The following is a 56,742-nucleotide window of genomic DNA, read 5'->3' as shown; positions in this document are numbered from 1 at the left end:
TTTTGGTCAGCTGAATGTGCCAGCCATTTTTATAAACCAGATGATTGGTGTTACGGAACGGCAACGCATAGCTGGGGTGCGTAAAGACGGCGGTTTCTTCTTTGGTGGTACTCAGTTCGCCCATCAGAGGATACTCGCGCGTGGCTTTTAACAGCTTCACCAAATCCTCTGCGCTGGAAACGTTCTGGATCGACAGCCCCGTGGGTTCCACGTAGTGCGTATGGTTCATCCCGAGCGCGCGCGCCTTGGCATTCATCGCCTTAATAAAGGCATTGTATCCGCCGGGATAAGCATGGGCCAGGCTGGCCGCCGCACGGTTTTCTGATGACATCAGCGCCAGCATAAGCATGCTCCGGCGGCTGATCTGGCTGTTCAGCTTCACGCGTGAAAACACCCCGCGCATCTCCGGCGTCTGACTGATATCAACCGTGACCATCTCGTTCATTGGCTGATGCGCATCCAGCACCACCATCGCCGTCATCAGTTTCGTGATCGAGGCAATAGGCCGCACCCGGTCGGGGTGACTGGAGAATAAGGTTTTGCCACTCGTCAGATCGACGATCAGGGCACTGCCTGAGGCGATTTGCGGCTGAGCAATGGGGGCCATTTGCGACAGCGTGGTGGTCGCCTGTGCTGGAAGTGAGAAAACCTGCCCGGAAACGAGCAGCGCCAGCGTTAACAGTGAAAAGCGAATTTTTGCAGGCATCGTGGAAAAAAGACCCGGTTAAGATTGTGCGCTGTGAAAACACAGGCCGCCGACGACTGAGCAGGCAGAGCGCGGGCTGGCCGCAGCATCATACGCTGAAGCCGTGAACTTTTCCTGGTGAGATTGTTTCTGAGCGTTAAAAAGATGTTGCCGCTGGTGAAGCGGCAACAGGGTGCTAAAACAGGTTCGGGCCGTAGCCCCACAGAATCACCGTCAAGGCCAGTAAAACTTCAAACACCAGTACGCCGATGGCCAGCGTGGAACTGGAAAACCGCAGGCTCTCATCCCGGTCGATATTCAGAAACAGCGGAATGCCCACGTACAAGAGATAACCCGTATACAGCAACGCCAGCGCGCCCGCAAATACGCACAGCCATACCAGTGGATAGAGCGCCACCAGGCCGCTTAAAAACAGCGGTGTCGCCACGTAGCCCGCAAACACGGTACAGCGCTGGACGCCGGGACGCTGAGGATAGTCACGCGCCATCCAGTGGATAACCCGCCCCATCACCGCCACGCCGCCCAAAATCAACAGATAAAACAGAATACCTAAGCCCAATGCTGTCAGCATATTCAGCTGTACATACTGCCCCTCACCCAGGTTCCAGCCTGACTGCGTAGTTCCGATCATGGCGCAGATGACCGGAATGGCCGCCATCAACAGAACGTGATGAGTGTAATGGTGCGAAACCGTTTCGTTCTCTTGCTTGATAGTGCGCATTTCCTGATTAGGATGCGCTAACAAACCCCAGACATGGTTCATACGCTTACTCCTCTGATGCAGTTGGGCTACCCCGTTCTGATGCAGGAACCACGTAAGGGCAGCATTTCTTACAGTATAAACGGCAAGGCAATTTCTGTGGGCTTTGTGCAAAAAAACGGCAAAAAAGATCGCTTATTAACGCGTAAACGGATGACGTAACAAATCAGGTATAAACTGAAAGAAAATGTCTTCACACAGGGAGTGCATCTTGCATTTGGATATCAACGGATTAATTACGCAGTATGGCTATCTGGCACTGTTTATCGGCTGTATTGCCGAAGGAGAAACATTCTTATTGCTGGGCGGCGTGGCCGCTCATGAGGGGTTACTGCATTATTCCGGCGTGGTGCTGGCGGCAATGGCGGGCGGCATTATGGGCGATCAGCTGCTGTACTGGGTTGGCAGACGCTTTGGTACCCGTATTTTACGGCGCTTTAAAAAGCATCAGGACAAAATTGTTAAAGCCAACCGGTTGATCAAGCGCCGCCCCAGCCTGTTCGTGATTGGCGCGCGCTTTATGTACGGCTTTCGCCTGATTGGCCCGATTATTATTGGTGCAAGCCGCCTTAATCCGCTGAAGTTTCTGGTGCTCAACATCATCGGGGCGGCTATCTGGTCACTGCTGTTTGTCACGCTCGGCTATTTTGCAGGCGGCATTATCGCCCCCTGGCTGCACAAGCTCGATCAGCACTTTAAACACCTTTTATGGCTGGCTGCTGCCGTGGTGTTTGCCTTCGTACTGCGCTGGGCGATTCGCCACTGGAATAACCGTCGAGCTGACGATCAGTAACCCTTGAACTGCGGGTTCGCCAGCATAAAGCCACCGTCAATAATAAAGGACTGACCGGTGGTATAGGTGGCCCATTCGGAGCTAAGCCAGGCCACCATACTGGCAATTTCATGGGTATCACCCGGGCGGCCCGCAGGAATCTCAGGCATTTTGACGTTATGAGCATCGGCATCGGTCATTTTATTCATCGGCGTGGCAATCGCGCCCGGTGCCACCGCATTCACCAGAATATTGTGCGGCAGCAAACTCAGCGCCATCGACTTGGTTAATCCGCCTGCCGCATGTTTTGCTGCGGTGTAAGCGACGGAACCCGGCAGCGGCGTATGTTCGTGCACGGAGGTGATATTAATGATGCGTCCGCCCTGCCCCTGCTTAATCATGTTGCGTGCCGCCACCTGCCCGCAGATAAAAACGCCATCCACATCCACGCTAAAGGTCTTACGCCAGTCTTCCCAGGTCACGTCCATAAAGTCGGCTTTGAAATTTGCTCCGGCATTGTTGACCAGAACGTCGATGCGGCCCAGCTTATCGATCAACTGCTGCAGCACTTTGCCTCCGGCGGGTGGATCGGCCAGGTCGAGCTGGATCATCTCGGCGCGTTGCCCACTCTCCTCCACCCGTTTTGCCGTTCGCAGTGCGCCTTCTTCGTCCGACCGCCAGGTGATGCCAATATCGAATCCCTGCTCTGCTAACATTTCAGCACAACGACTGCCAATGCCTGAATCCGACGCGGTAACGATTGCCACTTTTCGTTGTGGTGTAGTCATGACGGTCTCCTCTGGAAGTGTATGAAAAGTATATACCGCAATGAAAATTGTGCCCTTAGCGGGCGGAGCAGCGGGCAGGTTAACGATCTGTGCCAGAACGAAGCGGTATGCAGGCGCCCGGCTATAGTTAAGGCTGACACTGACAGGGAGAAACCGATGAGTAAGGTTAAACGTAAGATTGACGATCATGGCGTAATAGGCGATTTACGCACCTGCGCGCTGGTCGCAAACGATGGCACTATTGACTACCTCTGCTGGCCGGAACTGGACAGCCCGTCAGTGTTTTCAGCCTTACTGGACAGCGATGAGGCAGGCCTGTTTTCCCTGGCACCCGACTGGCAAAACGCCCGTCGTCAGCAAATTTATCTTCCTGATACCAATATTTTACAGACCCGCTGGCTGTCTGAAGAAGGCGTGGCTGAAATCACCGATTACATGCCGATCTGCGATCGCGAGGATAAGCTGCCGCGTATCATCCGTCGGGTAAAAATGGTACGCGGCCGGGCGCGCTTTAACATGGTCTGTTCCCCGCGCCATGATTACGCCCGTGCAGACACGCGCGCTGAGGTAAAACGTGGCTGTATTGATTTTCACGCCACCGATCAGCCGTCGCTGCGCCTGGCGGCGACGGTGGTGATGACGCTGGAAGGCAATCACGCCACCGCCAACTTTGAGCTTAAAGCCGGTGAACATGCCGAATTCGAATTTGGCAGCGTACACGATGCCCACATCGAAAAGCTGGCCACCGCTAACTGCTTTGAAGAAACGCTGAGCTACTGGCGTGAATGGAGCAGCCGCAGCACCTATCACGGTCGCTGGCAGGAGATGGTACAACGCTCTGCACTGGTACTTAAACTGTTGACCTCCTGGCAACACGGCTCCATCGCTGCGGCTGCCACCTTTGGCCTGCCCGAGGAACTGGGCGGCGAACGCAACTGGGATTACCGCGCCTCCTGGATACGCGATGCCTCATTCAGCATGTACGCCTTGATGCGGCTGGGTTACGTGGACGAAGCCAAGCACTTTACGGAATGGGTCGGTCGCTGTGTAGAGAACAGCCACCATGATGAAATGCGGCTGCAGGTGATGTACCGCCTGGACAGCAGTACGGATCTTCAGGAGATGTCGCTGCTTAACCTGTCCGGCTATGCCAACTCCAGTCCGGTGCGCATTGGTAACGGTGCCTGGCGGCAAAAACAGTTAGATATTTATGGCGAACTGATGGATGCCATCTATCTTTCAAATAAATACGGCGAAGCCATTTCTCAACGTGGCTGGAACCATGTGTCAGAGATGCTGGACTGGCTGTGCGATAACTGGCATCAGCCGGATGCGGGGATCTGGGAAATGCGCGGTGAGCCCGAGCACTTCCTTCATTCCCGCTTGATGTGCTGGGTTGCCCTGGATCGTGGCCTGCGCCTTGCGATGAAACGTTCACTGCCGATGCCCTATGAGCGCTGGGACAAAACCCGTCGCGAGATTCGTGATGATATCTGGAAAAACTTCTGGAACAGCGAACGCGGGCATTTTGTTTCTACCCGTCACGGTGAACACCTTGATGCCTCAATGCTGTTGATGCCGTTAGTCCGCTTTGTCGGTGCTACCGATCCGGACTGGATCGCAACGCTGGATGCCATCCAGGTGAACCTGGTGAGCGATGGCATGGTACGCCGTTATAACATCCATGAAACGCCGGCAGATGGGCTGACGGGCGCAGAGGGCTCTTTCGGTGCCTGCTCATTCTGGTATGTGGAATGTCTGGCGCGTGCCGGACGCATTCGCGAGGCACATTTTGAGTTCGAGAAATTACTGAGCTACGCTAATCCGCTGGGTTTATATGCTGAAGAGTTTGACAGTCATGGCCAGGCATTAGGCAATACGCCCCAGGCGCTGACGCATCTTGCGTTGATCAGTGCCGCGTTTTTTCTCAACCGTAAGCTGAACGGGGACATTACCTTATGGCAACCATAAGGGCCTGTTTCCGCCCAAAATGGTAAAGAACAAAGGCGGATAACGCAGGTGAGTCAGGTAAAGTATTTCAAAGTGGTTAAAATCCTGATTCACAACATCAGTTTAATGAACATATAATGCGCAGCAGGTCATAGTGACCAGCATGGGTTCGATACATTGACAAGCCTGAAACATGGCGATAAAGACTTGTAAAATATGAAAAAAAGCATTCGCGCGTTCGCTTCACTTGCATTGGCTTTGGCGGCATTCAGTCAGTCAGCCCTTGCTGTTGTTTACCCTTTACCGCCGGCTAACAGCCGTCTGACCGGGCAAAACGTTGAAATTACCATTCCTGAGGACAGTAAATTGCCTCTGGAAGCTTTTGCAGCACAGTTTCAAATGGGCCTCAGCAATATGCTGGAAGCCAATCCGGGCGTTGACGTTTATCTGCCTAAACCTGGCAGCAAACTGATCATCCCACAGCAGTTACTGTTACCTGACGCACCGCGTGAAGGCATTGTGATTAACAGTGCTGAAATGCGGCTTTACTACTATCCGAAAGGCAGCAAAACGGTTGTGGTGTTGCCTATCGGTATTGGTGAACTGGGTAAAGACACGCCGCTGAACTGGACAACGACCGTTCAGCGTAAAAAAGATGGCCCAACCTGGACGCCAACGAAAGCGATGCATGCTGAGTACGCGTCTCGGGGTGAGAACCTGCCTGCTGTCTTCCCGGCTGGCCCGGATAACCCAATGGGGCTGTATGCGCTCTATATCGGTCGTCTTTACGCCATTCACGGCACCAACGCCAACTTCGGTATTGGCCTGCGTGTGAGCCACGGCTGCGTGCGTTTACGTGCCGACGATATCAAGTGGTTGTTTGACCACGTGCCAGTTGGCACGCGCGTACAGTTTATCAACCAGCCGGTAAAAGCCTCGGTTGAGCCAGACGGTTCACGTTGGATGGAAGTCCATAATCCGCTGTCTACCACGGAAGAGCAGTTTAACTCTCGTGAGCTGGTGCCGATTACGCTGACCCAGGCCGTTGGCAAAGTGCTGGTTGATGGCAGCATCAACCAGTCTCAGGTGGATAAGGCCATTCAGAACCGCTCTGGTATGCCCGTTCAGGTTAACGCACCCGAAAACAACGTCGTGCCCGCGCCCGTTCAGATGACCGAAGGTGAAGATGCCGAGCCGAAGGAAGGGCCAATGACGCCGCTGACGTCACAGCCTGCTAACCCGGCCGCTGTACAGCAGGAACCTGCACCTCAACAGTCGCAGCCTGCAGAGCAACAGCAATCTGCTCCGCAGCAGCCTGTACAGCCGCAGTCACAGCCTGCCCAGCAACAGCCCGTGCAGCCGTCGCAACCGGCTCCAGCGGGTAACGGTAGCCTGTAAGGCTGTCCGTCTTCAGGTTGTTAAAAAGCCAGCGCAGGATAATCCGCGCTGGCTTTTTTTATGACGTCACCCCGGCCCGATCTTACGCGCTCAGGCCGCTACGCCGAGGGTCGTCGAAAGGTCAACCAGCCTGCCAGCAAGGTAAAAACGAATACGATCAGCACCAGCAGTAAAAAACCGTGCGGATTCGACGCCAGCGGAATCCCGCCCACGTTCATACCAAAAAACCCCGCCACGATATTAATCGGCAGAGCCAGCACCGTAATGACGGTTAACAGGTAAAGTGTCCGGTTACTCTGCTCCATCAGGCGAGCCGCAATCTCTTCCTGCAGAAGCCGGATGCGCTCCATCAGGCTGGCAAGATCGTTAAGCACCACGCTGAACTCTTCCGTAAACGCACGCAGCTCGCGAAGCGTGTCGCGGTTTAGCCAGGCCGGAGGCCGGTTGAGCAAGCGAAACAGTGCCGCCGGTTCCGGTGCCAGAAGACGCTGAATCCGCAACAGCATACGTCGGTAATGCCCCAGCTCACTGCGGTTAGCTTTAATCGCCGTACTTAATAAGCGCTCTTCTATGCTGTCGACCACCTGACTGATACGCCGCACCACCTGTTCCAGCTGTAACTCCTGCTCGCCAAGAAGATAAAGCAGCAAGGCTTCTGCACTGGGAAAGCTGTGTCGGGTTAACCCCTGCTGCATCTTTTCAATCATCACCGACGGGCGATAACGGGCGCTCACCACCAGATTGCGCCGACACCAGATCCACAGGGTCGCATTTTGCGTACTGCGGTTTTCCTGATTGAGCGTGACATCGTTTAGCACCGCCAGCAACGCGCTACTTTGCTCCGCCAGTCGGGTACGCGGTGAGGCAGAGTGAGTTTCGTCGAAGAAGTCATCATCCACCTGGAAGTGACTCTGCACCCAGTTCTGCGCGCGGGCATGATTCAGGTTGATATGCAGCCAGAGAAAGCCGTCGTCAGGCAGCGCCTCCCCGAGTTTGACCGCTTCACGGGCATTCAGGCGGACAGGGAGAGCGTCGGGAGAAAAGAGATAACCATGGATGAGTCCGGCCACATCATCATCAAAATCACGTTTTTGTGGGGGAAGTACAACGTCTGTCGCCATGGCAATCCTGTCAGCATCATCAATAAAGACTCTCAGCCTGCTGCAGTTTTGTTACAGCAAAATGACCTCGCACGGCGTAGATCATTTTTTTGTCACAAAAAGCGGGTATCAAACAGCGTTAACCAGATGTAAATCCGCATCTGCATCCGCTAAGAGGTTTTGCATGAGCGAAAACAGTTTACCCTCTTCAGGTTCGACTCATGGACGCCCTGATTTCAATGGCAAAGGTAGCCGCTTCACAAAAACGATCTTCATTGTTCTGCTGATCGCCGGTCTGGCTTTTGCCGGGTTTAACCTGTTCCACGATGTTGAAAAAACCAATACGCCCGTCACCAGTTATTTGCCGTTCTTTCTGCTAGGCCTGGCGTTGCTGATTGCGCTGGGCTTTGAGTTTGTGAACGGCTTTCACGATACCGCCAATGCGGTCGCCACGGTCATCTATACCCACTCTCTGACGCCCGGTGTTGCCGTGGTCTGGTCAGGGCTGTGTAATTTTCTTGGCGTGATGCTCTCCAGCGGCGTGGTCGCCTTTGGCATTATTTCATTGCTGCCCGTCGAGCTGATATTGCAGGCCAGCAGCGGTAACGGCTTTGCCATGATTTATGCCCTGCTGTTCTCGGCGATTATCTGGAACCTGGGGACCTGGTATCTCGGCCTGCCCTCCTCCTCCTCGCACACCTTAATTGGCTCCATTATCGGGGTCGGCGTCGCGAATGCCATGCTGCACGGTCGCAGTGGCTTGAGTGGCGTTGACTGGGAGCAGGCCCTGAAAGTCGGTTATGCCCTTCTGCTGTCGCCGGTGGTGGGATTTGTCTGCGCCGCCCTGCTGCTGTGGACGATGAAGCTGTTTATTCGTAACCGCCAACTTTATCAGGCTCCGCAGAGCAACGAGCCGCCGCCCGTCTGGATTCGTGGACTGCTGATTCTGACCTGTACCGGTGTTTCGTTTGCCCATGGGTCGAACGACGGACAAAAAGGCATGGGGCTGATCATGCTGATTCTGGTCGGCACCATGCCGATCGCCTATGCCCTGAACCGTTCTCTGCCGTCCGACCAGATACCCCGCGTTGCCGCACTGACCGAAGTCACGGCACAACAGCTGTTGCATATTCAGCCTGCCGCCACGCCCGCGCCTGTTCCACGCGACGTGTTAACCGATTTTGTCAGCAGCGGGAAACCCAATCCCAACGTTCTGCCTGCGCTGGCCATGACACTGCACGACGTGGGCGATCAGATTCGCCGTTACGGTTCCATGGAAAATATTCCGGCGCAATCCGTAACCAATACCCGAAATCAAATGTATCTGGCTTCGGAGTCCATTAAGCATTTGCAAACCGCTAACGTCGCCCTACCGGATCAGACGCAACGTAACCTGAAAGCCGTCAAGACCGAGCTGGACAGCGCCACGCGCTTTATTCCGATGTGGGTGAAGGTGGTCGTTGCTATCGCGCTGGGGCTGGGCACCATGGTTGGCTGGCGACGAATTGTGGTCACCGTGGGCGAGCGTATCGGTAAAACACATCTGACTTATGCCCAGGGTGCCAGCGCCGAAATGGTGGCGATGGTGACCATCGGTGCGGCCGACGCATTCGGTTTGCCGGTGTCCACCACGCACGTTCTCTCGTCCGGCGTAGCAGGAACCATGGCGGCAAACCGTTCAGGCCTGCAAATGTCCACGCTGCGGAATCTGGCTGTGGCCTGGGTATTAACGCTGCCGGTTTCCGTCTTACTTTCGGCCCTGCTCTACGGGCTGTTTATCCACATCTGACCAGGTGAATCGTCATGGCAACACACGATAACAGTTTCAACCGCGACGCGTTTAATCAGCGTTTATTGCAGGAGTTCTACGACAGCTACGATGAAGAACTGGAGCTGGAACTCGACGATCTGCGTTTTGGCGATACCACGCCAGCCGGAACGGATGAAAAGGCCTGGCGTCGTCACTATTTTCGCGAACTGCTGCGCCTGCAGGGTGAACTGGTTAAGCTCCAGGACTGGGTGATGCGCACCGGTCACCGCCTGGTTATCCTGTTCGAAGGCCGCGATGCTGCCGGTAAAGGTGGCGTGATTAAACGCATTACGCAGCGCCTCAACCCACGTACCTGCCGGGTTGCCGCACTGCCAGCGCCTAACGATCGCGAAAAAACGCAATGGTATTTCCAGCGTTACATTGCACATTTACCTGCTGCGGGCGAAATGGTGCTGTTCGACAGGAGCTGGTACAACCGGGCGGGCGTGGAACGCGTAATGGGCTTTTGTAATGAGGCGGAGGTCGAGGAGTTTTATCGCAGCGTGCCGGAGTTTGAAAAAATGCTGACTCGCAGCGGTATTCAAATCGTCAAATACTGGTTTTCCATTACTGACGAGGAGCAGGAGTTGCGCTTTATGAGCCGCATCCACGATCCGCTCAAACAGTGGAAACTCAGCCCGATGGATCTGGAAAGTCGCCGCCGCTGGGAAGACTATACCGAAGCAAAAGAAGAGATGCTGAGCCGCACCAATATCCCGGATGCGCCCTGGTGGGTCGTTCAGGGCGTGGATAAAAAGCGTGCGCGTCTGAACTGCATCAGCCACCTTTTGCAACAGGTGCCTTATGAAGACTCTCCCCATGATGAAATCGTTCTGCCACCGCGCGAACGGTCTGAGGATTACCGTCGTAACGACGTGCCGGACAATATGATTGTGCCTGAAAAGTATTAATGGTCTGCGCGGCAGGACGCTGCGCTACCCGTTGTTGACGCCAAAAAACGCCGCACGATTAATGACAGGTCTGCCCGTGCCATTCGGCATAACGGTCAATCACTGTGGCAATCTCCTGGGAAGATTTTAACGCGCGAATCTCTCCGAACAGCTCGCCGGCCTCACCGTAGGCTTTGCGCAGATAACCCAACCACTGTTTGATACGTGCCACATGGTACATGCCGGTATCGCCCTGCTTTTCCAGCCGGGTGTACTTTTGCAACAGCGCGACCACCTCCGGCCAGGGCAGCGGGGCTTCATTGTATTTGATGACCCGACTCAGGTTAGGCACGTTGAGCGCGCCACGACCAATCATCACGGCATCACAGCCGGTCGTCTGCAGGCAATCCTGGGCCGTTTGCCAGTCCCAAATCTCACCATTGGCGATAACCGGAATACGCAGGCGCTGACGGATTTCCCCGATGGCCTGCCAGTTAATCGCCTCGGCACGGTAGCCATCTTCTTTGGTACGGCCATGTACCACCAGCTCGCTGGCACCGGCCTGCTGGACCGCATCGGCAATTTCCATGCTGCGTGCGCTGGAATCCCAGCCAAGGCGGACCTTCACCGTGACCGGCAAAGCGTCAGGCACAGCGGCGCGCATGGCTTTCGCCGCGCGATAGATTAAATCGGGATCTTTTAACAAGGTGGCACCGCCGCCGCTGCCGTTGACCAGCTTTGACGGACAACCGCAGTTGAGATCGACGCCCCAGGAACCCAGCGTGACCGCGCGGGCGGCATTTTCCGCCAGCCAGTCAGGATGCTGTCCGAGCAACTGCAGACGGACCAACGTGCCCGATGGCGTCCGGCTGGCATGGTGCAGTTCTGGACAGAGACGATAGAAGGATTTTACCGGCAGGAGCTGGTCAACGACACGCAGAAACTCTGTAATGCACAGATCGTAGTCGTTGACCTCCGTCAACAGCTGGCGTACCAGGGAATCCAGTACGCCTTCCATTGGTGCCAGCAAAACCCGCATTGTCAGGCGTTTCCGCTACGCTTAGGCGCAGGGCGACGTGGGCGAGCAGCAGGCTTATCAGACTGGCTCGTTGCCGGTCCCTGACGACGCGGCTGGGAACGTTTATCCCCTTGTGAACGCGCACCACCCGCACCCTGTCCACCCTGGCTACGACCACGGGGTTGCTGCGACTGACGGCCATTCACAATAGGCTCAGCTTTGATGCTCGGATCGGGCTCATAGCCAGGCACGGCAAGACGCGGAATCTCACGCTTAAGCAGACGCTCGATATCACGCAGCAGCTTGTGTTCATCCACGCACACCAGTGACAACGCGACGCCAGTAGCCGCGGCACGACCGGTACGACCAATACGGTGCACATAGTCTTCAGCCACGTTGGGGAGCTCGTAGTTCACGACGTGCGGCAGTTCTTCAATATCCAGGCCACGGGCCGCAATATCGGTAGCAACCAGTACGCGAATCGAACCGGATTTAAAATCGGCCAGTGCGCGCGTACGTGCTCCCTGACTCTTGTTACCGTGAATCGCCGCTGCGGTAATGCCGTCTTTACCCAACTGCTCGGCAAGGTGGTTAGCACCATGCTTGGTTCGGGTAAACACCAGTACCTGCTGCCAGTTACCTTCACCGATCAGCTGCGACAGCAATTCCCGTTTGCGTTTCTTATCAACAAAATGCACCTGCTGAGAAACCTGCTCAGAGGCGGTGTTGCGGCGCGCCACTTCCACCTGCTCTGGGTTATGCAGCAGTTTTTCTGCCAGGGTTTTAATCTCATCTGAGAACGTCGCCGAGAACAGCAGGTTCTGACGTTTGGCAGGCAGTTTTGCCAGCAGGCGACGAATGTCATGGATAAAGCCCATGTCGAGCATGCGATCGGCTTCATCCAGTACCAGCACTTCGACCTGGGAGAGGTCAACCGCGTTCTGATGGACCAGGTCCAACAAACGGCCTGGCGTTGCCACCAGAATATCGACCCCGCCGCGCAGCTTCATCATCTGCGGGTTAATGCTTACCCCACCGAAAACCACCAGTGAACGAAGCGGTAAATACTTACTGTATTCAACCACGTTTTCACCGACCTGGGCGGCCAGTTCACGGGTTGGCGTCAGGATCAGGGCACGCACAGGACGGCGTCCACGCACCGCGCCCGCATTTGCCGACAGCTTCTGTAATAAAGGCAGCGTAAAACCGGCCGTTTTGCCGGTGCCGGTCTGCGCGCTTGCCAGCAGATCGCGACCGGACAGCACCACAGGAATAGCCTGGCGCTGGATAGGAGTGGGTTCGCTGTAGCCTTGCTCAGCAACCGCACGCAAAATATCGGCACTCAGGCCGAGAGAGTCAAAAGACATGACGAGTATTACTCCGGTCCACTCTGACCGTGTTTCACGGTGTAGTTTTCAGAGGGATAGTGACGCCAGCTGACGCTGACGCGTGAAAAGGGTGCAAACTACGATGCATAAGCGGCGGAGTGTAACAGCTTTAACGTCTCTGTGCGAGATAGCTCACAATTGATTACATAACCCCTTAAACAAGAAAGCCACCTTGCGGTGGCTTTTCATTGGGCGGCTAACTTAGCTGCGTTTTTTCTCAATACGTCGTGCGGGCTCTTTCACCAGCAGAGAAACCAGCGCCGGGCCCAGCAGCATAACCATGCCAAGGCTGGCTAACAGCAGGTTGTTGTGGAAGACGCGCGAGACCAGAAACAGCATCATCATGGCGGCGCCAAAATAGTAGGTGGTGGTCGCCTCTTCCAGGTAATCACCGAGGGTGCGTAAACGGGCACTACGCTGCGTGATCAGCATGGCGATAAACACCCCTGCATACGTCACCACCAGGGTACTGCACACTTCGACCAGTGCTTTATGTTTCCAGCCCCATACCAGCGCGGCAATCACCAACACGTGCATAGCGATGTGGGCCCAGGTTTGACCGGTAATAATTTGAAAGCGATTAGACAATTTCATATTTTTCTCCTGCAGACCTGGCGAGTTGCTCAAATGCAACCGAATCCGGCCAGGGACGGTTTCCTCAATGTAAAGCAAATTTCAGATAACGCCTTAATTATTCCTCTTCTTCACCCTCCATTTGTGACAAAGACTACACTTTGTCGTTAACGAAGATGAAAAGGAGCGCGTCGCGAGTATGCCACAAATTAAGCAAGGATTTTCAATTAAAGTCCTGACGATCAATACCCACAAAGGTTTTGCCCCGTTTAACCGACGCTTCATCTTGCCTGAATTGCGCGACGCGGTACGTGCAACATCGGCAGATATCGTCTTGTTACAGGAGGTGATGGGAACACATGATATCCACCCACTGCAACATGAAAACTGGCCCAATACCTCACATTATGAGTTTCTGGCTGACACCATGTGGAACGATTTCGCCTATGGCCGCAACGCCGTTTATCCGGAAGGACACCACGGCAACGCCGTGCTGTCGCGCTTTCCCATTGCCGACTATGAGAACCGCGATGTCTCTGTTGCCGGGAGTGAAAACCGTGGCATGTTGCACTGCAAAATCGCGCTTCCCGAGCCTTACGGCACGCTGCACGTCATCTGTGTCCATCTCGGCCTGAAAGCGGCCCACCGTCGCGCCCAAATGGCGATGCTGAACGAGATGGTGAAGGCGCTGCCGCCCGATGCTCCGGTTGTGGTGGCCGGCGATTTCAACGACTGGCAAGGCCGGGCCAATAAAATATTGCAAAAAGGGGCGGGACTGAAAGAGGTGTTTAGCCTCAAAAATGGCCGACCGGCGCGCACCTTTCCGGCACGTTTCCCCCTTCTGCGACTGGATCGTATTTACGTCCGCAACGCCACGGTGAGTCATCCCTGGGCGTTGCCGCGTAAACCCTGGTCACACCTTTCCGATCACGCGCCGCTGGCGGTGGAGATCCATCTATGAATTTTGAATGGCAAGAAGGCAACAAACTGCGCTTGCTGGAAAATGGCGATACGTTTTTTCCTCGGGTGTTTGGCGCCATTCAGCGCGCCGAACGCAGCGTGCTGCTGGAAACCTTTATCCTGTTTGAAGATGATGTGGGCAATGCCTTGCACCGTGAACTGCTGGCGGCAGCAGAGCGCGGCGTAAAGGTTGAAATGATGGTGGATGGCTACGGGTCTTCCGAGTTGTCAGACGACTTTGTGAACAGCCTCACCCGGGCAGGCGTCCGCTTTATCTATTACGATCCGCGTCCGCTGGTGATGGGCATGCGCACCAATGTCTTCCGCCGCCTGCATCGAAAAACCGTGGTGGTTGATGGGGTTATCGCGTTTGTCGGTGGTATCAATTTCTCTGCCGAGCACAACACGGATTACGGTCCTGAAGCGAAACAAGACTACACCGTAGAAGTGAAAGGCCCGGTGGTGGCCGATATTACCCGCTACCTGCAAGAAGCGATTGGCAGTGAAGCCACCACGCGCCGCTGGTGGGGACAGCGCTCACATCGCCCGGCGAAAAATGCCCTGCCCGGTGACGCGCAGGTGCTGTTCGTTTATCGCGACAATAACGAGCACCGGGACGATATCGAACAGCACTACCTGGACATGCTGCGCAGCGCCAAACAGGATGTGATCATTGCTAATGCTTACTTTTTCCCCGGCTACCGGTTGCTACGGGAAATGCGCAATGCCGCGCAGCGCGGGGTTCGGGTCCGTTTAATTGTGCAGGGCGAACCGGATATGCCGATCGTTAAAGTGGGCGCAGAACTGCTCTATAACTATCTGGTGGATGCGGGCGTTGAAGTCTACGAATATTGCCGTCGGCCCCTGCACGGTAAAGTGGCCGTGAAAGATCAGCAGTGGGCGACAGTGGGTTCCAGTAACCTTGATCCCTTAAGTTTGTCGCTGAATCTTGAAGCCAACCTGATCATTCACGATCGCCACTTTAACGAGACATTACGCGACAATCTTGAGCATTTACTGGCAGAAGATTGTCAGCGTGTTCAGGAGGATAAACTGCCGCCGCGCACCTGGTGGCAACTGACCAAAAGCGTGGTCGTGTTCCACTTCCTGCGGCACTTCCCTGCTATCGCCGGATGGCTACCTGCACATACCCCTAAGCTGGCCCAGATCGATCCGCCTGTTCAGCCTGAAATGGAGACGCAAGACCGCGTCGAAACCAATAACGAAGGAGCGAAATCCTGATGGCAAATACGCATCCGCGCTGGAAGCTGGCGAAAAAGATTCTTACCGGCCTGTTCTTTGTTGCCGTCATTGTGCTGCTGGTCATCTATGCACGTAAGGTGAACTGGGGTGACGTTTATGACGTCATCGTTAACTATAACCGCTACGTGGTGCTGACCGCAGCCGCCCTGGTCATTGTCAGTTACCTTGTTTATGGCTGTTACGACCTGATTGGCCGGGCCTACTGCGGCCATAAACTGGCAAAGCGTCAGGTGATGCTGGTGTCGTTTATTTGCTATGCCTTTAACCTGACGCTCAGTACCTGGGTTGGCGGTGTGGCGATGCGTTACCGGCTCTATTCGCGCCTTGGCCTGGACAGCGGCACTATTACGCGCATTTTCTCACTCAGCATCGCCACCAACTGGCTGGGCTATATCCTGCTGGCGGGCGTGGTATTCAGCGCTGGCATGGTTTCCATTCCCAGCGGCTGGTTTATTGGCGAAACCACGTTGCGACTGATTGGGGTTGTCCTGCTGGTGCTGGTGGCGTTCTATCTCTGGTCCTGTGCCTTTTCTAAACGTCGCCGCTGGACGGTCAAAGGCCAGACGCTGCAACTGCCTTCATTGCGCATGGCGCTGTTTCAGTTTGCCGTTTCCTGTGCCAACTGGATGGTGATGGGCACCATTATCTGGCTGCTGCTGGGTCAGGATGTCGGCTATCCGATGGTGCTGGGCGTTCTGTTGATCAGCAGCATTGCGGGGGTGATTATTCATATTCCGGCGGGGATTGGCGTGCTTGAAGCGGTGTTTTTAGCGCTGTTGAGCGGCGAAGATCTCTCTCACGGTACGATTATTGCGGCCCTGCTTGCCTACCGGGTGCTCTATTTTATTTTGCCCCTGCTGCTGGCACTGGTGCTGTATCTGGGACTGGAGAGCCGCGCGAAACATATGCGCCATAAAAACGAGCAGAAACTGCAGAAGTCATAAGCGAGGAGCGGCTGCTCTGGCAAACCAGAGCAGCCTGTTTTATTAACGGCGGTTACCGAAAATACGCAGCAGCATCAGGAACAGGTTGATGAAATCAAGATAGAGCGTCAGCGCGCCCATGATCGAGTAGCGACGCAGGTTTTCCGTGTCGCGCGCGTCAATCTGCTCACCAATGTTTTTCAGTTTCTGCGTGTCATACGCCGTCAGACCCACAAACACCACCACACCGATGTAAGTAATCGCCCACATTAACGCCGGGCTTTTCAGCCAGAAGTTCACCAGTGATGCCAGCAGGATACCAATCAGCGCCATAAACAGCAGGCTGCCCAGGCGACTCAGATCGCGTTTCGTGGTGTAGCCGTAGAAACTCATGGCACCAAACATCCCCGCCGTCACAAAGAACGTACTGGCGATAGACGAATAGGTATACACCAGGAAGATACTGGCCATGGTTAACCCGGTCAGCGCCGAGTAGAGCATGAACAACCCGGTCGCCACGGCACCGCTCAGGCGATGCACCATGCCGGAGAGGAAGAACACCAGTGCCAGTTGCACAATGATCAAGCCGAAAAAGGTTATCCGGTTTGCAAAAACCAGCTCCATGACCGCTGGCGTGCGGGCGGCAAACCAGGAAACGAACGCGGTAAGTAATAATCCGCAGGTCATCCAGCCATAAACCTGTGCCATGTAAGCCTGCAACCCGCGAGATGCAGGCTGAACTATTGAATCATTCTGTGGATATCGGTCCATGATGCACCTCTTGTTAAACGAATGGGTTATTCCCCTGACAGGGGAGCCTGGTTAAGTGTGGCACAGCTCTGTTCAACTGCGCCACAACGCCGTGCTTATCGACGTGACATGCACTGCTGATACCGGCTGTCGACGCGCTGTGCGAACCACGCCGTAGTTAAATTGCGGGTGATTTTGGGACTTTCAAGCTTGATTCCCGGCAATATTTCACGCGGCAATCGCCGTCCGGCCATTTTATCCGCCAGCGCAAAGACCTGCTTCCACACGTCGCTGTCGCTGAATTCGGCCTTTTCGCCCAGCTCAAGATCGTCGCGGATTTCGCTGTTGCTCATATCGAGGCGCTTCGCCAGGGTACGCACCGCCAGTTCCGTCGATCCCGCGTTGTCGGAGCCATACTGAATCAGATCGCCATCCAGCGCCAGTTTCATGCCTGTGGCGCGGGACACCGCCGCCTGGAAAGCGGCATTGCGGCTGGCGAACCAGCCCGCATTATAGTCCGCGAAACGGTAAAGCGGCTTGCTGTAATCGGCGGGATAGCCCAGCAGGTGCATCGTGCCGAAGTAAACCCCGCCATGCCGGGTGAACACTTCACGTCGTATCGATCCCTCTACCGGCCACGGATAGCCTTTGGCATGTGCCTCAGCAAAGGCAATGCTGACCTGCATCGGCCCGCCGGTGTGCACAGGATTGAGGTTGCCAAACAGCGTTTGCCCCATGGGCACCATCTCAATAAAATCGTCGAAAATATCGCTCAGATCTTTTTCACTTTTCGCTTTATCCAGCCGCGCGGCATAGCTTTCGCCGTTGGTGGACTTAATTAACAGCGCGGTGCGCACTAAAAACGCCGGAACATGGACGTTAGCCGCCCGACGGTCAATCTCATCCCAGGCGATTTTTGACATCCCGGGTACATTCCCACTGGCATCAAAACCTGACTCCTGCCCCGCGACGGCAATAACCGCGCACAGGTTGCTGTCGCTGGCCTCAAGCCCCTGGGTACGGAACGAGGTATAGATATCATCAGCCCAGCCTGATTTGTTGCTGACGTTGGCAGGCAGCAGGCGCTGAATCTGTGCTTTCACATCCTCAGGCTGCGTTGCAGGCGCTTCCGGCGTTTTTTTACTGCTACAGCCCGCCAGGAGCAGTATGGCGAGCAGCGTCAGACGTTTTGGTAATGAAGTGAATGACATACCTGTCCTCTGAGGGGGAAAAAACCTAGCTTAACACTGCCCCGCTTCGCAGGGCAGGTTTGATTATCTGAACTAAGGTTATCTCTTTTAGCGAAATTAGCGAAAAAGGGATGCTTTATGTCAAAACTCTGGACAGTTACCCTACTCAGCCTGTTACTGGCCGGTTGCGGCGGTAACACAACACCCGCGCAGGTCCGTTCGCCTGGCGCCCCAACCTCTCCTGGCCTGAAAGCGCTGGACAGCGGTGCCGCCCTGCTGCAATCACGACCGCCGATTGACGCGATCAATGCCTATCTGGATGGTTTTCACTTCTATAACGGTGACAAAAACGGTCAGATGGAAGCGCATCACTATGTCACGGTCTTAAATGATGACATTATGCAGGCGGTGATTTATGACGGCAACACGCGCGATGCGCGCCTGATGGGCGTGGAATATATCATCAGCGAACGGCTGTACCGGACCTTGCCCAAGGAGGAAAAGAAGCTGTGGCACAGCCATCAGTACGAGGTGAAATCCGGTTCGCTGGTCGCACCCGGCCTGCCTGCCGCCGCGGAACATGCGCTGATGACGCGCATCGTCAACACCTACGGTAAAACGTGGCATACCTGGCACACCGACCGTGACAAACAGTTGCCGCTGGGGATTCCGGCGTTGATGATGGGCTTTACCGCCGATGGGCAAATGGACTCGCGCTTACTGGCCGATCGCGATCGCCGTTTTGCTCTCGACAGTCACAAAATTCGTGCTGAACGGGCCGACATTGACGCGCACCCGGTGATTCCCGGTGCCAACGCCTGGCAGGACGGTGACGTCATTCAGTTGCAACGTGGCAAGGGCGGAGGCGAACACGCACATGGCAAGACCCAGTTTGCCCCCGCAGAACAGCTTTCAACGCCTTAATCCCAGCGCTGAGCGGCCTCGCGGTCGCTGTTGCGCGCATCGACCCAGCGATCGCCCTGTCCGGTGGTTTCACGTTTCCAGAACGGTGCGCGGGTTTTCAGGTAATCCATAATGAACTCCGCGGCGGCAAATGCACTGCCGCGGTGTGCACCGGTGACGCCGACAAACACAATTTCATCGCCGGGGAAGAGTTCACCGATGCGGTGAATCACTGAAACGCGCTGCAGCGGCCAGCGCTGGCGTGCCTCATCGACGATTTGCTTGAGTGCCTTTTCCGTCATGCCGGGATAATGTTCCAGCGTCAGGGCGGCGACATCATCACCCAAATTATGGTTGCGCACTTTGCCGGTAAAGGTCACCACGGCACCATCTTCTTTACATGCCGCCAGCCACTGGTACTCCTGGGCCATATCAAAAGCAGCCGGGCCCACCCGAATTTGCGTTTCCATTTATCCTCCGGTGACCGGTGGGAAAAAGGCCACCTCATCCCCGTCCTGCAAGGGATGACTCATCGCGGTCAGCGTCTGGTTAACGGCGGCGAGTAAACGTTCACTGTCGAGCGCCAGCGCCCAGCGATCGCCCTTCTGCGCCAGTGCCGCGCGCAGCGCCGCCACGTTGGGGTACTCCGCAGCCAGGGTGAGCGAATCGGTTCCCACCAGTTCCCGCACCTGGGCAAAAAACAGCACCTTAATCATGGGCAACCGCCTGAAAATCGCCGCTTTTGCCGCCGCTTTTATGCAGCAAACGCAGTTGATCGATCACGATGTCTTTTTGTACGGCTTTGCACATGTCATAGATTGTCAGTGCCGCTACGGAAGCCGCAGTCAGGGCTTCCATTTCCACGCCGGTTTTCCCGCTGAGCCGACACAGGGACGTAATGCGCACCCGGTTCGATTCCGGTTCCGCCACCAGTGCGATTTCCACTTTGCTCAGCATCAGCGGATGGCAAAGCGGGATCAGCTCCCAGGTGCGTTTTGCTGCCTGAATGCCCGCGATGCGCGCCGTCGCGAACACATCCCCTTTGTGGTGACTGCCCTCGATGATCATCTGTAACGTTTCTGGCTTCATCAGCACCAGCACTTCAGCCTGGGCTTCGCGTACGGTGTCATTTTTAGCGGAAACATCCACCATATGGGCTTCACCGGCGGCGTTAATGTGTGTGAGTTGTGACATGCTTAACGTTTCTTTAAATGGGTGACAAAGTTGCAGGGACGCGTACGGGCATCCAGTTGATCGGCGATGATGCGCTCCCAGGCGCTGGTGCAGGCCGACGTCGAGCCGGGAACGGCAAAAATCAACGTCTGGTTTGCCAGGCCGGCGACCGCACGGGACTGTAAGGTCGATCCGCCAATCTCTTCATAGGAAATCATGCGAAACAGCTCGCCAAAGCCTTCGATTTCCCGATCGAACAGGGGAAGCAGCGCGTCGGGTGTGCTGTTTTTCAGGTTAAAACCGGTTCCGCCGTTAACGATCACCACCTGCACGTCTTCACTGGCGATCCAGCGTGACACAATGGCCCGGATACGGTAGAGATTGTCTGGGACGATGGCGTGGTCGATAACGCTGTGTCCGGCTTCGATCGCGGCTTCACGCAGATAATCACCGGATGTATCGTTGCCGGCATCGCGGCTGTCTGAAACCGTTAACGTAGCAAGCTGTAACGGTTGAAACGCGCTGGCTGGTTTACCCATATTTGCTCCTGCAATTAACCGCCAATATAAGAAAGATTCTGTGTAATACCGGTATTCCCCTGTAACAGGAAATGCGTCTGTTTCTTCTGTCCCAGACTGCTGGCAATACGCGCCTGCAGTTCCTGCTGCTGATCGTCTGACGCGAGCAGATCCCGTAACGGAATCCCGCCGTCACCAAACAGGCAGAGGTGCAGATTGCCCTGCGCGGAAACCCGCAGGCGGTTACAGCTGGCGCAAAAATCTTTGGAATACGGCATGATCAGCCCGATTTCACCCACGTAATCGGGGTGATAAAACACCTGGGCCGGGCCATCGCTGCGACCGCTGATGCGGCGCTGCCAGCCCTGCGCGATCAGCTTATCGCGGATCACCTCGCCGGACACATGCTGCTCGCGAAACAGCGCACCGCCGTCACCGGTTTCCATCAGCTCAATAAAACGCAGCTGAATGGGACGGGTACGAATCCAGTCAAGAAAGGTCGTCAGATTATGGCTGTTCACATCGCGCATCAGTACGCTATTGACTTTGACCTGGCTGAACCCGGCCTCAAACGCCGCGTCAATGCCCGCCATGACCTGATGGAATTTATCCTGGCCGGTAATGGCGTGAAACTGGCGTGCGTCAAGGCTGTCTACGCTGACGTTAAGGGCGGTAAGTCCGGCATCGCGCCATTGCTTAACGTCACGCGCCAGCCGGTAACCGTTGGTGGTGACGGCGATATGACGAATCGCCGCGTTTTCCCTGACCGCCGCAATGATGTCGGTAAAGTCGCGGCGCAGGGAAGGTTCGCCACCGGTCAGGCGCACTTTTTCTGTGCCCGCCGCCGCAAAGGCGCGGGTGACCCGACGAATTTCATCCAGCGAGAGAAAGCTTTTATTGCGGATACCGTTTGGCTGGTAGCCATCCGGCAGGCAATAGGTACAACGGAAGTTGCAGACATCCGTGACCGACAGGCGCAAATAGTAAAATTTGCGCGAAAATGCATCAGTAAATTGTGACACCAGAACACCTTTCCAATTCGGGAGATGCAGTCATTTCTTCCTGCACCCTGGCAGCGCGAAGGCTACGGCCTGAATCCCCTATCCGCAGACGTAGGCATTCAGGCTTGAGTGTACGTTAACCGGCTGGTCAACGCGGTCTACAGATGGTAGCGCGATTAGTGATTATGCGCCATCCACGGCTTTTACTCTCTGTGCTCCAGTAACGTTAACTTTCACCGTATTTCGCCCACAGGATAAGTTAACATGGCCGGTAAGCATTGACGTAAATCACCCTCGTCTGCATCAATAGTGCGCATAAGCGCCGCAGACGCGAAAAAGGAGAAGTATGAATCGAACACTGGCGGACCTTGATCGCGTGGTGGCCTTAGGGGGCGGACACGGATTAGGACGCGTGATGTCTGCCCTGTCTCCCCTGGGTTCACGCCTGACAGGCATTGTCACCACCACCGATAACGGCGGCTCCACAGGCCGCATTCGTCGCGCCGAAGGCGGTATTGCCTGGGGCGACTTGCGTAACTGTATTAACCAGTTGATTACCGAGCCGAGCGTGGCATCCGCCATGTTCGAATACCGCTTTACCGGCAACGGTGAACTGGCCGGACACAACCTGGGCAACCTGATACTCAAAGCGCTTGATCACCTTAGCGTACGCCCGCTGGAAGTGGTCAACATCATCCGGAACCTGCTAAAGGTCGACGCCTTTTTAATTCCTATGTCTGAACAGCCGGTTGATTTAGTGGCAACCGATGTCGAGGGCAATGCCGTTTACGGTGAAACCGCCATCGACGAGATGAAACTTCCGCCTCAGGAACTGATGCTGCACCCTGCCGTACAACCCACCCGGGAAGCGCTCGACGCTGTTGCAGAGGCCGATCTGATCCTGATTGGGCCTGGCAGTTTTTACACCAGCCTGATGCCCATTCTGCTCATGAAAGAGATGGCCCAGGCGTTACGGCGCACTCCCGCCAATATGGTGTTTATCGGCAATCTGGGCCGGGAGTTGAGTCCTGCGGCGGCCACACTTACCGTGGCCGATAAACTGGCGATGATGGAACACTACATTGGCAAGCGGGTGATTGACGCCATCGTGGTTGGCCCGTCCACAGATGTCAGCCGGGTGGAAAACCGCCTGATTATTCGTGAACCGCTGGAGGCGGCCGATATCAAGTATCGTCACGACCGCCAGCTGCTCCGCGCCGCGCTGGAACACGCTATTCAGGGGTTTAACTGAATTACGACACCGCAATAAATAACGTGCGCAATTCTTGCAGTTGATCGCGCAGGCCAGCCGCCTGTTCGAACTCCAGGTTTTGCGCATGTTGCTGCATCTGCCCTTCCAGCTCGTGAATCTTTTTCTGCAATGCCTGCGGCGATAACGCCAGGTAATCGGCGTTGCTTTCGGCCGCACCGCGTTTGCTGGGTTTGGCTTTGCCGCGGGTTTTCACCACGTTATTGCCCAGTTCCAGGATATCGGTGATTTTCTTATTCAGGCCCTGCGGCACAATGCCGTTTTCTTCATTGTGGCGCTGCTGCTTTTCACGGCGGCGATCGGTTTCTTCAATCGCTCTCGCCATTGAAGGCGTGATTTTATCGCCGTAGAGAATCGCTTTACCGTTGATATTACGCGCCGCACGACCAATGGTCTGAATCAGCGAGCGTTCCGAACGCAGGAAGCCCTCTTTGTCCGCATCCAGAATCGCCACCAGCGACACTTCGGGCATATCCAGCCCTTCTCGCAACAGGTTAATCCCCACCAATACGTCAAATTTGCCCAGACGCAGGTCACGGATGATTTCCATCCGCTCCACGGTATCAATATCCGAGTGCAGATAGCGCACTTTTTCGCCGTGCTCTTCCAGGTACTCGGTCAGGTCTTCCGCCATGCGTTTGGTCAGGACGGTAACCAGTACACGTTCATTGACGGTGACGCGTTTGCGGATCTCTGACAGCAGATCGTCAACCTGGGTCGCGACGGGCCGCACTTCGAGGATCGGGTCCAGCAGGCCGGTCGGTCGCACCACCTGGTCAATCACCTCATCGCCGGATTTTTCCAGCTCGTATTTGCCCGGCGTCGCCGACACATAAATCGTTTGCGGTGCCAGTGCCTCGAACTCTTCAAACTTCATTGGACGGTTATCCAGCGCCGAGGGCAGACGGAAACCGTATTCCACCAATGTCTCTTTACGCGCCCGGTCGCCACGGTACATGCCGCCAATTTGCGGAATCGTTACGTGGGACTCATCCACCACCAGCAGGCCATCTGCCGGGAGATAGTCAAACAGGGTCGGCGGCGCTTCTCCAGGCCCACGGCCCGAAAGGTAACGCGAGTAGTTTTCTATGCCGGAGCAATAGCCCAGCTCCCCCATCATCTCCAGATCAAACTGGGTACGCTGGGTGATACGCTGCTCTTCCAGCAGTTTGTTATTTTCCAGCAGGTTTTTACGCCGGTCGGCCAGCTCGACTTTGATGTCTTCCATGGCCTGTAAAATGCGCTCACGCGGTGTGACATAGTGCGTCTTGGGATAGATCGTAAAGCGCGGCACCACTGACTCAACCTGGCCAGTGAGCGGGTCAAACAGTGACAGGCGCTCCACCTCTTCATCAAATAATTCGATCCGTAGCGCAATGTCGTCGGATTCCGCAGGGAACACATCGATAACCTCGCCGCGCACCCGGAAGGTTCCGCGCTGGAACGCCTGATCGTTGCGGGTGTACTGCAGCTCAGACAGGCGGCGCAGGATGCTGCGTTGATCGATGATCATGCCGCGCGTTAAGTGCAGCATCATTTTCAAATAAAGATCGGGATCGCCCAGGCCATAAATCGCCGACACCGATGCGACGACGATAACATCGCGCCGCTCCAGCAAGGCTTTTGTGGCGGAAAGACGCATTTGCTCAATGTGTTCGTTAACCGAGGCATCCTTTTCGATAAAGGTGTCGGAACTCGGCACATAGGCTTCAGGCTGGTAGTAATCGTAGTAGGAGACAAAAAACTCCACGGCGTTGTCCGGGAAGAACTCTTTCATCTCACCATACAGCTGCGCCGCCAGGGTTTTGTTGGGCGCCAATACCATGGTGGGCCGATTGAGATCGGCGATCACGTTAGCGACGGTAAAGGTTTTACCCGATCCGGTGACGCCTAATAACGTCTGGTGCGCCAGTCCATCTTCCAGTCCGGCTTCCAGACGACGAATCGCTTCCGGCTGATCGCCAGAAGGCTTGAAAGCGGAGTTCAGTTTAAAATCTTTACTCATGAATACGGTTCCTGCAGAAGAAAGACGGCGGGCAGCCCATTATTTTACTCTGCTATGCCGATTTTGCCAGAAAAAAATACTGGATATAATAACAGTAATGATGCACAGTAACGGACATCACTTTCCGCTTGACTCTTTAGCTTTATCCCTTGCTGTCGGCTGTTTTTGTTGCGCAGGGTTATCCCCAAGCCAGGCCCTGATTTAACATTTGTCAAGCATGTGTCATAAAATTGCAGTTTGATGAATCGGCACCAATCCGGCAGGCTTGTTTTTTGATAACCCATTGATTTATAGCCGCTACTTTAAAAAGCCCAGATTCTCATCATCCAGTTACCAGGCCCCGTATTTCCTCGCTTCTAACCTGTTTTCATTATCTAATGCACAAGGTTATCCACAGGAATAGTGGATAACTGATGACAGCCCTTTGCACATCAGCTGTGTATAATTTTTTTCGTCGTCATGGCGGCCCTAAAAAAAATTTTTTTTTCGCTTAATTTCTGACACTAACTGGCAGGATTGAGCTACCGCAGCGGCGCTCGCCTTGATCTGCGACAACCCCTTTTCTTTTTTTTATTTTTTGTGGCCTGGCACCTGCCCCATTAGCGAGCAGACGCACTTCATCACGCCTTTCGCCTGCACCGCCGTTGCACCGCGCCTTAAGCTAAGGCTGGCATTGTTCATTTTTCTTTATCTTTAAATGATGGTATTTCCGCAGGTTAAGCCAGCCACAGGGGGCAATAATGACTCTGGCCTGGGAATTGCATAACGTTTTACCAGCGTAGTACAGGCAATAGCGGTGTTGAAGATCCCGCTATCTCATTAGAGCGATTTACCAGAGATGAACGGCGAAAGCATTCAGGTTAATTATCTGGAAGGAGCGCGTCAGATGTTAAGTTTACGGTCGGTGAATCAGTTTTACGGTAAAAATCATATTCTCTGGAATGTGGATCTGGACCTGCCTCCCGGCACCTGCACCGGCATACTGGGACGGCCAGGCATGGGGAAAACCACCCTGGTCAACTGCATTATGGGGAAGCTGCCTATAAACAGCGGGACCATTAGCTGGCAGCAGGATGGTTCGCCGCCTGAAGACCTGTTGTCGCAGCCTGCAGAGCTGCGCGCCCGTCAGGGCATTGGCTATGTTCCGCAGGGGCGACATATTTTTACTCAGATGAGCGTCGAGGATAATTTACTCATTGCTTTACTGGCAGGCGCACAACCGCGTGACGGCTATCGGGCTATCCCGGAAATGATATTCGACCTGCTGCCGGCACTTTATTCGTTGCGTCAACAGCGTAGCGGCGATTTGCCCGTCTATCAGCAGCAGCAACTGGCGCTGGCCCGTGCGCTGGTCTTACAGCCGCGCCTGCTGATTCTGGATGAGCCTGCCGACGGTATGGCACCCTGGCTGGAAGAAGAGATGGGGAATCTGATTCGTCGCCTGAACCGCGACTATGGCCTGACGATTTTGCTGCTTGAACAGCGGGTTTCATTGATTCGCCGCGTGGCTGACAACTTTTTACTGCTGCATCGCGGCCGCAATGTGGCTCAGGGCAACGTCACCCAGTTGGATGACGGTACCCTGGATAAATGGTTAACCGTGGCCTGATTCGCCAGGCAGCGTCAGGTACTGACCACAGTCAGCCTGCTGGTCCTCATCCGTTAACCAGGGAATCACACCCAGACAAGGTGCCGGAAGGCGCTGTGTTAAGGCCGTGAGGTATTCCTGATAGCGCCGACCGGGCGGCTGTACCGTATTGGCGATCCAGCCCGCCAGTCGCAGACCGCGTGCGCGGATAGCATCGGCCGTCAGCATGGCATGATTAATACATCCCAGCTTAACGCCCACCACCAAAATCACCGGCAGTTGCTCCGCCTCTACCCAGTCTGCATAGGTTTGCGTCGCAGAAAGCGGCGTGTACCAGCCGCCTGCTCCCTCGACCAGAATCCACTCGGCCAGCGGCTCAAGTTCACGCAGCCCCGCCGACAGGGTGGCAAACTCAATCGGTCTGCCCTCATCCGCGCTGACGATATGCGGCGAGGTTGGCTCCATAAACGCCAGAGGATTCACCTGCTCGTAGCGCAGCGCGACGTTGCTGTAACGCTGTAACGCCAGCGCATCGCTGTTACGCACGCCTGACGCAGTTAACTCACAGCCCGAGGCAACAGGTTTATAGCCTGCACAACGATAACCTGCAGCCGTGGCAGCCTGCAGCAGCGCCGCACTGGCCACCGTTTTACCGACTTCGGTGTCGGTGCCGGTCACAAACCAGCGTTTCATGATTTCGTCACTCCAAACATCACATGGTAACTGAGGCGAAAACCCTGCTCATCCCGGGGCCAGTGGGCTTCGAGTTGAGCAAGACGTTGACGCGTCAACAAACAGGCGGATCGCCCGCTATGCAAATGGGTTGCCCCGATGCCTTTCAGAGAGCGCATCGCGCTGAGGGCATCGGGGAAATGCAAGATAAAGGTTTGTGCATGGCAGTGCAGATGCTGAGCTTCACAGGCGGCGGCAATCTCCTGCGCGGGCAGGAAGCGATTAGCGTGCAGGCTGCCATCCAGGTGCGACCAGGCCTGATGAACTTCGTGCAGAGAGCCCGCGCTCAGGGTGGAAAACAGCAAACAGCCGCCGGGCTTTAGTACCCGGTTAAACTGCGTTAGCGCCCCCTGCAAATCTTCGCTCCATTGCACCACCAGGTTGCTCCATACCAGGTCAACGCACTGGTTTGCCAACGGCAGCGCATCGATATCCCCTGCCAGATAGTGATGCGCGACGCCATTTTGCCGGGCCTGGTGCAACATCTGCGCCGACAGGTCCAACGCAGTGACCTGTTTGCCCCGCTCGTGCCATATCCGGCTGTACCAGCCGGTCCCACAACCGGCATCCAGCACCTGCAGGCCAGTGCGCGCGGGTGCCCACGCCAGCAGTGCATCACCGCTCAACCGTTGGAGCTCGGCATGGTGATCATACTGGGAGGCCGCGCGACCAAAGGCTCTGGCAACGGCGCGTTTATCAACCTGCAGCGTCATGCAGCGCCTCCAGTAAGACGTCAATATCGTCTGGCTGATGGGCGGCCGTCAGCGTAATACGTAAACGCGCTGTACCCGGTGGCACCGTTGGTGGCCGGATCGCACTGACCCAGCAGCCCGCACGGGCTAAGCGCGCAGACAACGCCAGCGCCTGCCCGTTATCGCCGACGATCAATGGCTGAATCGCGCTGGACGAATCCATGAGCGCCCAGGGCAATGAGGCTGCCCCGCGACGAAAATGGGCGATATTGTGAGCAAGGCGTTGGCGATGTTCATCGCCCGTCTGCACCTGTTTAAGCGCGGCTAACAGCGCGCTGGCCTGGGCCGGCGGCATCGCGGTGGAGTAAATCAGATGGCGGGAAAATTGCAGAAAATAATCGGCGGTAGCCTCATCACATAACAACGCGGCGCCACTGACGCCGAAGGCTTTGCCAAAGGTCACCACCAGCAGGTCAGGTTTAATGCCCTGCGCCCAGCAACTGCCCCGACCCTGTTCGCCGGTGACACCAATACCGTGCGCATCATCGACCAGCAACCCCGCGCGGGCCTGTTTCGCCTGAGCAGCAATCGCCTGTAAGGGCGCGCTATCGCCATCCATACTGAAAATGCCTTCGGTGACCACCAGCGTTTGCCCCTCGCAGGGCGCATCCAGCCGGGCAGCCAGGCTATGTGGATCGTTATGTGCAAAACGGCGCAACTGCGCCGGGCTGTGGCTGGCGGCCTCCAGCAGCGAAGCATGAGTGAGTTTATCGGCCAGGATGCGGTCATTTTTCTCGGCTAACAGGTGGATGATCGCCTGGTTGGCCGCAAAGCCCGAAATAAACAGCAGTGCGCGCGGATAGCCCAGCCAGTCCGCCAGTTGGGCTTCCAGCTCAGCATGGAGGCGATGATAGCCGGTGACATGGCTTGATGCGCCCGCGCCAGCTCCCGCCTGCGCCACGCCCTGTTGCCAGCCCGCGATCACGGCAGGATGCTGGCTCAGTCCAAGATAGTCGTTACTGGAAAAGTGGCGATACATCTGACCGGCATGGCGGATCAGGCGCGTTTGGTTCTCCTCAATCACCCGCCGTTCACGCCAGCCATCTTCAGCCCGGCGCTGCGTCAGCGCCTGCTGCATGCGTTGCTGCCAGCTCATTACAGCGCCGCGTTATAGAATTTTTCTGTGTCGGCGTGAAGCAGTTGCTCCGTTAACTGCTGCTGTTGTGCATTGTCGCCGTTGTCAGTCTGGGTATGTTCAGGATTCAGCCCCAGCTTGCGGAACAACAGCATATCTTTATCTTCTTCCGGGTTCGGCGTGGTCAGCAGTTTGCATCCGTAGAAAATGGAGTTCGCACCTGCCATAAAGCACATCGCCTGGGTCTGCTCGCTCATCTGCTCACGGCCCGCCGACAGGCGAACATGCGAGGTCGGCATCATGATACGGGCGACGGCGATGGTGCGGATAAAGTCGAACGGCTCAACATCATCATTCTCTGCCAGCGGAGTGCCTTTGACCTTCACCAGCATGTTGATCGGCACGCTTTCCGGCGGCGTAGGCAGGTTCGCCAGTTGCACCAGCAGGCCCGCGCGGTCGTTCACCGTTTCACCCAGGCCCACAATCCCGCCAGAACAGACTTTAATGCCCGCCTGGCGCACTTTACCCAGCGTATCCAGGCGTTCCTGATAGCTACGTGTGGTAATGATATTGCCGTAAAACTCCGGCGAGGTATCCAGGTTGTGGTTGTAGAAATCAAGTCCGGCACTGCCTAAACGCTGGGCCTGGCTGTCGCTCAGCGTGCCAAGCGTCATACAGGTTTCCATGCCCATCGCTTTAACGCCTTCCACCATTTTTTCCAGGTAAGGCATATCGCGGTCGCTGGGGTTTTTCCACGCGGCACCCATGCAGAAGCGGCTCGAACCGGCAGCTTTGGCCTTTTGCGCGGAACGCAGTACCTCATCCACTTCCATCAGGCGCTCCGATTCCAGACCGGTCTTGTAACGGGCGCTTTGCGGGCAATATTTGCAGTCTTCAGGGCAGGCCCCGGTTTTGATCGACAGCAGCGTGCTGACCTGAACCTGACGGGGATCGAAGTGCTGGCGATGCACCTGCTGTGCCTCAAACATCAGTTCAAGAAAAGGCCGATCGAACAGCGCCTGCGCCTGGGCTATAGTCCAACGTTGTGACATTACATACTCCAAAAAAGGTGTCATCCCGACAGTTAACGTGGTTATACTTGTAAACTAAATCTTTTTATTTTGGTTTACAACTCCAATGTTTACTCCACAGGACGCTGAATTTGATCGCCAGCATATCTGGCATCCCTATACCTCAATGGCGCAGCCACTGCCCTGCTATCCGGTTGTTGCGGCTCGGGATTACCATCTGCAACTGGCAGATGGTCGCGAGCTGGTGGACGGGATGTCGTCGTGGTGGGCGGCGATACATGGCTATAACCATCCGCGCCTGAATCGGGCGCTGCAACAGCAGATGGCGCAGATGTCCCATGTGATGTTCGGCGGCATTACCCATCCTGCCGCCGTAGCCCTTTGCCGTCAGTTAGTCACCATGACGCCAGACGCGCTGGAGTGCGTGTTTCTGGCGGATTCCGGCTCCGTTGCCGTCGAAGTGGCGATGAAGATGGCGCTGCAATACTGGCTGGGGCGAGGAGAAACGCGTCAGCAGTTTCTGACGCTCAAACGGGGTTATCACGGCGATACTTTTGCCGCAATGTCGGTATGCGATCCGGATAATTCCATGCACAGCCTGTGGCGCGGCTACCTGCCCGAGCACCATTTCGCTGAAGCACCGCAGTGCGGGTTTGATGATGAGTGGGAGGCGCGCGATGCTGAGGATTTTGTCCGGCTGATCCAGCAACATCAGAGCCAGTTGGCGGCGGTGATTCTGGAACCCGTGGTTCAGGGCGCAGGCGGGATGCGGTTTTATCATCCGCGCTATTTGCAGGTCGTGCGCGAATGCTGTGACCGCTATGGCATCCTGCTGATCGCCGATGAAATCGCCACCGGCTTCGGCCGCACCGGTAAGCTGTTTGCCTGCGAACATGCGGCGATTACGCCGGATATGATGTGTGTCGGAAAAGCCCTGACCGGCGGCACCATAAGCCTGGCCGCCACCCTGACGACGCGCGAGGTGGCCGATACCATCAGCCACAGTCCGGCGGGCTGTTTTATGCACGGCCCCACCTTTATGGCGAACCCGCTGGCCTGTGCCGTCGCAACAGAAAGCCTGGCGATGGTGCAGGAAGGCGACTGGCGTCATCAGGTTGCCGCAATAGAACGTCAGCTACGTGACACGCTGCTGCCCCTGCGCCATGCCCCCGAAGTTGCGGATGTTCGCGTGCTGGGAGCCATTGGCGTTGTAGAAACCCATCGCCCGGTCAACATGGCAGCCTTACAGCAATTCTTTGTCAGCCAGGGCGTCTGGATTCGGCCGTTTGGTCGCCTGATTTATCTGATGCCACCTTATATCATCACGCCTGAGGCGCTGAATACGCTGGTCAATGCGATAGGTGCGGCGCTTGAGAAGCCGGCACACTTTCTTTCTTAATGTTTCAACGGCTGGACGTAAACCGGCTTTTGGTTAAGATGAAAAGGCAGTGACCATTAACGCAAGGAGATGTGATGCGAGTTTACAGCCAGGATTTACATGACGGCGACAAAATGCCGGAAAAACACGTTTTTAACGGAATGGGTTATCAGGGCGATAATCTTTCACCCCACCTGGCCTGGGAAGACGCGCCAGAGGGCACCAAAAGTTTTGTGATCACCTGCTTCGATCCGGATGCGCCTACAGGCTCAGGCTGGTGGCACTGGGTGGTGGCGAATATTCCGGCCGACACGACATCGCTGCCGCAGGGAGCGGGTTCCGGTAAAGCCGCGCTGCCAGCCGGCGCGCTGCAGACACGCACCGATTTTGGCCAGGCCGGCTACGGCGGCGCGGCACCACCCGCCGGTGAAACCCATCGTTATATCTTCAGCGTTCATGCGCTGGATGTGGATAAAATCGAGGTTGATGAGGGTGCCAGCGGCGCGATGGTTGGGTTTAACGTGCACTTTCACGTGTTAGCCAGCGCAGCGTTAACTGTTCATTACGTCTGATCGTCGCCTGACAATGCCGCTTCCGGCTAAACATCTTACCGGAAGCGGCCATCCTGAACGTTACCCTGCCAGTTGATGAACCACCACCCACATTGGACCCTGTCCAACGGCGTAGCGGCCTACCGGCTTCAGTAATCCCTGTGGCGGGGTAATGTTATACACCTCAATGTGGTGCGACTTCTGCCCTGCCGCCACCAGGTACTGACCCGTATGATCGATATTGAACCCGCGCGGCTGGGTTTCCGTAGGCTGGAACCCTTCCCGCGTCAGAACGGCGCCGTCTTCGCTGATGCTGAACACCGTTAACATGCTGCTGGTGCGATCGCAGGCATACAGGAAACGGCCATCTGGCGTCAGATGAATATCCGCAGCCCAGCGGGTACCGGTAAAATCTGGCGGCATGATATCCAGCGTTTGCACCGACTCGACCTTGCCATGCGCATTGTTCAGCGCCCAGACCTCGACCGTGCTGTTGAGCTCATTGACGCTGTAGGCGTACTGTCCGTTGGCATGAAACGCCATGTGCCGCGGCCCGGCCCCTTCCGCCGTCGTGACCTGCTCTTGTGCATGCGGGGTTAACTGACCGTCAGCGCCAAGATCAAACAGGCAGATGCGATCCTGCTTCAGCGCAGGTACGTACAGCGTGCGATCGGCATTGTCGATATTGGCGGAGTGGCATCCCGCCAGACCGTTAATCACCTGGCTCGGTGCCTGTGGCACGCCGTCCTCGCCTATTGGGCTGATACTGACGCACGCATCGTTATAGGAACCACAAAACAGGAACCGGCCAGCATGGTCGGTGGAGATATGGGTCGGGCTTCCCGGCAGCGGTGCCTGTCCGGCTTCGGTCAGCGTGCCGTCCGGGGCGATGCGAAACGCCAGTACGCGGAAGTCGGGACGCACGCCTACATACAAGAAATCTTTTTTCGGACTCACCACCATAGGCTGAACCTGACCCGCAACGTCCGTAACCTGTAGTAGCGTCAAGGTGCCATCTTCATTCAACTGCCAGACATGGATTTGTTGACTCTCAGGACTGGCGGTGTAGACAACTTGCTTCATGTATTCTCCTTTTTCGCTGACTCATGTTGTTCTGCAGGTCACTGTAGCGCGTTTTTTTCTGTCTCGCTGGAATGATTTGTGCCCTGATTTTTGTTTCCGTACCCTGGTCGGGTGTAGACTTGCTGCTCTGCTAACCCATTCCGATGAGAGGATTAATGAGCTATCGTGTAATCGCCCTCGACCTTGACGGCACGCTGTTGACCCCGACGAAAACCATTCTGCCACAATCCGTGGAAGCGATTACGCAAGCGCGCAAGGCTGGCGTCAAGGTGATTATCGTGACCGGACGTCACCACTGCGCCATTCATCCTTTCTATCAGGCCTTAAATCTGGATACGCCCGCCATCTGCTGTAATGGCACCTATCTGTATGACTATCCGGCCAAAAGAGTGCTGGCTTCTGACCCGCTGGATGCGCAGGTTGCGCTACGCGTGATTGAGATGCTGGACGAACATCAGATTCACGGCCTGCTGTATGTGGACGATGCGATGCTGTATCAAACCCCGACCGGTCATGTGATTCGCACGCTGAAGTGGAGTGAATCGCTCCCGCCGCACCAGCGCCCCGTATTTACGCAGGTGGACAGCCTGGCGCAGGCCGCCAAAGAGGCGCAGTCGATCTGGAAGTTTGCGCTTTCCCACGATAACACCGCAGAACTGCAGCAGTTTGCCCAGCGCGCAGAAGCCGAACTGGGGCTGGCCTGCGAGTGGTCATGGCACGATCAGGTTGACGTTGCGCGCGGCGGCAACAGCAAAGGGAAGCGCCTGGCGCAGTGGGTCGAATCTGTGGGGCTGACGATGGATGACGTGATTGCGTTTGGCGATAACTACAACGACCTGAGCATGCTGGAAAATGTCGGGCTGGGCGTGGCAATGGGCAATGCGGACGACGTCATCAAGTCGCGGGTAAAAATGGTGACTGGCACCAACCTTGAAACCGGTATCGCCGACACGCTTTATCAGCACGTCCTGTCATGATGTCTGACCCGGTGGGACAACATGCCACCGGGCACCTCAGGTCGTGACCGACACGCTTTTAATCTGCGCATACAGCCACTGTTGGGGCCGGATATTAAGCTCGTCGCGCGCCCAGGGCGAGATACGCGCCCACAGCTCACTGATGCCAATACGCAGCTTCACTTCAACCTGATCGCCTACCTCAATAAGCTCGACGACCTGCGCAGGCAGCACATTTCGGATGGAGCTGTTTTGCGCGGGTTGCAGCGTCAGTGAAACATCCGCCGAGGCAATGCGTATCCGCAACGGCGATTTGACCGGCAAATTGACCCGGCTTACCCAGATATGTTGATCGCCCAGAGACAGCGCCGACATAGGATAGTCCGGATGATGCTCCAGTACCTGCACCCGCAGCACGCTGGTCAGATCGCTTGCGGGCAGCCATGGCCGCATCGCGTTGCTGCTCCAGACACGTTCAAGGGGACCAAAGGCTTTTACCTTTCCCTCATCCAGCACCAGCACGTTATCCGCCAGCTGCAGTATCTCCTCCAGGCTATGGGAAACATACAACACGGGAATATCGACCTGCTTCGCCAGCGTCTGCAGGTAAGGCATCAGCTCACGCTTACGCGGCAAATCCAGTGACGCCAGCGGCTCATCCATGAGCAGGATGTCGGGTGCGCTGAGCAAGGCGCGTCCGATGGCAACGCGCTGCTTTTCTCCGCCCGAGAGCGACAGCGGGAAACGGTTCAGTAAGGGGTTAAGGCCTAATAACGCCACCAGCGAACCGAACTGGCTTTTCATACTGGCCGAGAGGCCGTAGCGTAAATTGCCCCGCACGCTGTAGTGCGGAAACAGCCGTGCGTCCTGAAAAACATAACCAATGTTGCGCTTTTCCGGCGGCAAGGCGACCTGCTGTTCTGCATCGAACAGTATCCGGTCATTAAGCTGAATGCGTCCACGCTGGGGCCGGGTTAAGCCGCCGATGGCATTAATCAATGAGGTCTTGCCCGCACCGGATACGCCGAATATCGCGGTGATGCCAGTGGCGGGAATCGTCACGTCAATCTCAAGCTGGTGCTCGCCCAGCCGTTGAGCAAAGTTAAGCGTCAGCATCAGGAGCCCATCCGTTTCCGGCCCCACTGCGCCAGCCATTCAGAAATCAGTAACGAGGCCAGCGCCAGAACGATCGCGATCACGCACAGACGTGCGGCGGCGCCTTCGGCACCCGGTGTTTCAATCAGCGTATACATGGCCAGGGGAATCGTGCGGGTTTCGCCAGGAATGTTAGACACAAAGGTGATAGTGGCACCAAACTCGCCAAGGGAACGGGCAAAGGCCAGCACCGTACCGACGATGATACCGGGCAGGGTTAAGGGCAGCGTAATGGTAAAAAAAACCCGCCAGCGCCCGGCACCTAACGTCCGCGCCGCCTGCTCCAGCCGGATATCCACCGCCTCCAGCGCCAGACGAATGGCCCGCACCATGAGTGGAAAGGCAATCACCGCCGAGGCCAGCGCCGCTCCACGCCAGCTGAACGCGAAGCTAAAGCCAAACCAGTCATACAGTTTTTCACCGATGATACCGCGTCGGCCCAGACCTATCAGCAACAGATAACCCACCACCACCGGTGGCAGCACCAGGGGTAAGTGGATCACACTGTCGAGGATGGCTTTGCCGGGGAAGCGGCAACGTACCAGCACCCATGCCATCAGGATACCGAATGGCAGACTGCACAGCACGGCTATGCCTGACACCTGCAGACTGAGCATGACCGCCTGCCATTCAACATCGCTGAGTATCATTTTTTAGGCGTGAATCCGTATTGTTTGAACACTGCGGCCGCTTCCGGCCCTTTCAGGTAGTTATAGAAAGCCTTAACGGCCGCGTTGTCGCGATCTTTAACAATCGCCACAGGATATTCGACCGGTTTGTGACTGTCTTCCGGAAAGGTGCCCACCACCTGGACTTTTTTACTGGCCACGGCATCTGAGCCGTAAACAATGCCGTACGGGGTTTCATTACGCTCGACCAGTGCCAGTGCGGCACGCACATTATTGGCGCGCGCCAGTGCCGGGGACAGGGAAGACCAGGCACCCAGTTTCTGCAGCGCCTCTTTGGCATAGATGCCGGCCGGTACATGATCAGGGTCGCCCACGGCCAGGCGTTCACCTTTCAGCAGGCTTTTCCAGTTGGTGTTATCGTTAATCGTCACCGGCTTGGCACCGTCGCTGCGCGGTGCAATCAGCACCAAATCATTACCCAGCAGCGTATAACGGGTGGTGTCGATCATACTTTTTTTGGCAACGGCATCGTCCATCCACTGCTGATCGGCTGAGATAAACAGATCGGCTGGCGCGCCCTGCTCAATCTGACGCGCCAGCACAGAAGAAGAGGCAAAAGATGACACCACCTCCGTGCCGTGTTCTTTTTTGTACTGTGCGGCTATCTCTTCCAGCGCATTGGTTAATGAGGCGGCGGCAAAAACAGTCACTTTTTCGGCGGCCAGCGCCTGGCTGCTCAGGGAAACCGTCAATACTGCCGCCATACTCAAACGATAAAATGCGAAACGCATGATTTCTCTCCAGTGATCGTTATATACAGGATAATACAACGCATTATCTGCCAGCAGGACCAAATTAGCAAAAACGGAGAGGAGACGTGATGCGGGGTAAAAACCACAACGTCCGCGCTGAGGCGGACGTTGCAGGAGAATTAATGCTGAGAGCGGGTCTTGTTATCGTCGCGGCGACCCGTTTTAGAGATGAGGTTGAACACTTCACCCAGGCCGTAAATCAGGCCTAACATGATTGCCATAACCACAGGTACCATGATCACCGCCACGGCGAGGCTTTTAATAAGTTCCAGCATGGAAAGTCCCACTTTGCGTATAAAGATGGGATTGTAACGGCTCAGTAAAATTTTGCGCAGTCCTTTTCGTGCTTTTACTTTGAGACGGAAAGCTCGCTATCATCTGCCCGATAACGCGATTCACTCTTTGCCGGAGCCACCATGCAAGCCGAACTCACCCTTCATATCCGCCTGCAGCAAAAACTGTTTGCCGATCCACGCCGCATTGAACTGCTAAAACGCGTGCAGCAAACCGGTTCGATCAGCCAGGGGGCGAAACTGGCGGGCATCAGTTACAAGAGCGCCTGGGATGCCATCAACGAGATGAACCAACTGGCTGAACAGGAAATCGTGGCGCGCGCAACCGGCGGAAAAGGCGGCGGTGGCGCGCAGTTAACCCGCTATGGCGAGCGCCTGGTACAGCTGTTTGGTTTGATGGAAAAGATTCAGCAACATGCCTTTGATGCTTTGCAGCAGGACAGCCTGCCGCTGGACAGCCTGCTGGCCGCTATTGCCCGCGCCTCGTTGCAAACCAGCGCGCGTAATCAACTGTTTGGCACGGTAACAGACAACGACGCACAGCACGTTGTGCAGCACCTGACCATTCTGCTCGCCGACGGCCTAACCCGGCTCAAGGTCGCCCTCACCGAGCGCAGTGCGGAACGCCTGCAGCTCAAGAGCGGTAAAGAGGTGCTGGTGCTGATCAAAGCCCCCTGGATCAGCCTTCATACTCAACCCACTCAGGCGGAGAATCAGCTTGCCGCCACGATAAGCGCTATCGAGCGTGGCGAGCAGGTCAGTGAAGTCCTGATGCGCCTGCCAGGCGGTGAAACGCTGTGCGCCACGCTGGATAACAGTGAAATCGAACGGCGGCAGTGGCAGCCCGGCAACGCCGTGATCGCCAGCTTCAGCGCCAGCCATGCCATCGTCGCGTCGTTGCGTTGATGTGTTATCCTGGTTTGACTTCATCCGATGCAGTGGCTAAAACAACGGTTAACGCTGCAAAAAATGGAACGAATCATGGCTTCATTGCAAATTTCGCAAGGCATATTTCATCTTAATGATACCCGGGTGCTGTCTCTGGCCGATGTTCATCTGCAACGCGGTGAACGCTGGGCCTTTGTTGGGGCCAACGGCAGCGGCAAATCGTCGCTGGCCCGCGCCCTGTCAGGTGAGCTACTACCGCTGTCAGGTGAGGTTACGCGTGATTTCCAGCGTCCCAGCCGCCTGTCTCTGGAGCAACTTCAACAGCTGGTCGCCGATGAATGGCAACGAAATAATACCGATCTGCTGAGTGAGGGTGAGGATGACACCGGCCGTACCACGGCTGAAATCATTCAGGATGAGGTCAAAGACAGGACGCGCTGTGAACACCTGGCGGCGCAGTTTGGTATCACCGGCCTGCTTAACCGCCGTTTTAAATACCTGTCAACGGGTGAAACGCGTAAAACGTTGCTGTGCCAGGCGTTAATGAAGCAGCCTGACCTGCTGATCCTGGATGAGCCTTTTGACGGTCTGGATGTGGATTCACGCGCCAACCTGACAGCCACCCTGAATAACCTGCAGCAGGCAGATTTTACCCTGGTGCTGGTGCTTAACCGCTTTGACGATATTCCGGATTATGTTGACCAGGTTGGCGTGCTGGCCGAATGCAGCCTGACGCACGTTGGGCCGCGCGAAGCGATTCTGGCGCAGGCGCTGGTCGCACAGCTGGCACGCAGTGAGCAGTTGGACGGGATGGCACTGCCAGAGGCCGATGTCGCGGATGCGCTTCCCCAGCTGGCCGATAATGCGCCACGGGTCATCCTGCATAACGGCGTGGTGTCCTATAACGACCAGCGCATCATTGACGGGCTTAACTGGCAGGTTAATGCTGGTGAACACTGGCATATTATTGGGCCAAACGGCGCGGGCAAATCGACATTGCTCAGCCTGGTCACCGGCGATCATCCGCAGGGCTACAGCAACGATTTAACCCTGTTCGGCCTTCGCCGCGGCAGTGGGGAAACTATCTGGGATATCAAACAACATATTGGCTATGTCAGCAGCAGCCTGCATCTTGATTACCGGGTGAGCGCCAACGTGCGCACCGTGATTTTATCCGGCTTTTTTGACTCTATTGGGCTTTATCAGGCCGTCTCCGATCGACAAATGGCCCTGGCGCGTCAGTGGCTGGCGCTGCTGGGGATGGATTCAGCGATGGGCGATATGCCCTTCCACGGTTTATCCTGGGGACAACAGCGGCTGGTGTTAATCGCCCGGGCGCTGGTTAAACATCCTACCCTGTTAATACTTGATGAACCATTACAGGGATTGGATCCGCTTAATCGTCAGTTAGTGCGACGTTTTGTCGATATCTTAATTGGTGAAGGACGAACCCAGTTGCTGTTCGTGTCCCACCATGCGGAAGATGCTCCCCAATGTATTACTCACCGGCTGCATTTTGTGGCGCAGCCTGAAGGCGGTTATCGCTACCGGCAGGACAGCGTTTGACCTTATCAACGCCGTCACCCCGGCGTTGTTTCCCCTATAATGTAAGCGTTACCATTTAAACCCACTTTTTATGTGCGCAATGTGCCAATTCGCCTTTAAATAAGAATATTCAGCTTGTGTAAACGATACCACTTATCCAGACTGGATCACGTTTTCAACGCGGCTGATGTGCTACGTTTTATCGATGCCTTTTTTATTTTGACGCTGACCAGGATGCAACATGGAAAAATTTAACCCGGCCGATCATCCCCATCGCCGTTACAATCCCCTGACTGACCAGTGGATTTTGGTTTCTCCTCATCGTGCCAAACGTCCCTGGCAGGGTGCCCAGGAAACGCCTGCGGTGAATACGCTGCCGTCGCACGATGCTGACTGTTTTCTGTGTGCGGGCAACACGCGCGTTACAGGTGATGTGAATCCTGATTATCAAGGCACCTACGTTTTTACCAATGACTTCGCGGCCTTGATGACGGATACGCCAGACGCGCCAGAAAGTGATGACATGTTGATGCGCTGCGAAAGCGCGCGCGGTACCAGCCGTGTCATCTGCTTTTCGCCCGATCACAGTAAAACGCTGCCAGAAATGTCCCTGAGCGCACTGAAAGAAGTCGTCCGCACCTGGCAACAACAAACGGCAGAACTGGGTCAGCACTACCCGTGGGTACAGGTCTTTGAGAACAAGGGCGCCGCCATGGGCTGCTCCAATCCCCATCCACATGGACAAGTCTGGGCCAACAGCTTTCTGCCTAATGAAGCCCAGCGTGAAGACGATCTTCAGCGCCGCTACTTTGCCCAAAAGGGCTCGCCGATGCTGATGGATTACAGCGCGCGTGAACAGCAGGATGGCAGCCGTACCGTGGTAGAAACGGACCACTGGCTGGCCGTGGTGCCGTGGTGGGCAGCCTGGCCGTTTGAAACCCTGCTGTTGCCAAAAACCCATGTTAAGCGCCTGACCGATTTGACCGATGCGCAGCGTGACGATCTGGCTAACGCCATCAAGCGCCTGACCAGCCGTTACGACAATCTTTTTCAGTGCTCCTTCCCCTACTCCATGGGCTGGCACGGCGCGCCGTTCAACGGTGAAGACAATGAACACTGGCAGTTGCACGCCCACTTTTATCCCCCGCTGCTGCGTTCAGCAACGGTGCGCAAATTTATGGTCGGCTACGAGATGCTGGCTGAAACCCAACGCGATTTAACCGCAGAACAGGCAGCAGAACGCCTGCGTTCCGTGAGCGATATTCATTTCCGTGAGGCACAACAATGAGCTTAAAAACCATCACGCAGCAGGTTTTTACTGAAACCTTTGGCTATGCGCCAACCCACGCGATTCAGGCCCCAGGCCGCGTCAATTTGATTGGCGAGCACACCGATTACAACGACGGTTTCGTGCTGCCTTGTGCCATCGATTACCAAACGGTTATCGCCTGTGCGAAGCGTGACGACCGCCAGGTTCGTGTCGTCGCCGTCGATTACGATCAGGCGCAGGACACCTTTGCGCTGGATGCGCCGATTACCAGCGTAAAAGAACCCATGTGGGCGAACTATGTTCGCGGCGTCGTGAAGCATTTACAGCAACGCGCGCCGGATTTTAGCGGTGTCGATATGGTGATCAGTGGCAACGTGCCACAGGGTGCGGGCCTCAGCTCTTCTGCCTCGCTGGAAGTCGCTGTCGGGACGGTTTTCCAGCAGCTGTTTAACCTGGCGCTGGACGGTGCGGCGATTGCGGTGAACGGTCAGGAAGCTGAAAACCAGTTCGTGGGCTGTAACTGCGGCATCATGGATCAGCTGATTTCCGCGCTGGGTCAAAAAGATCATGCCATGCTGCTGGATTGCCGGACGCTCGGCACCCGGCCGGTTTCTATGCCGGACGATATTGCCGTGGTTATCATTAACTCCAACTTCCGCCGGAGCCTGGTGGGCAGCGAATACAATGTCCGCCGTGAGCAGTGTGAAACCGGCGCGCGCTTCTTTAACAAAAAGGCGCTACGGGATGTTGAACTCGCTGAGTTTAACGCCGCGGAATCTCAGTTAGATCCCCAGGTCGCTAAGCGCGTACGTCATGTCATCACCGAAAATGCCCGTACGCTGGAGGCCGCCGAGGCGCTCTCTCGTGGTGATTTAGCGCGCATGGGCGAACTGATGGCCGAATCTCACGCATCAATGCGTGATGACTTTGAAATTACCGTGCCACCGGTCGATACGCTGGTCGAGATTGTTAAAGCCGAGATCGGCGATCGTGGCGGTGTCCGTATGACCGGCGGCGGTTTTGGCGGTTGTATTGTTGCTTTGATGCCGCTTGAGCTGGTGGATCAGGTGCAGGCCGCCGTCGCCAGCCAGTATGAAGCCAAAACGGGCATCAAGGAGACCTTCTACGTTTGTAAAGCATCAGAAGGAGCAGGCCAATGTTAAGCGATGTCAATTCCCATGCGCCGGACGGTCAGCCGTGGCGCATCACCGTGCTGCGCAATGCCAATGGCATGATTGCCACCTTTATGGACTGGGGCGCGACCTGGTTATCGGCGCGGGTGCCGTTGCAGGATGGTCACGTACGTGAAGCATTGCTTGGCTGCGCAACGCCTTCCGATTACCTGCATCAGGATGCTTATCTGGGTGCCACGGTAGGCCGTTATGCTAACCGTATCGCCAGCGCAAAACTGACTAAAACAGGCCGGCAGTTGGCCGCGAATCAGGGCGACCACCAGCTACACGGTGGTCCTGAGGGGTTTGATAAACGCCGCTGGCAAATCGTCAGCCAGTCAGAAAGTGAAGTGCATTATCGACTCGACTCGCCCGATGGCGATCAGGGCTATCCCGGCAATCTTATTGCTGATTTACGCTATGTCCTGGACGACAATAATTGCCTGTCGATTCACTATCAGGCGAAGTGCGATCAGCCCTGCCCGGTCAATCTGACCAATCATGCTTACTTTAATCTTGACGCGCATCATGGCGATGCACGTCAGCATCGATTACAACTGCACGCCGATCGTTACCTGCCCGTGGATAGCGAGGGGATTCCCAACGGACCACTTAAGGCGGTGGACGGCACCAGTTTCGATTTCCGTCAGGCCAAAAGCATTGAGCAGGATTTTCTTGCCGATGACGACCAGAAGGCGGTCAAAGGCTATGACCATGCTTTCCTGCTCAACAGCGCAGGCGATGACAGTCAGCCTGCTGCTGAGTTGTGGTCGCAGGACGGTAAACTGCAGTTAAGCGTCACCACCTCGGCGCCGGCATTGCAGTTCTACAGCGGTAACTATTTGGCCGGTACGCGCGCCCGGGAGCAGGAACGCTATACTGCGTTTCAGGGGATCGCGCTGGAGAGTGAATTTTTACCGGATTCGCCTAATCATCCCGAGTGGCCACAGGATGATTGCTGGTTACAGCCGGGAGATCGTTGGGAATCCGTCACGCGCTATCGCTTTACGCCACGCTGAGCAACCGGGTGAAAAACGCGCAGTGCGTCACAGACAGACTTACGCAGTGCGCTGTTTTCCGCTATGGTAGAACGCAATTGGTCAGCCAACGGGCTGGCGACAGCAGGTTTCCATTATCTCAGAAACATCAAGTATTAAGGAGTTAAGCTATGGCTGTAACTAAGCTGGTTCTGGTGCGACACGGCGAAAGCCAGTGGAACAACGAAAACCGCTTCACCGGATGGTATGATGTAGACCTTTCTGACAAGGGCCGTACCGAAGCTAAAGCAGCCGGACAGCTGCTGAAGAAAGAAGGTTTCGTGTTTGATTTCGCGTACACCTCAGTGCTGAAACGCGCCATTCACACCCTGTGGAATGTGCTGGATGAGCTGGATCAGGCCTGGCTGCCCGTTGAGAAATCCTGGCGTCTGAATGAACGTCACTATGGCGCGTTGCAGGGTCTGGATAAAGCAGAAACCGCCGCCAAATACGGCGACGAGCAGGTAAAACAGTGGCGCCGTGGCTTCGCGGTAACCCCGCCAGAGCTGGATCGTAGCGATGAGCGTTTCCCTGGACACGACCCGCGTTATGCTTCGCTGAAGCCTGAGCAGTTGCCGACCACCGAAAGTCTGGCCCTGACCATCGAACGCGTCATTCCTTACTGGAACGAATCCATTCTGCCGCGTATCAAAAGCGGTGAGAAAGTGATTGTTGCTGCACACGGCAACTCACTGCGTGCCCTGGTGAAATACCTGGACAACCTGAGCGAAGATGAGATTCTTGAACTCAATATTCCGACCGGCGTACCGCTGGTTTATGAGTTCGATGAAAACTTCAAACCGATCAAACGCTACTACCTGGGTGATGCTGACGAGATCGCAGCTAAAGCCGCAGCCGTGGCGAATCAGGGTAAAGCGAAGTAAGTTTTGCTTCTCTGTAAAAAGGGCCAGACACTGTCTGGCCCTTTTTTATTGCGCCCTGTTAACCGCGACGCTGTTTGACCGCATCGGCCAGTTGACGCAGCACCTTCTCGGTATCGTCCCAGCCAATACAGGCATCCGTCACGCTCTTGCCGTATACCAGTGGTTCGCCGCTTTCCAGGCTCTGATTCCCTTCAACCAGATGGCTTTCAATCATCACGCCGATAATGCCGCGCTCGCCATTGATCATCTGTTGCGCCACATCATCTGCCACCAGCATCTGTTTCTGAAACTGCTTGCTGCTGTTGGCATGGCTGAAGTCGATCATCACCTGCTGCGGTAAACCGGCTTTTTCCAGACCGGCTTTAACTGCACTGACGTGCGCGGCGCTGTAGTTCGGTTCTTTACCACCACGCAGAATAATATGGCAGTCGCCGTTGCCGCGGGTTTCCACGATCGCAGAGTGCCCGTATTTGGTGACTGACAAGAAACAGTGCGGTGAACTGGCGGAGTTAATGGCATCAATCGCCACTTTGATGGTGCCGTCCGTGCCGTTTTTAAACCCGACCGGGCAGGAAAGACCAGAAGCCAGTTCGCGGTGAACCTGTGATTCAGTGGTGCGCGCGCCGATCGCGCCCCAGCTCATCAGATCGGCAACGTACTGCGGCGTGATCATGTCCAGAAACTCGCCAGCGGCAGGCAGACCAGAATCGTTAATCTCTACCAACAGCTTACGCGCCAGACGCAGGCCGTCGTTCAACTGGAAGGAACCATCCATATAAGGATCGTTGATTAGCCCTTTCCAGCCGACGGTGGTACGCGGTTTTTCGAAGTAAACGCGCATCACGACTTCCAGTTCACCCTTAAGCTGTTCCCGCAGGGTTAACAGACGCGCAGCATAGTCTTGTGCGGCTTCGGTATCATGAATGGAGCAAGGCCCAATCACCACCAGCAGACGATCGTCTTCCCCTTTCAGAATCTGGTGAATCGCCTGGCGAGCCTGCGAGACGGTCTGCGCTGCGCGGTCAGTTGCAGGGAATTTTTCCAGTAAGGCTACGGGTGGCAGGAGTTCTTTGATCTCTTTAATGCGTAAATCATCGTTCTGGTAATTCATACTCATTCCATATAATTTCTGGCCCGGCGCCCGCCGGACACAACCCAGCCAATGTAGCCCGAAGCGCACAGGGTGTAAATTCCTGATGAACGTATAATGTATGCGTGAAATTTGCATAAATGGGTTATGCGTCTAGACTTTTAAAGGTAACCACTGAGGAACGGTGGCTTACTTTTATTAATACCTGTCTTTAAGCTAACCAGCGAAATTTTATTTCGCTCAGGGCGCTTTTTCTCTGAACCAAACATCGCAGCGGGTTAGAGACAGCAAATATCATTTATTAACGGGAGCATAATGATGAATAAGTTTGCAATAATTTTTCTGACGGCAGCAATGACTCTGGGCAGTGGCGCAGCAATGGCTGCTAACGGAAACTCTAACCAGGCCGCCGCCGCAGGCGCAGTAGCTGGCGGTGCTAACGAGAACCTGCCACCGAACAAAGTTGATAACAGCAAAATTAATAACACAGGCACCGAGAAATCGTCTCCGACCGCTGACAGCATGTCCAGCAGCAAACATATGACGGCTGACGAGATTGATAAGAATAGCCAGTGTAAAGACGGTAAATGCCCTGATATGAACAAAAAAGTTCATACCAAAAAAGGTGGCGGTCACGTTAATACCAAAACCGACGGCACCACGCAGTAAGACCGGACGGTTGAGTTGATAAGGAGAGCCTGGCTCTCCTTTATTTTATCCTGCCGTAACTTCCGCTATGCTGAGCCTGTTAAATTAACAGGGAAATGTTCATGGCCTCACTGCTTCTGATTGACGATCATCCACTGGTTGAAGTAGCACTTGAAGCTGCGTTGGCTAAATCACCGATTCCCATGCAACTTTTTTCCGCCAGCAGCGAACAATCCGCCCGCCCTTTTCTGCAATTGCCACCCGATATTATCGTGCTGGATATCGGCTTACCCGATGGTGACGGGCTGGAGATCTTGCGCCGCCTGAAAATCCATTTACCCGACTGCCCGGTTCTGATTTATTCAGCCCAGCAAACCCGCCACTACGTCAGGCGAGCCCAGGCGCTGGGTGCCGCTGGCTATGTGGTGAAGAGCCAGCGCATGGAGCAGTTGCTGAGTGCGATTCTGGCGGTGCTCGGTGGACATGCCACCTTCCCCGACTGCCCCGATGAGCCGGAACTGCCGTTAACCAGTAAAGAACGTCAGATACTGGCTTTGCTGGCCAGTGGATTATCCAACCTGCAAATTGCCGAACGACTGCATATCAGTAACAAAACCGTCAGCACCCATAAAAAGAACATCCTGGAAAAGACCGGTGCCCACTCTGTGGTTGAGTTAGCCGATTTGTGGAAAGCACAGCAGTGATACGCTGGCTGCTGCTCCTGCTGCTCTTTACCTCGCTGGCCTACGGCGACGTGCGCCCGGTCAGCAGCATCAACTTGCCCATGATGATGCCGGTGAAAGGTGCCGAGCTGATGCAGGGCAAAGTGCTGCGAGTCGGTCTGCTGGAGGAGAATAACGCCCCCTGGACGATGCTGGTCGGTAAAGACCTTTATGGCATCGATGCCGATTACCTGGCGGCGCTGCATCAGTTAACCGGTGCGCAGTTCACGCTCCGTTTATATGCCACTCAGGCAGACTTATTGCGCGCCCTGCACGACGGACAGATTGATTTTGCGTTGGGAATGATAGCCCCGCCTTTACCCATGAATACGCTGGCCAGTGACAGCTGGTTTAGCAGTCCGTTGCGTATTTATCGTAACCAGCAGAACCAGCGTGCCGTGATGTTCAACAGTCATAATGCCCAACTGGCAATCAGCCAACTCACGCTGGCACAACTGCCACCGGCGCTGGCAGCCCGCCACCAGTGGCGCACCTACGGCAGCGATCTTCAGGCGCTCTATACGTTGCTGAATCAGCAGAACGATTATGTGGTGGCAGATGAAACCAGCGCCGGTTTCTTGCTAAGCCAGTTACAGCAGGGGCAAATTTATCAGATTGCCTCCGGTATCGATGCCGGACAGCTCAATCTGCGCGCCGTCGCACGCGATCCGGCGCTTATCGAGTGGCTGAATCAAAGCCTGCGCCAGCTTCCCGCCGAGCTGATGAGCACCCTGCAGGCGCGCTGGAGCAGCAATCTTCCCCGCTATCAGGACACGCAGACCCTGATGCTCAGCGCCAGCGAGCGCGAGTGGATGACGAACCACCCGATCGTTGCCTACGCGGCTGAAGCGGATAATTATCCCTGGAGTTACCGGGACAGTAACGGCACTGCCCGCGGCTACGGGATCGACCTGCTTAATGCCATTGCCCAAAGCACAGGATTACGTTTTACCCCGCGCTGGGTCAGTAACCCTCAGCAGGCTGCCAGCCTGCTGGCTCAACATCAGGTTATGTTGCAACTGATGCAGCCGCTTAACGGCGAAACCCAAAGCACCAGCCTGCCCGTCTGGCGCGCGCTGTGGGGCATTTATATCCGCCAGCCAGCTGGCTGGTCGCACTGGAGCGATGTGACGGGCAAGCGCATAGGTATTCTGCAGGATGACCTGGCGCAACGCCTTATCCCTGAGAATATGCAGGTTCAACGTTATGTTGACCGAAACAGCCTGTACGATGCGCTGGCAGCCGGTCAGATTGACGCCTTAGTCGATAACGTGCTGTCCGCGCGCTGGCGGATTGCCAGTCGTAACGATCCGCAGATTCATCTGGCCTTTGCCGCCAGCGATATTGCCTGGCCCATTGCGGTTGGCATCGCATCCGATCAACCTGTACTGCGTTCACTGCTGGATCGCGCGTTGCAGCAGATCCCCGTCGAGACACAAAACCAGATGCGCGATCGCTGGTCAATGCCACCTCAGCCTGGCAGCGTTACCGCCATGCGCGTCCTGCCGGTAGCCGTTCTGGTGGCGGCCGGTGTTGCCATTGTTATTTTGCTGCTGCTGCTTGCCCGACGTTACTGGCAGCAGCGGCGCGATCGCCAACAGCGTGAGCAGGCCGAACGCGCCAACGCCATGAAAAGCCAGTTTTTAGCCACGGTCAGTCACGAGCTGCGCACGCCCATGCAGGCGATACTGGGCTTGCTGGAGCTGGAAAAACAGCAGCGATCCAGTGAAAATCTGCAGCTTCTGCACCGTAGCGCGCAGTCACTGATGACGCTGCTTAACGATCTTCAAGATCACGCCCGTATTGAAAATAACAGCTTTACCCTGTCGCCGCGTCCGCTGGCGCTGGCCCCCTGGCTGGCGCAGCAGCGCCATTTTTATCATCCGTTGATGCGCCCGGACGGTCCGCGTCTGCAGGTTGAAGCCCTCACGCCACTGCCTGACGCGGTGATGATGGATGCCGATCGCCTGCAGCAGGTGGTGAACAATCTCATCACCAACGCATTTAAATTTACCCGTCAGGGCCTGATTCGTCTGACGCTATCGGCCACGGACATGCTGCAGCTAACCGTCAGCGACAACGGCAGCGGAATCCCGCTGGAGGAGCAGCCTAAACTGTTCGATCCCTGGTATCAGGCACCCTCAGGTAAAACCGTATCGGTCCAGGGCAGCGGTTTAGGGTTGTTCATTTGTCGGGAGATGGTGCAACGCATGGGTGGCGATATTTCCCTGCATTCTGTGCCTGGCAAAGGCACGGAGGTGACCATCACCCTGCCGCTGATCCCCTGCGATCGGCTTCCGGATAGCGATCCAACTGCCCTGCCGGGCTTTCCTGGCCTGCGCGTGGCGGTGGTAGACGATCATCCTACGAACCTGATCGTGATGGAGCAGCAGCTTGCCCGCTTCGCGATTCAGGCGGATTGTTTTGAACAGGGTCGCGACCTGCTGCTGGCCGATGCGCAGCGCCCTTACGACCTGCTGTTTATCGATCAGATGATGCCACGCCCTGATGGCACGCTCCTGTTGCGCCTGTTACGTCGTCGCCAGCGTCAGCGCGGCGGCGTGCAGTTACGGGTGCTGTGTTCAGCCGATGCCCAGTTACTTAACGTGCAGTTGGGTGAGCATGAACGCGTGCTGATTAAACCGGTGCAGCTACAGGATATCGGCGAGGTGCTGACGGCCTTTCATGACGATCCATTGGCATCACTGGATGACAACCTGTGGCAGCTGGCGCAGCAAAACGAGAAATTTCTTAACCGCCTGGGCAAAACGTTACGTGATACCCTGGAGAAGGACCTGGCACAACTGCACGCCGCACATCAGGCAGGTGACGCTATGCAGTTAGCCGAGTCAGCACACCGTATGAAAGGAAGCTGGCTTTTGATAGGTATTGAAGAAGGGGCAACGCTTTGTCAGCAGCTGTCGGACAAGGCGAAGCAACATCAGGCTCTCTCCGCTGAGTGGCAATTGCTGATATCATTGACCGACAGGTTATTACTCAAACTGGAAACATATGGCACACACGCACTCTCATAGCGGTCAGGACACCAACCGTAAGCGCCTGATGGCGGCCTTTGCCGTGACGGCCATCTTTATGGTGGCAGAAGTCATTGGCGGCTGGATTTCTGGCTCGCTGGCCCTTCTGGCCGACGCCGGTCATATGCTGACCGATGCCGCTGCGCTGCTGATGGCCTTACTGGCAGTCCAGTTCGCTAAACGCAAACCCAGCGATCGTCATACTTTTGGTCTGCTGCGGCTCACGACGTTGGCAGCCTTTGTTAACGCCATTGCCCTGATCCTGATCACCCTGCTGATCGTCTGGGAGGCCATTGAGCGCTTTTCCCATCCGCAGCCAATCACCGGTGGCCTGATGCTGGGCATCGCCATTGGCGGTTTGCTGGCTAATATTCTCTCGTTTTGGCTGCTGCATCACGGCAGTGAAGAGAAGAACCTGAACGTGAGGGCGGCAGCCTTACATGTGATGGGCGACCTGCTGGGTTCGGTTGGTGCCATCATTGCCGCGGTGATCATTCTGCTCACGAACTGGACGCCCGCTGACCCCATTTTATCGATTCTGGTGTCACTGCTGATACTGCGTAACGCCTGGGCATTGCTGCGGGAAAGTTTTCACGAGCTGCTGGAAGGCGCACCTGATTCACTGGACGTGAATCAGCTCAGACGCGATCTGAAGCGTCAAATCGCCGAAGTGCGCGATGTTCATCATGTGCACGTCTGGCAGGTAGGTGAGAAGCCGGTATTAACGCTGCACGTGCAGGTTATCCCGCCACGGGATCATGACGGCCTGCTGCGCCGCATTCACACTTACCTGCACGACCATTATCAGATTGAACATGCGACGGTACAGATGGAGTTTCAGCCCTGTGTCGGACCGGATTGCGCACTGAACACGCCGGTGATTGAGGGTGCTCACCACCATCACGAGCACGGTGAGCACGCGCATCATCACTGAGCAGACAGCGCACGAGAACCCTGTTTTCGTGCGCTGATTATCCACATCCTTGAGCCGTTCAGCGCAATCAACGTCAAAATGGCATATTCCAGCGCCATGGCGTAAACCCCCTGGCGGGCAAAAATCATCACGCTAATCACGTTGATAATCACCCACAGCAGCCAGTTCTCCACGTACTTTCGTGTCATCAGCACCATGGCCACAATTGACAGCACCATCAGGCAGGAATCCCAGAACGGAAACGCATCCGGCTGCAGTGTCGGCATGGCCACGGCAAAGCCCGCCGCGTTCATAATGGCGACCGTAATTCGGGTAAGAAATGCAAATACCGGGTCGATATACACCGTCATTAAGGCCACCGCGATGACGCAGCCAACAGCCCAGCCGATGGCTTTTGTCCGCGGCAGCCAGCGTATGGTTAACGCCGCCTGATTGTCAGATGTTTGTCGACTCCAGGCGTACCAGCCATAGACATTGGCCGCGAAGAAGAACAGCTGTAGCAGCAGGCTGGCGTAGAGTTGGATCTGAAAAAAGATCACCGCAAACAGCGTGACGTTGATCAGACCAAAGGCGTAGTTAACAATCTTTTCCAGGCTGGCCAGCCAGATGCACAGCAGGCCAGCGAGCGTTCCGACGGCTTCGATCCATGACAGATCGTACCCCGTGGCGCCAAGAGGGATGTGAACCAAAATATTCTGCGTGCTAAAAAAATCCATATGAGGCACCTGTTAACGACGCGCGTTACGCGTTTCCTTTCACGTTATGTTTAAGATCTGCTGCAAAGGATAGCATACGGTTAAGCGGCACCAGCGCGGCTTCCCGCAGGGCCGCCTCCACCTGAATCTCATGAGCCTGACCACCCGACTCCAGCGCATCGGCGATGGCTTTCAGGCCGTTCATCGCCATCCAGGGGCAGTGCGCACAGCTGCGGCAGGTGGCGCCCTCACCGGCTGTTGGCGCTTCCAGCAATATTTTGTCGGGCACCGCCTGCTGCATCTTATAAAAAATGCCGCGATCGGTGGCGACGATCATCTGGGGATGGGGCAAGGTTTTAGCGGCCTGAATCAGCTGGCTGGTTGAGCCAACCGCATCGGCCAGATCCACGATGGCCTGGGGCGACTCGGGATGAACCAATACCGCTGCATCGGGATACAGCGCTTTCATCCGCTGGAGCGCCTGGGTTTTGAACTCGTCATGGACAATACAGGCGCCCTGCCAGCATAAAACATCGGCGCCGCTTTTCTGGGTGACGTAGCGCCCCAGATGCCGATCGGGTGCCCAGATAATTTTTTCCCCCAGGCTATCCAGATGTTCTATCAATTCCACGGCAATGCTGGAGGTGACCACCCAGTCGGCGCGCGCTTTTACCGCCGCCGAGGTATTGGCATACACCACCACCGTACGATCGGGATGGGCATCACAAAAAGCGTTAAATTCGTCAATCGGGCAACCCAGATCAAGCGAGCACTCGGCTTCCAGCGTGGGCATCAGTACCGTTTTTTCCGGGCTGAGGATTTTGGCCGTTTCCCCCATAAACCGCACCCCGGCCACCAGCAGCGTACTGGCGGTGTGATGGCTGCCAAAACGCGCCATTTCGAGCGAGTCAGAGACACAGCCGCCGGTTTCTTCTGCCAGGGCCTGAATCTCCGGATCGGTGTAGTAATGCGCTACCATCACGGCATTGCGGGCTTTCAGCAACGCTTTGATTTTTTCCCGATAAAAGGTTTTTTGCTCGTCGTTCAGCCGGGCAGGCTTGGGCGGAAAAGGATAAACCGCGCTTTCAGGATCGAAGATTGTACTCATGACACCGCTCTCGTTCTGTAAAATTAACGAAAATCGCCATTTATGGCTTAACAGGACGTAAATACTGCCATCGTGTTTTATATGCTAAACACGATAGCGGAAAAGCGGCAGAGTGTCGTGTTTTATTTCGCGGTCATGTTGAAGAGAGCCCCACCAGGCCCGGCTGTGGTGCTTCCAGCTGGAGTAAAAACGCTTTTACCGCCAGCCCGCCTGCAAAGCCGGTCAGTTTGCCGTTCGTTCCAATGACACGATGACAGGGCGCGACAATTGACAACGGGTTTCGACCGTTAGCTGCCCCCACCGCGCGCACCGCGGCAGGATGACCAATCTGCTCGGCAATTTGCCGATAGCTGCGCGTTTCGCCAAAAGGAATGTTCAGTAATGCCTGCCACACTTTTATCTGGAATGCCGTGCCGGCGAAATCCAGTGGTAACGTAAAGCGCTGGCGCGTCCCTGCAAAATATTCGCGCAACTGGGTTTCCGTTTCCTGAAGCACCGGATGGTTATCGTCCCGCTCTACGGGCGATAAGCGAGGATGCCTGCGTACTTCGTCTTGCCACAAAATAGCCGCCAGGCCACGATCGCTGGCAATCAGTGTCAGCTCTCCCACCGGGGTTGTTACAGGTTTGCAGTAATACATGCGATTCCTCCCATCACAATTCTGTCTGGCATTATCGCATTTTTTTAGCGCTAAACTGGCTGTTTTCGGTCATTACAATAAACTGATGTGCTGTCCGAAAACAGCCAGTCAATCCTTTCTGCCAGCGCTACGCTGTCGCTATTTGCCGGAGAGAAACCATGTTTGATCCAGATACGGCTTACCAGGCGCTAACGTCGCGGGATACGCGTTTTGACGGCGTATTTTTTGTTGGCGTAACCTCAACCGGCATTTACTGTCGCCCGATATGTCCGGTTAAGCCGCCGATGAAAAAAAACTGTCTGTTCTTCAGCAGCGCGGAAGCCGCGGAGAAAGCCCGTTTTCGCCCCTGCCTGCGCTGTCGTCCTGAGCTGGCACCGGGCAATGCGCCCGTAGACAATGCGCACAGAGTGGCCGATCGCCTGGTGCAGCGCATCGAAGAAGGTTTGCTGGAAGAGCATACAGGGCTGGACGATATCGCCACCGAGTTTGGCATCAGCGCACGTCAACTGCGCCGGATTGTGCACCAGGAGCTGGGCGTTACCCCGCTGGAGCTTAAACAGACACGTCGCATGTTACTGGCTAAACAGCTGCTGACCGAAACCACCCTGGCGGTGACCGATATTGCCTATGCCAGCGGTTTTGGCAGTTTGCGGCGCTTTAATGACGTGTTCCAGGCCCGCTATCGTATGACGCCGGGTGCTTTGCGTAAAACGGCTGCGCAGTCCGTTCAGCAGCCTGGCGATACCATGCAGTTACAGCTCAGCTATCGTCCGCCTTACGACTGGCAGGCGATGCTGGATTTTTTGCAGTTACGGTTGATGAAAGAGATCGAGAGCGTTGAGGGGCAAACCTATCGCCGGACCGTCGTGCTGGGTCAATATCGTGGCTGGGTCAGCGTGTCGAACCTTCCGGCTAAGCAGGCGCTCAAGGTCGAGTTCACCCCGTCTCTGACGCCCGTGCTGCCAGCGCTACTGCGCCGCCTGCGCGATCTTTTTGACCTGAACGCCCAGCCACAACGCATTGCTGCCCACCTGCAGCAGGACCCACTGCTGGCACAAAGCCTTCATGATTTTCCCGGCCTGCGCGTGCCCGGTGCGTTCGACAGCGTTGAAATGGGCGTTCGCGCCATTCTGGGCCAGCAGGTCACCGTTAAAGCAGCGACAACCCTCAGCAGCCGGTTTGCCCAGGCGTTTGGTGAGCCTTGCTCGACGCCTTTCGCGGACCTGTCTCGCTACTCTGCCCAACCGCAGCGCATTGCGCAGGCGACGGTCGATGAGATTGCCAGCCTTGGCATTGTCAGCGCACGCGCCAGAGCGATTCTGGCCTTCGCTGACGCCTGTGTCGCGGGCAGCTTACGGTTTAACGCCACGCTCACGCCTGATGACATCATGGCGCGTCTGGTGGCACTTCCGGGCATTGGTCCCTGGACGGCCCATTATATCGCCATGCGCGCTCTGCGCTGGCCGGATGCGTTTCCAAAAGAAGATATCGCCATACGGAATAACCTGGGTGGCCTGACGCCCAAGGCCGCAGAAGCGCGTTCACAGCAATGGCGTCCCTGGCGCAGCTATGCTGTGATGCATATCTGGAAAAGCCTGTGATGATCGCGCAACAATTTTGCGATTACGCATAATCAGAAAAATAACCGCATCCTCACTAAACTCCTGCGCCGGGCAACCGATAACCAATTTGGCTTAACATCGTTGACATGGGCAGGAGGCAGCAGTCATGGCGTTGCGGTTAGAAAATACAAAAATAGCGCATAAACTCAGTTTGGGATTTGGACTCGTTTTATTGTTAGTCGTGGGATCGGGCAGTATTAGCGTATTACGCTTTAAGAACATCCACGACGTTTATGAACAGAGCAACGTGATTTACGACATCAACATCGATGTATTCCAGGCAAAAATAAACCGGCTGAAACTGCTGTATGGGGATGAAAAAGCGGGAAAAGTCATGGCAGATTACATTGCTCATGCCTCTCTGCTCACCCAGGATGCTCAGCAGTACCCGTGGCAGCCGGAACAGCAAACCCAGCTTCAGGATATCGCCAGCCAACTCAGCCACTTTCAGAACAGTATCACCGCGATGACGCAAGCCATGCAGGCGCTGGCGGCAACGGGAAAACAGCTTGATCAACGCAACATGCAAAGCCAGTCAACACTGTATGAAGCGTTGATTAAGACCCAGGTGACTGATGCCAGCGTGCTGTTCCAGCAACTTCTTGCCATCAGCCAGTTACGCGACCAGCTTCAGTTACTCCGTTACGATCCCGCCAATGCTGCCGCGCTAGACGTGCAGCTTCAACAGCAATCCAACGCGATTCAGTCCAGCATCACGGCCTTGTTGCCGCAGTTGCCGCCAGAAGCACAGACGCAGCTGAACGCATTATGGAGCGCGACTCTCGACGTGAAGCAACTCAGTGAGCGTTATGCAGCGGGCTTTCGTGCCCTCAACGTGGCGGAGAGCGCGGTTAAAGCAGACGGCGATAAAAGCAGTGCCATTATCAAAAATATTCTGCAGCAGATGAAATCGCAAAACAGCAGCCTGACCAACGGCGCTATCAACCTGACGCTACTGACGGTGAGCATTGTGGTGCTGCTGGGCATCCTGATCGCCTGGCTGATTAGCCGCCAGATTACACATCCTGTGAGAAGAAACCTGATGCTGGCAGAGCGCATCGCCAGCGGTGATTTAAGTGCCACTATCACGCCTGGCGGCCGTGATGAGCTGGGCAAGCTGGCGGGGGCAATGGGGGCAATGAATCACCGTCTGCGGACGATTATTCAGGAAGTGCGCGACAGCGTCTTCACCGTATCCCAGGCGGCGAGCAGTATCAACAGCGACAATCACAACCTTTCTTCACGGACTGAGCAACAGGCCGCGGCCGTGGTGCAGACCGCTGCCAGTATGGAGCAGCTGACTGTTACCGTTAAGCACAACGCCGACAACGCCCGCCATGCCAGTCAGATAGCGGCTGAAGCCTCTCTGCAGGCTGAACAAGGCGGTGCCGCGGTCAGCGAAGTCGTGCAAACCATGGGCGACATCTCGGCCAGTTCAAAGAAAATTGCCGAAATCACCGCCGTCATTAACAGCATCGCGTTTCAGACCAACATCCTGGCGCTCAATGCGGCAGTTGAAGCGGCGCGTGCCGGTGAACAGGGACGCGGATTTGCGGTGGTGGCCAGTGAGGTACGCAATCTTTCGCAGCGAAGCGCTCAGGCAGCGAAAGACATTGAACGCCTGATCAGTGAGTCAGTCGGTCAGATTACCGAGGGCAACAATCGTGTGGCGCGTGCGGGTGAAAGAATGGGACAGGTGGTGAATGCCATTTCCCGCGTCAATCACATTGTCGGTGAGATCTCTTCTGCTTCTGACGAGCAAAGCCGCGGTATTGAGCAGATTGCCCGTGCAGTATCGGAGCTGGACAGTACCACGCAGCAAAATGCCACGCTGGTCTCCGCGTCTGCCCTGTCCGCTACGGCGTTGGAAGATCAGGCACTGCGGCTTGAAACGCTGTTAAAACAGTTCAATCTGGAGCCGGGTCAAGCGATACAGCGCTAAGCGACTCGCAGTAACACCACGATTACAGGCGCCCGTTGGGCGCTTTTTTTATGGCATTAACGGTGAGGTCGCCCACTGGGTAAGGCTGACGCATCAGCCTGAACCGCTGCGCGATTCAGTCGGACCTGCGGCAGGTTCTCATCCCGCACGTTTTACGCATAGCAAAAAGGCGCCTTTAGGGTAATGCCGATCATTTAAGGATCGGTTGACCGATCCAGTGGCAGGTGTAAAAAGGGTTCATGTTCATCATGGACCCTTTTTTATGGAACTTTCACAGGCTCTGGGCATCATTCATACCACCTCTCCCGAACGCGCCCGCTCGCTCTCTGATCTTATTCCCGCTGAGCTTATTCAGCAGGCCCTGAC

General features: G+C 55.8%; 54 protein-coding genes and 1 riboswitch (1 of these 55 only partly in view). Of the genes, 26 read left to right on the top strand and 28 right to left on the bottom strand.

The annotated features are described in order from the left end of the window. Together pbpG and FBY13_RS20730 are read right to left on the bottom strand one after the other, a co-directional pair. Positions 1-706, bottom strand: the 5' portion of a protein-coding gene (gene pbpG / locus FBY13_RS20735; protein WP_063878854.1) for a D-alanyl-D-alanine endopeptidase. The gene continues 242 nt to the left of window position 1, outside the view; only the first 706 of its 948 coding nucleotides appear in the window; its start codon is at positions 704-706; the stop codon falls past the left edge of the window. Between the two features lie 175 nt (positions 707-881). Then, the gene (locus FBY13_RS20730) at positions 882-1,469 is read right to left on the bottom strand and encodes a Yip1 family protein (protein ID WP_063878853.1); all 588 of its coding nucleotides are present in this window, start codon (positions 1,467-1,469) and stop codon (positions 882-884) included. 208 nt (positions 1,470-1,677) lie between these two features. Here FBY13_RS20730 and FBY13_RS20725 point away from each other — a divergent pair, with 208 nt between their 5' ends. Beyond that, the gene (locus tag FBY13_RS20725) at positions 1,678-2,259 is read left to right on the top strand and encodes a DedA family protein (RefSeq protein WP_063878852.1); all 582 of its coding nucleotides are present in this window, start codon (positions 1,678-1,680) and stop codon (positions 2,257-2,259) included. On the opposite strand, the gene FBY13_RS20720 is transcribed toward FBY13_RS20725, so the two are convergent. Beyond that, positions 2,253-3,026 carry an SDR family oxidoreductase gene (locus tag FBY13_RS20720; RefSeq protein ID WP_145395043.1) on the bottom strand — a complete coding sequence of 258 codons (774 nt, stop codon included), beginning with the start codon at positions 3,024-3,026 and terminating at the stop codon, positions 2,253-2,255. The two genes, FBY13_RS20725 and FBY13_RS20720, sit on opposite strands and share 7 nt — an antisense overlap. A gap of 156 nt (positions 3,027-3,182) precedes the next feature. On the opposite strand from FBY13_RS20720, the gene FBY13_RS20715 reads away from it, so the two are divergent. Together FBY13_RS20715 and FBY13_RS20710 are read left to right on the top strand one after the other, a co-directional pair. Further along, positions 3,183-4,997, top strand: coding sequence for a glycoside hydrolase family 15 protein (locus tag FBY13_RS20715; protein ID WP_145395042.1), 1,815 nt, complete (start codon positions 3,183-3,185; stop codon positions 4,995-4,997). A 195-nt stretch (positions 4,998-5,192) separates the two neighbouring features. Next, on the top strand, positions 5,193-6,374 hold the full coding sequence (locus tag FBY13_RS20710; RefSeq protein ID WP_096012160.1) for a L,D-transpeptidase family protein: 1,182 nt from the start codon (positions 5,193-5,195) through the stop codon (positions 6,372-6,374). Positions 6,375-6,472: 98 nt separating this feature from the next. Here the strand turns inward: FBY13_RS20710 and FBY13_RS20705 are convergent, their stop codons facing one another. Then, positions 6,473-7,495, bottom strand: coding sequence for a transporter (locus tag FBY13_RS20705; RefSeq protein ID WP_145395041.1), 1,023 nt, complete (start codon positions 7,493-7,495; stop codon positions 6,473-6,475). 163 nt (positions 7,496-7,658) lie between these two features. Here FBY13_RS20705 and FBY13_RS20700 point away from each other — a divergent pair, with 163 nt between their 5' ends. Both FBY13_RS20700 and ppk2 read left to right on the top strand, forming a co-directional pair. Further along, entirely contained in the window at positions 7,659-9,263 is a 1,605-nt protein-coding gene (locus FBY13_RS20700) for an inorganic phosphate transporter (RefSeq protein ID WP_145395040.1), read from the top strand. 14 nt (positions 9,264-9,277) lie between these two features. Next, the gene (gene ppk2 / locus FBY13_RS20695; RefSeq protein WP_096012159.1) at positions 9,278-10,195 is read left to right on the top strand and encodes a polyphosphate kinase 2; all 918 of its coding nucleotides are present in this window, start codon (positions 9,278-9,280) and stop codon (positions 10,193-10,195) included. Between the two features lie 58 nt (positions 10,196-10,253). Here ppk2 and dusC read toward each other — a convergent pair whose 3' ends face one another. The 3 genes from dusC to FBY13_RS20680 all read right to left on the bottom strand — a co-directional run bounded on the left by dusC (position 10,254) and on the right by FBY13_RS20680 (position 13,174). Beyond that, entirely contained in the window at positions 10,254-11,213 is a 960-nt protein-coding gene (gene dusC, locus FBY13_RS20690) for a tRNA dihydrouridine(16) synthase DusC (RefSeq protein WP_145395039.1), read from the bottom strand. Between the two features lie 2 nt (positions 11,214-11,215). Beyond that, the gene (gene rhlE / locus FBY13_RS20685) at positions 11,216-12,559 is read right to left on the bottom strand and encodes an ATP-dependent RNA helicase RhlE (protein WP_063878844.1); all 1,344 of its coding nucleotides are present in this window, start codon (positions 12,557-12,559) and stop codon (positions 11,216-11,218) included. Between the two features lie 222 nt (positions 12,560-12,781). Beyond that, positions 12,782-13,174 (bottom strand): YbhQ family protein, encoded by a 393-nt coding sequence (locus FBY13_RS20680; RefSeq protein WP_145395038.1) that lies wholly within the window; start codon positions 13,172-13,174, stop codon positions 12,782-12,784. Positions 13,175-13,352: 178 nt separating this feature from the next. Here FBY13_RS20680 and FBY13_RS20675 point away from each other — a divergent pair, with 178 nt between their 5' ends. Genes FBY13_RS20675 through FBY13_RS20665 form a run of 3 tightly spaced genes read left to right on the top strand, consistent with a single transcriptional unit; the run spans position 13,353 to position 16,320 of the window. Then, entirely contained in the window at positions 13,353-14,114 is a 762-nt protein-coding gene (locus tag FBY13_RS20675) for an endonuclease/exonuclease/phosphatase family protein (RefSeq protein ID WP_063878842.1), read from the top strand. After that, positions 14,111-15,355 (top strand): cardiolipin synthase ClsB, encoded by a 1,245-nt coding sequence (gene clsB / locus FBY13_RS20670; RefSeq protein WP_063878841.1) that lies wholly within the window; start codon positions 14,111-14,113, stop codon positions 15,353-15,355. Before FBY13_RS20675 ends, clsB begins: the two co-directional genes overlap by 4 nt. Continuing rightward, positions 15,355-16,320, top strand: a complete 966-nt coding sequence (locus FBY13_RS20665; RefSeq protein WP_063878840.1) for a lysylphosphatidylglycerol synthase domain-containing protein — start codon at positions 15,355-15,357, stop codon at positions 16,318-16,320. The genes clsB and FBY13_RS20665 overlap by 1 nt, the downstream gene beginning before the upstream one ends. Before the next feature lie 42 nt (positions 16,321-16,362). Here FBY13_RS20665 and FBY13_RS20660 read toward each other — a convergent pair whose 3' ends face one another. Both FBY13_RS20660 and FBY13_RS20655 read right to left on the bottom strand, forming a co-directional pair. Continuing rightward, positions 16,363-17,070, bottom strand: coding sequence for a Bax inhibitor-1/YccA family protein (locus FBY13_RS20660; RefSeq protein ID WP_014593230.1), 708 nt, complete (start codon positions 17,068-17,070; stop codon positions 16,363-16,365). A gap of 95 nt (positions 17,071-17,165) precedes the next feature. Then, positions 17,166-18,260 (bottom strand): DUF1615 domain-containing protein, encoded by a 1,095-nt coding sequence (locus FBY13_RS20655; RefSeq protein WP_145395037.1) that lies wholly within the window; start codon positions 18,258-18,260, stop codon positions 17,166-17,168. A 117-nt stretch (positions 18,261-18,377) separates the two neighbouring features. On the opposite strand from FBY13_RS20655, the gene FBY13_RS20650 reads away from it, so the two are divergent. Next, positions 18,378-19,163: an OBAP family protein gene (locus FBY13_RS20650; protein ID WP_145395036.1), complete on the top strand. Its 786-nt coding sequence runs from the start codon at positions 18,378-18,380 to the stop codon at positions 19,161-19,163. On the opposite strand, the gene moaE is transcribed toward FBY13_RS20650, so the two are convergent. The 5 genes from moaE to moaA all read right to left on the bottom strand — a co-directional run bounded on the left by moaE (position 19,160) and on the right by moaA (position 21,858). Next, entirely contained in the window at positions 19,160-19,612 is a 453-nt protein-coding gene (gene moaE, locus FBY13_RS20645; RefSeq protein WP_145395035.1) for a molybdopterin synthase catalytic subunit MoaE, read from the bottom strand. The genes FBY13_RS20650 and moaE overlap by 4 nt on opposite strands. Beyond that, complete coding sequence (gene moaD / locus FBY13_RS20640; RefSeq protein ID WP_063878836.1) at positions 19,613-19,858, bottom strand: molybdopterin synthase sulfur carrier subunit; 246 nt, start codon at positions 19,856-19,858, stop codon at positions 19,613-19,615. After that, positions 19,851-20,336, bottom strand: coding sequence for a cyclic pyranopterin monophosphate synthase MoaC (gene moaC / locus FBY13_RS20635; RefSeq protein ID WP_063878835.1), 486 nt, complete (start codon positions 20,334-20,336; stop codon positions 19,851-19,853). The genes moaD and moaC overlap by 8 nt, the downstream gene beginning before the upstream one ends. 2 nt (positions 20,337-20,338) lie before the next feature. Next, a complete protein-coding gene (moaB, locus tag FBY13_RS20630) occupies positions 20,339-20,854 on the bottom strand; it encodes a molybdenum cofactor biosynthesis protein B (protein WP_063878834.1) in 516 nt (171 codons plus the stop codon). 14 nt (positions 20,855-20,868) lie between these two features. Then, positions 20,869-21,858: a GTP 3',8-cyclase MoaA gene (moaA, locus tag FBY13_RS20625; RefSeq protein WP_164484295.1), complete on the bottom strand. Its 990-nt coding sequence runs from the start codon at positions 21,856-21,858 to the stop codon at positions 20,869-20,871. Next, a riboswitch (molybdenum cofactor riboswitch) is annotated at positions 21,845-21,978 on the bottom strand. (Overlaps the previous gene by 14 nt.) A gap of 202 nt (positions 21,979-22,180) precedes the next feature. Here moaA and yvcK point away from each other — a divergent pair. Further along, on the top strand, positions 22,181-23,086 hold the full coding sequence (gene yvcK, locus FBY13_RS20620) for a uridine diphosphate-N-acetylglucosamine-binding protein YvcK (protein ID WP_063878832.1): 906 nt from the start codon (positions 22,181-22,183) through the stop codon (positions 23,084-23,086). A 1-nt stretch (position 23,087) separates the two neighbouring features. Here yvcK and uvrB read toward each other — a convergent pair whose 3' ends face one another. Then, a complete protein-coding gene (uvrB, locus tag FBY13_RS20615) occupies positions 23,088-25,109 on the bottom strand; it encodes an excinuclease ABC subunit UvrB (protein ID WP_096012154.1) in 2,022 nt (673 codons plus the stop codon). 886 nt (positions 25,110-25,995) lie between these two features. On the opposite strand from uvrB, the gene FBY13_RS20605 reads away from it, so the two are divergent. Further along, complete coding sequence (locus tag FBY13_RS20605; protein ID WP_096012522.1) at positions 25,996-26,718, top strand: ABC transporter ATP-binding protein; 723 nt, start codon at positions 25,996-25,998, stop codon at positions 26,716-26,718. Here FBY13_RS20605 and bioD read toward each other — a convergent pair. Genes bioD through bioB form a run of 4 tightly spaced genes read right to left on the bottom strand, consistent with a single transcriptional unit; the run spans position 26,704 to position 30,308 of the window. Continuing rightward, positions 26,704-27,390, bottom strand: a complete 687-nt coding sequence (gene bioD / locus FBY13_RS20600; protein WP_145395033.1) for a dethiobiotin synthase — start codon at positions 27,388-27,390, stop codon at positions 26,704-26,706. The genes FBY13_RS20605 and bioD overlap by 15 nt on opposite strands. Then, the gene (gene bioC, locus FBY13_RS20595; protein ID WP_109717188.1) at positions 27,387-28,142 is read right to left on the bottom strand and encodes a malonyl-ACP O-methyltransferase BioC; all 756 of its coding nucleotides are present in this window, start codon (positions 28,140-28,142) and stop codon (positions 27,387-27,389) included. Before bioC ends, bioD begins: the two co-directional genes overlap by 4 nt. Beyond that, positions 28,126-29,277 (bottom strand): 8-amino-7-oxononanoate synthase, encoded by a 1,152-nt coding sequence (bioF, locus tag FBY13_RS20590; RefSeq protein ID WP_145395032.1) that lies wholly within the window; start codon positions 29,275-29,277, stop codon positions 28,126-28,128. Before bioF ends, bioC begins: the two co-directional genes overlap by 17 nt. Further along, on the bottom strand, positions 29,277-30,308 hold the full coding sequence (bioB, locus tag FBY13_RS20585) for a biotin synthase BioB (protein WP_063878826.1): 1,032 nt from the start codon (positions 30,306-30,308) through the stop codon (positions 29,277-29,279). The genes bioF and bioB overlap by 1 nt, the downstream gene beginning before the upstream one ends. An 85-nt stretch (positions 30,309-30,393) precedes the next feature. On the opposite strand from bioB, the gene bioA reads away from it, so the two are divergent. Both bioA and FBY13_RS20575 read left to right on the top strand, forming a co-directional pair. Continuing rightward, positions 30,394-31,686, top strand: coding sequence for an adenosylmethionine--8-amino-7-oxononanoate transaminase (gene bioA, locus FBY13_RS20580; protein ID WP_145395031.1), 1,293 nt, complete (start codon positions 30,394-30,396; stop codon positions 31,684-31,686). 74 nt (positions 31,687-31,760) lie between these two features. Continuing rightward, on the top strand, positions 31,761-32,237 hold the full coding sequence (locus FBY13_RS20575) for a kinase inhibitor (protein WP_145395030.1): 477 nt from the start codon (positions 31,761-31,763) through the stop codon (positions 32,235-32,237). Between the two features lie 60 nt (positions 32,238-32,297). Here the strand turns inward: FBY13_RS20575 and pgl are convergent, their stop codons facing one another. Further along, on the bottom strand, positions 32,298-33,299 hold the full coding sequence (gene pgl, locus FBY13_RS20570) for a 6-phosphogluconolactonase (RefSeq protein ID WP_109717184.1): 1,002 nt from the start codon (positions 33,297-33,299) through the stop codon (positions 32,298-32,300). A 155-nt stretch (positions 33,300-33,454) separates the two neighbouring features. Between pgl and FBY13_RS20565 the strand changes: the two genes are divergently transcribed. Continuing rightward, entirely contained in the window at positions 33,455-34,276 is an 822-nt protein-coding gene (locus FBY13_RS20565; RefSeq protein ID WP_145395029.1) for a pyridoxal phosphatase, read from the top strand. A 36-nt stretch (positions 34,277-34,312) separates the two neighbouring features. On the opposite strand, the gene modC is transcribed toward FBY13_RS20565, so the two are convergent. The 4 genes from modC to FBY13_RS20545 all read right to left on the bottom strand — a co-directional run bounded on the left by modC (position 34,313) and on the right by FBY13_RS20545 (position 37,126). Next, positions 34,313-35,371, bottom strand: a complete 1,059-nt coding sequence (modC, locus tag FBY13_RS20560; RefSeq protein WP_145395071.1) for a molybdenum ABC transporter ATP-binding protein ModC — start codon at positions 35,369-35,371, stop codon at positions 34,313-34,315. Beyond that, positions 35,371-36,060, bottom strand: a complete 690-nt coding sequence (gene modB, locus FBY13_RS20555) for a molybdate ABC transporter permease subunit (protein WP_063878820.1) — start codon at positions 36,058-36,060, stop codon at positions 35,371-35,373. Before modB ends, modC begins: the two co-directional genes overlap by 1 nt. Then, positions 36,057-36,830 (bottom strand): molybdate ABC transporter substrate-binding protein, encoded by a 774-nt coding sequence (gene modA / locus FBY13_RS20550; RefSeq protein WP_186440840.1) that lies wholly within the window; start codon positions 36,828-36,830, stop codon positions 36,057-36,059. Before modA ends, modB begins: the two co-directional genes overlap by 4 nt. Positions 36,831-36,970: 140 nt before the next feature. Continuing rightward, positions 36,971-37,126 (bottom strand): AcrZ family multidrug efflux pump-associated protein, encoded by a 156-nt coding sequence (locus FBY13_RS20545; protein ID WP_074181002.1) that lies wholly within the window; start codon positions 37,124-37,126, stop codon positions 36,971-36,973. A 141-nt stretch (positions 37,127-37,267) separates the two neighbouring features. On the opposite strand from FBY13_RS20545, the gene modE reads away from it, so the two are divergent. From modE to gpmA, 6 genes are all read left to right on the top strand, one after another. After that, positions 37,268-38,050: a molybdenum-dependent transcriptional regulator gene (gene modE / locus FBY13_RS20540; RefSeq protein WP_145395027.1), complete on the top strand. Its 783-nt coding sequence runs from the start codon at positions 37,268-37,270 to the stop codon at positions 38,048-38,050. Positions 38,051-38,125: 75 nt separating this feature from the next. Continuing rightward, positions 38,126-39,598, top strand: coding sequence for a molybdate ABC transporter ATP-binding protein ModF (gene modF / locus FBY13_RS20535; RefSeq protein WP_145395026.1), 1,473 nt, complete (start codon positions 38,126-38,128; stop codon positions 39,596-39,598). Between the two features lie 220 nt (positions 39,599-39,818). Further along, positions 39,819-40,865: a galactose-1-phosphate uridylyltransferase gene (galT, locus tag FBY13_RS20530; RefSeq protein ID WP_145395025.1), complete on the top strand. Its 1,047-nt coding sequence runs from the start codon at positions 39,819-39,821 to the stop codon at positions 40,863-40,865. After that, entirely contained in the window at positions 40,862-42,010 is a 1,149-nt protein-coding gene (galK, locus tag FBY13_RS20525) for a galactokinase (protein WP_063878815.1), read from the top strand. Before galT ends, galK begins: the two co-directional genes overlap by 4 nt. After that, positions 42,004-43,038, top strand: a complete 1,035-nt coding sequence (gene galM, locus FBY13_RS20520) for a galactose-1-epimerase (RefSeq protein WP_145395024.1) — start codon at positions 42,004-42,006, stop codon at positions 43,036-43,038. The genes galK and galM overlap by 7 nt, the downstream gene beginning before the upstream one ends. A 149-nt stretch (positions 43,039-43,187) precedes the next feature. Then, positions 43,188-43,940 (top strand): 2,3-diphosphoglycerate-dependent phosphoglycerate mutase, encoded by a 753-nt coding sequence (gene gpmA / locus FBY13_RS20515; protein ID WP_063878813.1) that lies wholly within the window; start codon positions 43,188-43,190, stop codon positions 43,938-43,940. Between the two features lie 58 nt (positions 43,941-43,998). Here the strand turns inward: gpmA and aroG are convergent, their stop codons facing one another. After that, on the bottom strand, positions 43,999-45,051 hold the full coding sequence (gene aroG / locus FBY13_RS20510) for a 3-deoxy-7-phosphoheptulonate synthase AroG (protein ID WP_109717179.1): 1,053 nt from the start codon (positions 45,049-45,051) through the stop codon (positions 43,999-44,001). A 294-nt stretch (positions 45,052-45,345) separates the two neighbouring features. Between aroG and FBY13_RS20505 the strand changes: the two genes are divergently transcribed. From FBY13_RS20505 to zitB, 4 genes are all read left to right on the top strand, one after another. After that, a complete protein-coding gene (locus FBY13_RS20505) occupies positions 45,346-45,699 on the top strand; it encodes a YbgS-like family protein (RefSeq protein WP_145395023.1) in 354 nt (117 codons plus the stop codon). Positions 45,700-45,800: 101 nt separating this feature from the next. Further along, complete coding sequence (locus FBY13_RS20500; protein WP_109717178.1) at positions 45,801-46,382, top strand: response regulator transcription factor; 582 nt, start codon at positions 45,801-45,803, stop codon at positions 46,380-46,382. Further along, positions 46,364-49,435: an ATP-binding protein gene (locus tag FBY13_RS20495; protein ID WP_145395022.1), complete on the top strand. Its 3,072-nt coding sequence runs from the start codon at positions 46,364-46,366 to the stop codon at positions 49,433-49,435. Before FBY13_RS20500 ends, FBY13_RS20495 begins: the two co-directional genes overlap by 19 nt. Further along, positions 49,413-50,369, top strand: a complete 957-nt coding sequence (gene zitB, locus FBY13_RS20490) for a CDF family zinc transporter ZitB (protein ID WP_109717176.1) — start codon at positions 49,413-49,415, stop codon at positions 50,367-50,369. Before FBY13_RS20495 ends, zitB begins: the two co-directional genes overlap by 23 nt. Here zitB and pnuC read toward each other — a convergent pair. The 3 genes from pnuC to FBY13_RS20475 form a co-directional block, all read right to left on the bottom strand. Then, the gene (pnuC, locus tag FBY13_RS20485) at positions 50,363-51,085 is read right to left on the bottom strand and encodes a nicotinamide riboside transporter PnuC (protein WP_063878807.1); all 723 of its coding nucleotides are present in this window, start codon (positions 51,083-51,085) and stop codon (positions 50,363-50,365) included. The two genes, zitB and pnuC, sit on opposite strands and share 7 nt — an antisense overlap. A 25-nt stretch (positions 51,086-51,110) precedes the next feature. Further along, positions 51,111-52,172, bottom strand: a complete 1,062-nt coding sequence (nadA, locus tag FBY13_RS20480; RefSeq protein ID WP_145395021.1) for a quinolinate synthase NadA — start codon at positions 52,170-52,172, stop codon at positions 51,111-51,113. Positions 52,173-52,305: 133 nt separating this feature from the next. Further along, positions 52,306-52,812 carry a methylated-DNA--[protein]-cysteine S-methyltransferase gene (locus FBY13_RS20475; protein WP_096012134.1) on the bottom strand — a complete coding sequence of 169 codons (507 nt, stop codon included), beginning with the start codon at positions 52,810-52,812 and terminating at the stop codon, positions 52,306-52,308. Positions 52,813-52,970: 158 nt separating this feature from the next. Here FBY13_RS20475 and FBY13_RS20470 point away from each other — a divergent pair, with 158 nt between their 5' ends. Together FBY13_RS20470 and FBY13_RS20465 are read left to right on the top strand one after the other, a co-directional pair. Continuing rightward, positions 52,971-54,413, top strand: coding sequence for an AlkA N-terminal domain-containing protein (locus FBY13_RS20470; RefSeq protein WP_145395020.1), 1,443 nt, complete (start codon positions 52,971-52,973; stop codon positions 54,411-54,413). Positions 54,414-54,540: 127 nt separating this feature from the next. Further along, positions 54,541-56,376 (top strand): methyl-accepting chemotaxis protein, encoded by a 1,836-nt coding sequence (locus FBY13_RS20465; protein WP_145395019.1) that lies wholly within the window; start codon positions 54,541-54,543, stop codon positions 56,374-56,376. Positions 56,377-56,742 lie beyond the last annotated feature (366 nt).

It is taken from the genome of Pantoea sp. SJZ147 (assembly GCF_007828605.1).
Classification (GTDB): Bacteria; Pseudomonadota; Gammaproteobacteria; order Enterobacterales; family Enterobacteriaceae; genus Pantoea; species Pantoea allii.
The sequence above is the reverse complement of the archived record's forward strand: the minus strand, read 5'-3'. Positions and strand labels throughout refer to the sequence as shown.

Coding starts and splice junctions, on each gene's coding strand:
- modE (WP_145395027.1), top strand. CDS start 37,268: ATGCAAGCCGAACTCACCCTTCATATCCGCCTGCAGCAAAAACTGTTT.
- FBY13_RS20665 (WP_063878840.1), top strand. CDS start 15,355: ATGGCAAATACGCATCCGCGCTGGAAGCTGGCGAAAAAGATTCTTACC.
- galK (WP_063878815.1), top strand. CDS start 40,862: ATGAGCTTAAAAACCATCACGCAGCAGGTTTTTACTGAAACCTTTGGC.
- gpmA (WP_063878813.1), top strand. CDS start 43,188: ATGGCTGTAACTAAGCTGGTTCTGGTGCGACACGGCGAAAGCCAGTGG.
- FBY13_RS20675 (WP_063878842.1), top strand. CDS start 13,353: ATGCCACAAATTAAGCAAGGATTTTCAATTAAAGTCCTGACGATCAAT.
- bioF (WP_145395032.1), bottom strand. CDS start 29,277: ATGAGCTGGCAGCAACGCATGCAGCAGGCGCTGACGCAGCGCCGGGCT.
- FBY13_RS20470 (WP_145395020.1), top strand. CDS start 52,971: ATGTTTGATCCAGATACGGCTTACCAGGCGCTAACGTCGCGGGATACG.
- uvrB (WP_096012154.1), bottom strand. CDS start 25,109: ATGAGTAAAGATTTTAAACTGAACTCCGCTTTCAAGCCTTCTGGCGAT.
- FBY13_RS20475 (WP_096012134.1), bottom strand. CDS start 52,812: ATGTATTACTGCAAACCTGTAACAACCCCGGTGGGAGAGCTGACACTG.
- rhlE (WP_063878844.1), bottom strand. CDS start 12,559: ATGTCTTTTGACTCTCTCGGCCTGAGTGCCGATATTTTGCGTGCGGTT.
- modB (WP_063878820.1), bottom strand. CDS start 36,060: ATGATACTCAGCGATGTTGAATGGCAGGCGGTCATGCTCAGTCTGCAG.
- FBY13_RS20705 (WP_145395041.1), bottom strand. CDS start 7,495: ATGGCGACAGACGTTGTACTTCCCCCACAAAAACGTGATTTTGATGAT.
- moaB (WP_063878834.1), bottom strand. CDS start 20,854: ATGGGTAAACCAGCCAGCGCGTTTCAACCGTTACAGCTTGCTACGTTA.
- modC (WP_145395071.1), bottom strand. CDS start 35,371: ATGCTGACGCTTAACTTTGCTCAACGGCTGGGCGAGCACCAGCTTGAG.
- FBY13_RS20655 (WP_145395037.1), bottom strand. CDS start 18,260: ATGTCATTCACTTCATTACCAAAACGTCTGACGCTGCTCGCCATACTG.
- FBY13_RS20565 (WP_145395029.1), top strand. CDS start 33,455: ATGAGCTATCGTGTAATCGCCCTCGACCTTGACGGCACGCTGTTGACC.
- FBY13_RS20500 (WP_109717178.1), top strand. CDS start 45,801: ATGGCCTCACTGCTTCTGATTGACGATCATCCACTGGTTGAAGTAGCA.
- ppk2 (WP_096012159.1), top strand. CDS start 9,278: ATGGCAACACACGATAACAGTTTCAACCGCGACGCGTTTAATCAGCGT.
- FBY13_RS20545 (WP_074181002.1), bottom strand. CDS start 37,126: ATGCTGGAACTTATTAAAAGCCTCGCCGTGGCGGTGATCATGGTACCT.
- FBY13_RS20720 (WP_145395043.1), bottom strand. CDS start 3,026: ATGACTACACCACAACGAAAAGTGGCAATCGTTACCGCGTCGGATTCA.
- galM (WP_145395024.1), top strand. CDS start 42,004: ATGTTAAGCGATGTCAATTCCCATGCGCCGGACGGTCAGCCGTGGCGC.
- FBY13_RS20465 (WP_145395019.1), top strand. CDS start 54,541: ATGGCGTTGCGGTTAGAAAATACAAAAATAGCGCATAAACTCAGTTTG.
- dusC (WP_145395039.1), bottom strand. CDS start 11,213: ATGCGGGTTTTGCTGGCACCAATGGAAGGCGTACTGGATTCCCTGGTA.
- modF (WP_145395026.1), top strand. CDS start 38,126: ATGGCTTCATTGCAAATTTCGCAAGGCATATTTCATCTTAATGATACC.
- FBY13_RS20680 (WP_145395038.1), bottom strand. CDS start 13,174: ATGAAATTGTCTAATCGCTTTCAAATTATTACCGGTCAAACCTGGGCC.
- modA (WP_186440840.1), bottom strand. CDS start 36,830: ATGCGTTTCGCATTTTATCGTTTGAGTATGGCGGCAGTATTGACGGTT.
- bioC (WP_109717188.1), bottom strand. CDS start 28,142: ATGACGCTGCAGGTTGATAAACGCGCCGTTGCCAGAGCCTTTGGTCGC.
- moaD (WP_063878836.1), bottom strand. CDS start 19,858: ATGATTAAGGTGCTGTTTTTTGCCCAGGTGCGGGAACTGGTGGGAACC.
- FBY13_RS20605 (WP_096012522.1), top strand. CDS start 25,996: ATGTTAAGTTTACGGTCGGTGAATCAGTTTTACGGTAAAAATCATATT.
- moaC (WP_063878835.1), bottom strand. CDS start 20,336: ATGTCACAACTCACACACATTAACGCCGCCGGTGAAGCCCATATGGTG.
- yvcK (WP_063878832.1), top strand. CDS start 22,181: ATGAATCGAACACTGGCGGACCTTGATCGCGTGGTGGCCTTAGGGGGC.
- FBY13_RS20505 (WP_145395023.1), top strand. CDS start 45,346: ATGATGAATAAGTTTGCAATAATTTTTCTGACGGCAGCAATGACTCTG.
- pnuC (WP_063878807.1), bottom strand. CDS start 51,085: ATGGATTTTTTTAGCACGCAGAATATTTTGGTTCACATCCCTCTTGGC.
- FBY13_RS20650 (WP_145395036.1), top strand. CDS start 18,378: ATGTCAAAACTCTGGACAGTTACCCTACTCAGCCTGTTACTGGCCGGT.
- FBY13_RS20660 (WP_014593230.1), bottom strand. CDS start 17,070: ATGGACCGATATCCACAGAATGATTCAATAGTTCAGCCTGCATCTCGC.
- pgl (WP_109717184.1), bottom strand. CDS start 33,299: ATGAAGCAAGTTGTCTACACCGCCAGTCCTGAGAGTCAACAAATCCAT.
- bioA (WP_145395031.1), top strand. CDS start 30,394: ATGTTTACTCCACAGGACGCTGAATTTGATCGCCAGCATATCTGGCAT.
- FBY13_RS20730 (WP_063878853.1), bottom strand. CDS start 1,469: ATGAACCATGTCTGGGGTTTGTTAGCGCATCCTAATCAGGAAATGCGC.
- galT (WP_145395025.1), top strand. CDS start 39,819: ATGGAAAAATTTAACCCGGCCGATCATCCCCATCGCCGTTACAATCCC.
- FBY13_RS20575 (WP_145395030.1), top strand. CDS start 31,761: ATGCGAGTTTACAGCCAGGATTTACATGACGGCGACAAAATGCCGGAA.
- FBY13_RS20710 (WP_096012160.1), top strand. CDS start 5,193: ATGAAAAAAAGCATTCGCGCGTTCGCTTCACTTGCATTGGCTTTGGCG.
- moaE (WP_145395035.1), bottom strand. CDS start 19,612: ATGGAAACGCAAATTCGGGTGGGCCCGGCTGCTTTTGATATGGCCCAG.
- bioD (WP_145395033.1), bottom strand. CDS start 27,390: ATGAAACGCTGGTTTGTGACCGGCACCGACACCGAAGTCGGTAAAACG.
- FBY13_RS20715 (WP_145395042.1), top strand. CDS start 3,183: ATGAGTAAGGTTAAACGTAAGATTGACGATCATGGCGTAATAGGCGAT.
- clsB (WP_063878841.1), top strand. CDS start 14,111: ATGAATTTTGAATGGCAAGAAGGCAACAAACTGCGCTTGCTGGAAAAT.
- nadA (WP_145395021.1), bottom strand. CDS start 52,172: ATGAGTACAATCTTCGATCCTGAAAGCGCGGTTTATCCTTTTCCGCCC.
- zitB (WP_109717176.1), top strand. CDS start 49,413: ATGGCACACACGCACTCTCATAGCGGTCAGGACACCAACCGTAAGCGC.
- bioB (WP_063878826.1), bottom strand. CDS start 30,308: ATGTCACAACGTTGGACTATAGCCCAGGCGCAGGCGCTGTTCGATCGG.
- aroG (WP_109717179.1), bottom strand. CDS start 45,051: ATGAATTACCAGAACGATGATTTACGCATTAAAGAGATCAAAGAACTC.
- FBY13_RS20700 (WP_145395040.1), top strand. CDS start 7,659: ATGAGCGAAAACAGTTTACCCTCTTCAGGTTCGACTCATGGACGCCCT.